The organism is Neorhizobium huautlense (assembly GCF_030811685.1).
Classification (GTDB): Bacteria; Pseudomonadota; Alphaproteobacteria; order Rhizobiales; family Rhizobiaceae; genus Neorhizobium; species Neorhizobium huautlense_A.
Genome location: NZ_JAUSRF010000001.1, coordinates 576717 through 620438, shown reverse-complemented (window position 1 = coordinate 620438; position 43722 = coordinate 576717). Strand labels below are relative to the sequence as shown.

The following is a 43722-nucleotide window of genomic DNA, read 5'->3' as shown; positions in this document are numbered from 1 at the left end:
GGCCCTATCAGCATTCCGCCAATTCTCTAAAGATTTTTGAGACAAGAACTTCGTCGCCAGCAGCGCCGCCGCCCTCGTCAGTGACCGGGTTATAGTCCGAGCCACTTCTCCAAGTCAACGGCCAATTTCGCAAATCTGTCACTTTTCTCCAGGGAAAACCCGGCACCCCTTGCCCACCAAGGGTTTTCGGCCAGAACTTTTAGGAAAGAAGCTATTCGCCAGACAAAACAACATATCACTTAACGCGAAACCGGGGCGCGAACACACGCCCCGGCAGCAGAAATGTGCCGATCCGGCCTTATTTCTGCCAGCTCTTCACCAGTTCGTCGTAATTGACGGTGATCGGCTTTTCCTTCTCGTTCTCGATCTTCAGCTGCGGTGCAAGATTGCCCTTCGAGACGGCATCCTTGTTCCAGTATTCAAGATCGTGCTCTTCCGCGAGTTTTGGGCCCATCTCACCCTGGACGCCGGCACGCTCCAGACGCTGCAGCACCTTCTCCTGTTCGGCGCACAGACTATCCATCGCTTCCTGCGCCGTCTTGGCGCCGGAAGACGCGTCACCGATTGCCTGCCACCAGAGCTGCGCCAGCTTTGGATAATCAGGGATATTGGTGCCGGTCGGCGACCACTGCACACGGGCCGGCGAACGGTAGAACTCGATCAGGCCGCCGAGTTTTGGCGCACGCTCGGTAAAGCTCTTGTGGTTGATCGAGCTATCGCGGATCAGCGTCAGGCCGACATGGCTCTTTTTCACATCCACCGTTTTCGACACCACGAACTGCGCATAAAGCCATGCGGCCTTGGCGCGGTCGTCCGGCGTGGATTTCAGCAGCGTCCAGGAACCGACGTCCTGATAACCGAGCTTCATGCCTTCCTTCCAATAGACGCCATGCGGGCTCGGTGCAAAACGCCATTTTGGAGTGCCGTCGTCATTGACGACCGGCAGACCCTTTTTCACGAAGTCGGCGGTAAACGCCGTATAGGTGAACATCTGCTGGGCAATGTCACCCTGGCCCGGAACCGGACCGGATTCCGAAAAGTTCATGCCATTGGCTGCCGGCGGGGCATAGGCCTTCATCCAGTCGAGATATTTTTGGATCGAATACACGGCGGCCGGGCCATTGGTGTCACCGCCACGCGCCACGCAGGAACCGACCGGCTGTGACTTCTCATTGACCTTGATGCCCCATTCATCGACCGGCAGGCCATTCGGCAGGCCCTTGTCGCCATTGCCGGCCATGGAGAGCCAGGCATCGGTGAAACGCCAGCCGAGCGACGGGTCCTTTTTGCCATAATCCATATGGCCAAACACTTTTTTGCCGTTGACTTCGCGGCCGGTGAAGAACTCGGCGATATCCTCATAGGCCGACCAGTTGACCGGCACGCCCAGATCGTAACCGTATTTCGCCTTGAAATCGGCCTTGTTCTTTTCGTCGTTGAACCAGTCGTAACGGAACCAGTAGAGGTTGGCGAACTGCTGGTCGGGCAGCTGGTAGAGATCACCATCCGGCGCCGTGGTGAATTTCAGGCCGATGAAATCATCGAGATCGAGGCCGGGATTGGTGACATCCTTGCCCTCTTTCGCCATCCACTTGGTCAGTGAGCGCGCCTGCTGGTAACGCCAATGGGTGCCGATCAGGTCGCTATCATTGACATAGGCGTCATAGACGTTTTCGCCGGACTGCATCTGCGTCTGCAGCTTTTCGACGACGTCGCCTTCACCGATCAGGTCATGGGTGATCTTGATGCCGGTGATTTCGGAAAAGGCTTTTGCCAGAACCTTGGATTCATATTCATGCGTGGTGATGGTTTCGGACACCACCTTGATATCCATGCCGGCAAAGGGTTTTGCCGCATCGATGAACCACTGCATTTCCTTTTCCTGCTCGGCGCGGGAGAGCGACGACTGGTCGCCGATTTCCGCATCGAGGAATTTTTTGGCTGCATTCATGTCGGCGAAAGCCGAACCTGTCATTGCCAGCAGCATGGCTGCCGTCGTCGTCATCAGATGCCGTCGCATATCAATATCCTCCCGGTTGATGCGATGCAGTCCCAAAAAATCTGGCGGCCGGACCTCCTCCCGCCGCCGTATTCCCCAAAACCTCAGACGAAGCGGAATACGCCGATCGCGTAGACCACCGATAAGGCCAGAGCCCACCACAGGCTGGGGCCTCCAAGACCCAGCCATGCGAGATGAATGAAGGCGGAACCGAGCAGCGACACAAACAGGCGATCGCCGCGTGTCGTTTCGAACCGCAGGATGCCGACCCGCGGGTCACCGCCCGGCGAAAAAAACTCCCAGATGCCCATGGCCGCGATGAGCAGGAAAATGGTGATGAAGAACAGAGCCGTCGGCAGCGTCCATGCCATCCAGGAAAAATTCATGACGTCTCTCCCTTCTCACACACGGCCAAGGGCAAAACCCTTGGCGATGTAGTTGCGGACGAAATAGATGACGAGCGCGCCCGGAATGATGGTGAGCACGCCGGCTGCCGCCAACACGCCCCAATCCATGCCGGAAGCGGACACGGTTCTTGTCATGGTCGCAGCAATCGGTTTGGCGTCGGTCGTTGTCAGCGTGCGGGCGATCAGAAGTTCGACCCATGAGAACATGAAGCAGAAGAAGGCGGCGACACCGATGCCCGATGCGATCAGCGGCATGAAGATTTTGACGAAAAAGCGAGGGAAGGAATAACCGTCGATATAGGCGGTTTCATCGATTTCCTTCGGCACGCCGGACATGAAACCTTCGAGGATCCACACCGCCAGCGGCACGTTGAACAGGCAATGGGCGATGGCGACAGCGATATGCGTGTCGATCAGGCCGAAGGCGGAATAGAGCTGGAAAAAGGGCAGCGCGAAAACGGCCGGTGGCGCCATGCGGTTGGTGAGCAGCCAGAAGAACAGGTGCTTGTCGCCGAGGAACCGGTAGCGCGAAAAGGCGTAGGCCGCCGGCAGCGCCACCAGAACCGAGATGACGGTGTTCATCACCACATAGGTAATGGAGTTGATATAACCGTTATACCAGGCCGGATCGGTGAAGATGACCGCGTAATTGCGCAGCGTCGGGTTCTGCGGAAACAGCGTCAGTTGGCCGAGGATTTCGCTATTGGTTTTAAAACTCATGTTGACCAGCCAGTAGATCGGCAGGGCCAGGAAGATGATGTAGATCGTTGGAATGAGGAAACCGAAACGGGCACCGCTGCTATTGTTGGTCACATTGCTGTTCATGATCGCCTCCCCTTCAACTCTGCTCGGCATCGCTCTGGGTCATGACGGTGTAGAACACCCATGACAGCAGAAGGATGATCAGGAAGTAGATGATCGACATGGCCGCCGCCGGCCCGAGATCGAACTGGCCGATCGCCATTTTCACAAGATCGATGGACAGGAACGTGGTGGAATTACCAGGCCCGCCGCCGGTGACGACAAACGGTTCGGTATAGATCATGAATGAGTCCATGAACCGCAGCAGCACGGCGATCAGCAGGACACGCTTCATTTTCGGCAGCTGGATATGGCGGAAGACCGACCAGCGTGAGGCGCCGTCGATACGCGCGGCCTGATAATAGGCATCGGGAATGGAGACGAGGCCCGCGTAACACAACAGCACGACGAGGCTCGTCCAGTGCCAGACATCCATGACGATGACGGTTGCCCAGGCATGCGCCGTGTTCTGGGTATAATTGTAGGAAATGCCGAGCGAATTGAGAAAATAACCGAGCAGGCCGATATCGACGCGGCCAAACACCTGCCAGATGGTGCCGACGACGTTCCATGGTATCAGCAGTGGCAGCGCCATCAGCACGAGGCAGACCGGCACGCCCGGACCATGTTTTGGCATGTTGAGCGCAATCAATATGCCAAGCGGCACTTCGATGGCGAGAATGACGGCGGAAAAGATCAGGTTGCGCCAGAGCGCATCCCAGAACCGCGGCGAAGTGAGGATTTCGACGAACCAGTCGGTACCGGCCCAGAAGAACTGGTTGTTTCCAAACGTATCCTGAACCGAATAGTTCACCACCGTCATCAGCGGAATGACGGCGGAGAAGGCGACCAGAACCAGAACCGGAAGGACCAGAAACCAGGCCTTGTTGTTCCACGTCTTTTCCATGGTTTCAGCCCCCCTGCCGTGATGATCGGTTTTCAACCCGCCAGCTATCGGAAAAAATGCCGATGGCATGTTGGTCGAAAGACACCTTTGCATCCGTCGGGATGTCGTCGTCCTCGGCCAGCACGATGGAAAGCGGCTGACCGCAGAATGTGGCGCGTACGATCTTCTGGCGGCCGATGTCTTCCACCTTGTTGATCGTCACCGGCATGCCGTCGCGCCCGAGTTTTATGAATTCCGGGCGGATGCCGAGTTCGATTTTGCCGTCACTCCTTAATATGGGCGCGTTCGCGAGAGCGATCGTCTGGTCACCGACGCGGGCCGTTACTCCTTCCACCGAGGCCGGCATAAAATTCATCCCCGGCGAGCCGATGAAATAACCGACGAATGTATGGCTCGGCCGTTCGAACAATTCGGCCGGCGTGCCGATCTGTACGATCTGGCCGTCATGCATGACGACGACCTTATCGGCAAAGGTCAACGCCTCGGTCTGGTCATGGGTGACATAGACCATGGTGAAACGCGATTGCCGGTGCAGGCGCTTCAATTGCGAACGCAGCACCCATTTCATATGCGGATCGATCACCGTCAGCGGCTCGTCGAACAGGATGGCATTGACGTTTGCGCGCACCAGTCCGCGCCCAAGCGAAATCTTCTGTTTCTGGTCGGCCGTCAGCCGCTGCGCCCTGCGTTTCGCCATACCAGCGAGATCGGTCATTTCGAGGATTTCGTTGACGCGTTTTTCGACCTCGGCTTCCGGCACCTTTCGATTGCGCAAGGGGAAGGCGAGATTGTCGAACACCGTCATCGTGTCGTAGACGACCGGGAACTGAAAGACCTGCGCGATATTGCGCTCTTCCGTCGAAAGCTCCGTCACATCGCGGCCGTCGAACAGGATGCGCCCGTCCGATGGATGCAGCAGGCCGGAAATGATGTTGAGCAGCGTGGTCTTGCCGCAGCCGGAAGGTCCGAGCAGCGCATAGGCTCCGCCATCTTCCCAGTCGTGATGCACTTCCTTCAGCGCGTAGTCTCCGGCCGCCTTGGCGCGCGGGCTGTAGGCGTGGCGGATATGTTCGAGCGAGATGCGTGCCATATCGTCCCCTCCCTCACGCCGCGATCGGCGCGGCGACCAGCGCCTTGCCGGTGGCTTGGTCGAACGCCATCAGATGGCGGCTGTCGAGATGGACCTCTATCTGCCGGTCCTGCTCGATGTCGTGAATGCCATGCGCCAGCATCACCCAGCGGTGACCGGCAAACTCGAGATGGATGAAACTTTCTGATCCGGCGATTTCCGACACCAAAGTGCGTGCCTTCAGGGGCGTGGTGTGGCCATTGGCGGGATGGAGGAAAAGATGGTGCGGCTGGAAAGCGAGCATCACCTGCCCCTCCGCCACCGAAGCGAGATGCGGCGGCACGACCATGACCGGCTCTCCATTCAGGACAAAACTGTTGCCCGAACGGACAAGCGCAATCGTGTTAAGCGGCGGATCGGCGAAGATTTTGGCGGTAACGAGATCGGCAGGCTGACGATACACGTCAACCGTCCTGCCGAACTGCGTCACGGCTCCCTCGTGCAGGGTGGCTGTATAACCGCCGAGCAAAAGCGCTTCGGACGGTTCGGTCGTGGCGTAAACGAAGATAGCACCGGAAGCGGCAAAGAGTTTTGGCAGCTCCTCGCGCAATTCCTCGCGCAGCTTGTAATCGAGATTGGCGAGCGGTTCGTCCAGCAGCACGAGATTGGCGTTCTTGACGATGGCGCGCGCCAGCGCCGTGCGCTGCTGCTGGCCGCCGGAAAGATTGAGCGGCGTGCGATCGAGATAGGGCGTGAGCTTCAGGAGTTCGGCGGCCTTCTTCACCTCGCGGTCGATGGTGGCGGCATCCTTGCCGGCAATGCGCATCGGCGAGGCGATGTTCTCATAAACGGAAAGCGCCGGATAATTGATGAACTGCTGGTAGACCATCGCGACATTGCGCTTCTGTACCGGCAGGCCGGTAACATCGGCGCCATCGAAAAACACCGAACCCTCGGTCGGCTTGTCGAGCCCCGCCATCAGCCGCATCAGCGACGTCTTGCCGGCAAGCGTCGGTCCGAGCAGGACATTCAGCGTGCCCCGCTTTAATGTCAGGTCGGTCGGGCGGATATGATAATCGCCCGCCACCGTCTTCGACACGTTGCGCAATTCCAGCATAAAAACCTCGGGCCTCCCAACCCTTGGGCAAACATGCGGTCATGTCGATGGCCTCACGCGGCCCGGCGAACGCCCGCCATGTATTCCTCCAATCCCGCGGCCTCCTCCGCCGTCAGGAACAATCCCTGCTTGGTGCGGCGCCACAGCACATCTTCCGCCGTGACCGCCCATTCCTTTTCGATCAGGAAGCGGACTTCCGCCTCATGAAGCGTGCCGCCGAAATGCCGGCCAAGCCCCTCTATCGTTTTGGCATCAACGAGGATCGCCTTTGCATCGGTACCGTAACATTTTACCAGACGCGCCGCGTGGCGTTTCGACAGAAACGGATAAGCCGAAAGCAATTTCCGCTCTTCGCTGGCAGCACCCGTGACGGCAAAATCGCCACCTGGAAGCCGGCTTTTTGCCGTCCAGGGCGTGCCCTTGGCGCCGATCGCCTCACCAATCTTTTCCAGCGCATGTTCCGAAAGCCGGCGATAGGTCGTCAGCTTGCCGCCAAACACATTGAGCAGCGGCGCACCATCGGCATCGACTTTCAGCACATAATCGCGCGTCGCTTCCTGCGCCTTGGAGGCACCATCGTCATAAAGCGGGCGCACGGCCGAATAGGTCCAGACGATATCTTCCGGCGTTACCGGCTCGGCAAAATATTCGCTCGCGGCATTGCAGAGATAACCGATCTCTTCCTGGCTGATTTTAACGTCCTTCGGATCGGCGGAATAGTCGCGATCCGTCGTGCCGATCAGCGTGAAATCGGTTTCGTAGGGAATGGCAAAGAAGATGCGGTTGTCCGGGTTCTGGAAGAAATAGGCGCGCGTATCATCGAACTTCTTTTTCACGATGATATGGCTGCCCTGCACGAGGCGGACATTGTGGACATTGTTGCGGCCCATCGCGCCCGACAGAACCTGATCGACCCACGGCCCGCCGGCATTGACCAGCATGCGCGCCCGGTGGCTTGTCGTGGCACCGGATATTTCGTCACGAACCGCAATCTGCCACAGACCGGCCTCGCGGCGGGCGGACACCACTTTCGCGCGGCTCATGATTTTTGCGCCACGATTGGCGGCATCACGGGCATTGAGCACGACCATGCGCGCATCATCCACCCAGCCATCCGAATATTCGAACGCCTTGCCGAAAACGGGTTTCAGCGGACGGCCGGCCGGATCGCTTCTCAAGTCGAGCGTTTTTGTCGCCGGCAGCAGCTTGCGGCCGCCAAGATGATCATAAAGGAACAGGCCGAGCCGGATCAGCCAGGCCGGACGCACACCGCCCTTCTGGAAAGGCAACACAAAACGCAGCGGCCAGATGACATGCGGCGCCATGGCCCACAGCACTTCACGCTCCATCAGCGCTTCGCGCACGAGTCGGAATTCATAGTGTTCAAGATAACGCAGGCCGCCATGGATGAGTTTTGTCGCGCCCGAAGACGTGCCGGAGGCGAAATCGTTCATTTCCGCAAGCGCGACCGAATAACCACGGCCCGCCGCATCACGCGCGATACCGCAGCCATTGATGCCGCCGCCAATTACGAAAAGATCGAAAACCCTATCGTCCGACATGCCCTTAACCGTCCGCAGATTGTATATTGGCGCATTGCAGCATGATTTTGCGCAATTGCGAAACATCAACAGTCTAAAACGAAAGAAAAACGAATGTCAAATGAACATTAGAAATCGACAAAAGTCGCGATTTCAGCCCGTCTCAACCAGCCGTACGTCATTTTCCGCGCAGATCCGCCTGATCTCCTCCGACGGACAGATGTCGGTTATGAACGTGTGAACCTGGGAAACATGCCCCATGCGAACCGGCGCCGTCCGCTCGAATTTCGAGGCGTCCGACACGAGAATGACATGGCGGGCATTGGCGATGATCGCCTGCGCAACCTTCACTTCGCGAAAATCGAAATCGAGCAGCGCGCCATCCGCATCGATGGCAGACACGCCGATGACAGCATAATCGACCTTGAACTGGCGGATGAAATCGACCGCCGCCTCCCCGACAATGCCGCCATCCGAACCACGCACAACGCCACCCGCAATGATCACCTCGATCGAGGGGTAGACGCGCAAGCGATTGGCGACATTGATGTTATTGGTGATGACCATCAGCTCGCGATGATCCACCAAAGCCTCGCCGACCGCTTCGGTCGTGGTTCCGATATTGATGAACAGCGATGAATTGTCGGGAATGATATTGCCCGCCGCCTTGCCGATCGCCTGCTTCTGGGCGGCCGCCATCAGCCGGCGCGCTTCATATTTGACATTCTCGTTGCCGCTCGGGAAAACGGCGCCGCCGTGAATGCGGTTCAGCGCCTTGCCGTCGCACAGATCGTTGAGATCCTTGCGGATCGTCTGCGGCGTCACCTGAAAGAGATTGGCCAGATCCTCGACGAGAACCCTTCCTTGAGTTTTCGCGATCGCCAGAATTTCCTCTTGCCGACTGGAAAGCTGCATCATCCGCCCCGATTTTCGTTTTTCGCCATTTTATGGAAAAACGAAACCACGACAAGGTATTTCGAAAGCGTTTCATGGGCCGGAATGCCTTGTCGATGCGAAATGAAATGGCCCGCAAATACACCGTTGACAAGCTTCCGAATCGAGCGCATTGATGCCGACATGATCACGAAGCCATCCACCGCCCGCTCGTATTTTTGGTCGTACCTTTAAAGGGCGGCCAGACAGATCATATTGTCACAAAAGCCGCCGTCAGGCGGCTTTTTGATGAAAACAGCGTCCTGACGGCAAACCTCTCGAACAAACGCCAAGGACGAACACGATGCCAACCCTCTCTTCCGCACCGGATCTATTGAAACCGGCCGCCCTGCATGCAGGCAGCCAGATCGATATTGCCAAGACGGCGCTAGCACGCCCGCCGGTCGTCGCCATCCGCGCAGCCCGCCGCGCAGACCTGCCGCAGCTCGGCGACATGATCGCGGCACTTGCCACCCATCACAACGATGCCTCGGCCATCACGCCGGAAATTCTCGAGCGCGACCTGTTTGGCCCCGTGCCGTGGATCACCGCACTGGTGGCGGATGGCGGCGAAGGCCTGATCGGTTATGCGATCCTCGTGCCGCTTTACCGGGCGCAGGAAGGCAAGCGCGGCATGGACCTGCACCACCTCTTCGTGCGCGAAGGCCATCGCGGCCACGGCATCGGCCATCATCTGGTGACCCGCGCCCGCGATATCGCCCGCAATGCCGGCTGCGATTATCTTTCCGTTGGTGCCGCCACCGGCAATTTTGCCGCCCACCGCTTTTATGAACACATGGATTTTAAACCGCGGCCGGTGACAGGCATGCGGTATACGCAGGCGCTGGCGTAATTCAGCCCTTTCGGCGATCCCTACCTTGGCTGGGATCGCCGGACTGCCGCGATCAGCGCGATGCGGCCTTGGCCAGAACCTCGCCGGCCCATTCATTCAAGCTTTTTCCGGAAAGCTCGGCTGCCCTTGCAGCATTTGCATGCACCTGCGGATCGATGCGAAACATGACGCGGCCCGAATACGGTTTTTGCGGTTGTTTTCCGAGCTCTGCGCAAGTCGCAAGATAATCATCGACAGCCTCGTGGAATGCGGCCTTGAGATCGGCCACGTTATCCGCATGAAACCCGATGACATCATTGATCCCGGCAATATGCCCGGCAAAGACTTCATCCTCGGCATCGAACTCGATGCGGGCGGCATAACCTTTGTAGTGCATGGCATTCATGGCTCGATACCCAGTTCCTTCAGAAACATCCTGGCGTCACGCACCTGATAGCGCTTGGCGTGCCTGTCCGGATGCGGGCGGTGAAACGAGGCGATCATCCTGCCCTTTTCAAAACGAACGCGCGAGCCGCTACCCTCGACACACCGGCAACCGATGGAAATGAGCAGCGTTTCAATATCCGCCCAAACGATCGCGGGGGAAACCGGATCCCTGAAAATTGCCTCAAGAGTTTTCCGCTGCTTGGCGTTCATGTCACACTATGATGGATGCTATCATTTTTTGCAAGCATTTCTATTCACCAGCGCCCGACACGGCTTGCGCGCACTTGGGCCCGCCCTCACCAATTCTCCAAGCGCGCGGCGAATATCGCGGCTGTTGAGATTGAGATTGCGGCCTTGCGGGATGGATTGGCGCTCGATCTTCGCCCCCGCCGCCGTCTGAAATGCCTCGGCATTGTCTGCGTAATAGGCGAGGCAATCGGCTCCGACAGGATCGGAACCGATCAAGATGCGAAAGGCGCGACGATGCACGAAGCACGCCGCCCCATGATCTTTTCCTTCGAAGAAAACGGCAAAGCCGAGCGCATCGATATCGTCACGCCAGATTGCCGCCCTCTCCTCCATCACATCAGGCCCCCATCACATCAGACCGAAGGGCTGAGGCGTTTCAGGAATGTACCGCTGAGTGCGCCCAAAAGCGCCCAGAACACAAAGCTTGTGACCGTTGCCACGATGATGAAACGGCGCTCCAGCTCAAGCGGCGCCAGCGGCTCGACGCCCGCAGGCGGCAGTGGCGCTCCCACCACATGCGGTGCCGCGATAAGAATGATCGCCAGCACCGCCGCCCAGGTTTCTCGCCGCAAGACGAGCAAGCCGATACCAGCGGCAGTTGCCACCGCTGTGGCGACCCACCATGTCTGGCGCGCGGCAAGTTCCGCCGCCGGGCTGCCCGGCAATTCCGGTGGCAGGCCCACCATCGGCGCCAGCATGACCGATGCAAACCCGGCCAAGCCGAAGAAAAGGCCCGTGCGCCAACCATGCGAGACATTCGTCATGGACAGCAAGGCCGTCAGCACAAGCGAATAACCGATGGCGGTCAGCACATTGGCGCCCAGCGTATAGGCGGTGCGCTCGAAACCGTCGGCGGGCGACCAGCCGTCACCATGGTCGTGACCGGCGGCATCATGGGCTTCGGCCGCTGGCATCGCATGATCATGCGCCGGCGCGGCCGCGGCATGCGAATGCTCGGCGGGCGCCGCACTTTCCGGCACCGCCGAACCAGCATTTTCATAGGTTTCAGCTTTGAGGATCAGCGGTTCGGTGCCCACCATCTGCATCAGCGTGATGGCAATACCGGTGATGATCCCCACCGGGACGGCGGAGAAGACAATAGCTCTGAACATTTGTGAAAGCTCCCCTTAATGGCAGGGGAAGGCGTTGGCATGACGCACGTCATGCGCAGCATTGTGGACGACTTCGAGATGGGAAAACCCCACGAAGCCGATCACGAAAACCCCGAGGCAGGCGGCCATTGCGGATTGCACAAAGTTGGATGTTTTAGACGTCACGGCCGGTTTGGCCGCTTTTTCTGCGGTCTGGTTCTGCATGATGAAACCCCTCGTTACATATGCGTTGCTCACATTTGCACTGGCAGGTCTCCTGGCTCGCGGGTCGTTGTCGCGGAACGGGCCTTCCCGGTTTCCCAGTGGCCGTGATTGTTCCGGACTCGCCGCTCACAGTTGCGGGGGCAGCCGCGAATGAGGAAATTCCCTATCGCGTTCCCTTTTAATCCCCTGATCTCAAAGCGCGAAAGCAAGGGGAACCATTGCGGCACGAGTTGTGCGCCCGGGCTTTGCAGGTGTCAAGGCGCGGTTGTGCCGCCACCGCAGCACAACACGGAACCATATTGCGGGGGAGGATTATTTGCCCGGCACAGCCTTCAGATAAGCGGCGATCGCCGCAAGATCGCTCTTGGGCAGATGCGCGATGTTCTTCTGCACTTCCACCATCGAGCCGCCGACACTGTCGAAGTCCGGGGTGAAGCCGGTTTCGAGATAGTTGACGATCTCATCCTCACTCCACGCGCTGATGCCTTCCGAAGTCGAGGTGATACCGGGCACGCGGCCTTCGCCTTCCGGGTTCGGTCCGCCCGCCAACCATGCCCCGGCCTCGAAACCGCCGAGTGCATTGCGCGGCGTATGGCATTCGCCGCAATGGCCCGGCCCTTCGACCAGATATTGCCCGCGCTTCACCTGATCGGAAGCGTTAGCGAGTTCCACACGCGGGCCATCGTTGAAATAGAGAAACTTCCAGCCGCCGACGGCCAGCCGGATATTGAACGGAAACGGCAGATCGTGAGCGGGCGCGACATTGCTGCTTGCCGGCAGGGATTTCAGGTAACCGAACAGATCGTTGACGTCCTTGGGCGAAAGCCGCGCGTAGGATCCGTATGGAAAGGAGGGATAAAGATGTTCGCCATTCGGGCCGACGCCACGCGTCATGGCATTGCCGAACTGCGCAACCGTCCAGCCGCCGATGCCCGCCTGATTGTCGGAGGAAATGTTGGGAATATGGAACGTGCCGAAATCGCTCGGCAGGGCGCGGCCACCCGACATGATTTTCAGCGCATCGCCTTCGGCGCCGGGCGCGGCATGGCAACCGGCACACCCGCCTGCCCAGAACAGCTGTTCGCCATTGGCAAGATCGGGGCTGCCGAGATCGGCCCAATGGCTTTCCGGCTGCGGATCCGGTGCCGTCAGCGCGTAAGCGCCACCAAGGCCCACCGCTCCCACAACAACCACTGCCGCCACGATTTTCGTGAAGGTCGATGCCATGTCATTCTCCTGCCGCAAGGCGTCGCGGCAGCCGAACGCATGCCCGGCTGCCGGCTTTCATCAACGCTTCAGACGGTAGGTCTGATGGCACTGGCCGCATTCGGCGCCCAGCGTCTGCATGGCATTCATCACGCCTGCAACATCGGTCGGTGCTGCCGCCAGAACCGCATCGGCATCAGCGGCGAGCTTCAGAGACTTGGCGCGGAAATCCGATGGGTTTTCCCAGATCTTTGGCGAGGCCTCGGTGTCATGACCGGTTTCGCTGCCGACCGGGAACTGGTCAGGAAACGCCTTGGCCGAGGTGCTGATCGTCGTCAGCGCCGTCTTCACGGCTTCTGCGTCGAAGGGCTTCTGCTCCTTGGCAATGGCGGCAAGCGCCCCCATGGAAGCGCCGATCGCCTTCATGCCGGCCTGACGCTCAACCTGCGGCTCGGCCGCAAAAGCCGAACCGAAGCCAAGACAGAGCGCCAAGGCCGTCGCGGCCAGGTTCTTGATATGCATTAAAAATCTCCCGGTTTATCGGCCCGCATCACACGCAGCCCAAATATCTGCGTCGGCAGAATGACAAGGCCAAGCGACGGAAAGAAGTCACGTTTCTGTCAGTTCACCGAAGACATCACCCTTAAGCGTTGACACTGCGTTCACCGGATAAATACGCCAAACAGACTCAACTTACCGTGAGAGGCCGTCTTTCACGCCTTCCCATAACGTCAGAACGGAAACGAGGACAAGCAACAGCCCTGCCATCCTGCCGACCCAGATCGTCGCAGCGGCATTGCCGACCAAGGCTTTTCGCGCACGACCGGCCGCAATCGCAAGACCGCCGTAGACGGCAAGCTGCGTGCCCGCCGTCATGGCCGCCATCACGGCCGCCTGCGGCGCCAAGGCCCCGAAATCAGGACGTAGGAATTGCGGGTAGATGGCCAGCATGAAGAGATAGGCCTTCGGGTTCATCAGGCATGTCACCGCGCCACGGCGAAACGCTTCCCAATGCGAGTGGCTGTCCGCCGGCCCGACATGATCGACGGTGATCGCACTGCGCATCAGCGTGAAACCGATCCACGCCATGTAAAGCGCACCGGCGATCAGCAGCGGCTTGAACAGGACGGGCATCAGACTGGCCAGAAGCCCGACACCAAGCGCACCATAAAGCGAATGCACAAGCCCGCCCGCCATGATTCCGGCCGTGGCCGCCAGTCCCGATGCCCGCCCGCGCGTCAGGGAATTTGCAAGAACAAAAATCATGTCCATGCCGGGCACAACGATGATGCCGAAAAGAAGCGTAAAAAAGAGCCAGAGATTTTCCGTATAGGTCATGTCAGTTGTCCACCCGCGTCCGTTGATCCGCAAACAAGCAGGAGCTTGTTTTTCAAGCGCATATGCGGCCCTATACAAAAACGCTCCTGACAGCGTTCTGTCAGGAGCGATGGGGAGACGGGCAAAAAATGCGCAAGGCGTCACGTCTGTTCGAGATCATCCAGATCCTGCGGCTCGCAAAAGGGCCGGTCACCGCCGCCAACATTGCCGAGCAGCTGGAAGTCACCGTTCGCTCGATCTACCGGGATATTTCCGCCCTTCAGGGCATGCGCGTGCCGATCGAAGGCGGGCGCGGCATCGGTTATATTCTGCGACCGGGCTTCACGCTGCCGCCGCTGATGTTGTCGATCGAGGAAACGGAGGCCATCGTGGTGGCATTGGCGCTTCTGGAACGCACCGGCGACAAGGGCCTGAAACAGGCGGCCCGGCAGGTCAACCGCAAGATTTCGGCGGTTGTGCCGCAACCGCTTGCGGGCACGTTCTCAACCAATGCGCTGCATGTCTGGGGCAGCGCGGCACCGGTGCCTGATGGGGTTGATCTTGCCATGATACGGCAGGCCATTCGCGATGAGCAGAAAATCCGGATCGGCTATCGCGACGAGCAAAACCGGGACAGCGACAGGACGATCCGGCCGATCGCTCTCATCTATTATTCGCAGACGGCCAATATCGTCGCATGGTGCGAATTGCGTGAGGCAATCCGCAATTTTCGCACCGACCGGGTGACGCAATGCCATCCGGTCGATGCATTTTTTATCGGCGAAGGCGAAAGCCTGCGCAAACTCTGGGTCGATGGCTGGCAAAACCAGTGACCGACCCAATTCGTCTGCGCTGCGTCCCCGGCCCGGTCAATCTTGGCGATTGGTCGGCATCATCGCTTCGATCGTATCGTCCTTGTCGATGAAATGGTGTTTTAGCGCGAAGGCGAGATGGCCGGCGACAACGATCGCAAGCGCCCAGGACAGGAACCAGTGGGCGGTGACGAGATAGGGCGTCAGTTCCGGGTTTTTGCCACCCAGGCCCGGAATGGTGAACAGGCCGGCGACCGGAATGCCGTAACCGGCCGACGAGGAGTTCCACCAGCCGGAGACAGGCACGGCGACCATCAGGAAATACAGGGACCAGTGGCCGAGATGGGTGAAGGTCTTCATGATCGCCGGCATTTCGCCCAATGGCGGCGGGCTGTGGAACAGGCGCCAGACGATGCGCAATGCAATCAGGAACAGCGTCGTGGTGGCAATGTTCTTGTGCAGCGTGATCGCCCACACTTTTTGCGCGGTCTCGATGTCGTTGACGCCATAATGCAGCATGGCGCCGCCGTAATAACCAACGATCCAGGCGACGATGATGATCGTGGCCATCAGCCAGTGGAAAAATTTCGAGGTCGGATTGAAATTGCGGACCTTTGGAGCACGGACAGAAATCCCGCGTTCGATGGTCCCGGTGTCTAGCGTACTGGCCATATCATGCCTCCCGGACAGATTGATCGCATCGTCAATAAATCTCTATAATTTTCGCTTCCGGGCATCGTCGATGAATTGATTTTTGTAATTATTTGCAAAAATCAACAACAACGCCGGATTTATCTACGAAAATATTATTCATACATGCGGAGGCGATCGCCAATAGTGGCAAAAAGTCGCTGACAACCGTCAATTATACTTTTTAGGTGGAAATAAATTGCAATCCGCAACGATGAAAAAGCGGCAGCAATCAGAGCGGCAGCGTGCGGCTCTCTTCGCGGCCATGGCCGATGATCTCGATGCGATCGGCAAACACTTCCACGACCGAGAACGCGTTTTCATCGGGCGTATCGACCATGCCCTTGAAGTTGACGAACCAGGTCCTGCCCAACTGGCCAAGATTGCCTGAGTGCTGGTGACCGTTGAGATAAGCGACGACATTGCTGTAGGAGGCAATCATGGCTGCCACCTCCGCACTATCCCACAGGTTATGGTCGCTATCTGGATAAAGCGGATAATGGCCCATGATGACGACCTTTTCGCCATCCCAGGCGGCACGGTCGAGCACATCCCGCAGCCACTCGAACTGGGCACGGCTGATGCCGGCATTCCAGTCCTTTGCGTTGATGGCGCCCTTCGCCTCCAGTCCGGCCAATCGATCCACGGCCTGCGCGTGCCGCTCCGGATCATGCCGGGTGGCAAACAGGCTTTCCTCGCAACCATCGATGATCACGAAGCGAAATCCATCGCGGGCAAAATGATGATAGGGCGCGGGCATGCCAAGCCTGTCATGAACCTTGGCAAGATGCTCCGGCTCCACAAGGAAATCGTGATTGCCGGGCAGGAAAAAGCACGCATGTTGCGAGGTTTCAAAGAGCGGCAGGACCGCGTCGAAATTCTCCCAGCCACGATCGATCAGATCGCCGAGTGTCACGACAAAGGCGAGTTCCTCGCCATCCAGAACCTCGAGCGCCTGCGCGATCTTGGCCTTGCTCGCCTGATAATGACGGTTCAGCGTCGGATGCGGGGGAAGCGCTGCATATTGAGGATCGGCCAGAACGCCGAAGCGGATGAGAGGAGTTTCGCGGGACATGGGCGCGAGATATGACGTCGGCATGACAGGCGTATGACGATGCCAACTTGCCCCACAGACGCCTCCAACCTTATGAAGGTAAGCGCGGCCATTTCGCCGACGATCTCACATGAAAGGCGTCACCTTGCGCGATTTCATCTATGCATTCTGGGCTGTTTTCTGGCGCTCAGCGATCATTTTGATCGTCAATGCCGTGATTTTACACGGGGCCGCGCAGTTGATGCATCTTCTGTTCCTGCAGACAGACACGTCAGTTAAAATACGACTGTCCCTAAGCCATCTGCCAGCCGCCGTATTTTTCACTCTGTTGGCGCTGCGGCACTCCGCTTCAGGAACACTCACGACGCAAAACTCCTCACCTGCTTGGCGTCACGTCTACCTTGCTCTGGCTGGCGCTTGCGCCCTCATTATCATCGCGAAAATGGGCATGGCATTCTCGTTTCCGCCGGAAACATGGATCATGACAGGGATGTTTCTGCCTCCATTTTTGTTTCTGGTATTGTGGCTGGCCTTGGCTTTTTACCTGATGCGATCCCGCCAAAAGCCCGGCACAACAATGGCAACGGACACCTGAAACGCAAAAGCCCGGCACAAAGGCCGGGCTTCCATCACGGGTTTTCCCGCAAACTTACTTCGTGGCAGCTTCGTAACGCTCCAGGACGTAGTCCCAGTTGATCAGGCTGTCGACGAAGGCTTCGAGATATTTCGGACGCGCGTTGCGGTAGTCGATGTAATAGGAGTGTTCCCATACGTCGACGCCGAGGATCGGCTCTGCGCCGTGAACCAGCGGGTTTTCGCCGTTCGGGGTCTTGGAGATTTCCAGCTTGCCGTTCTTGACGGACAGCCATGCCCAGCCGGAGCCGAACTGCGTGGTGCCGGCAGCAACGAAATCGGCCTTGAACTTGTCGTAACCGCCGAGGTCGGAAGTAATGGCGCTTTCCAGCTTGCCGGGCAGCTTGTTGCCGCCACCGTCCTTCTTCATCCACTTCCAGAAATGGACGTGGTTGTAATGCTGGGCAGCGTTGTTGAAGAGGCCGGCATTGGTGCCGAAAGACTTCTTCACGACTTCTTCCAGCGAAAGGTCAGCCATGCCGGCTTCAGCGGCCAGCTTGTTGCCGTTGTCGACATAGGCCTTGTGGTGCTTGTCGTGGTGATACTCAAGCGTCTCCTTCGACATGAAAGGCTGCAGCGCTTCGTAATCGTAGGGAAGTTCGGGAAGTTCAAAAGCCATGATCTTACTCCTTGGGCAAAAACAAGCTGGGTGAAGATGAGCGGGAACATAGGTTCAAGGCGGCAGCGTGGCAACGTCTTTCGGACCAAAATTCTGGCAAAAATCAATGCCCCCGCAGTGTGGTGTTCTTCTCTAACGCCTGTTCTTGGAACATCGTTCCGAATGCATCGGCAGGGCATCGAATATCACCGATCTCTTGCCCACCGCCATGGCGATGCCGCACAGTTGAGACAGACGTGAGACGTCAACGGAGGAAATGATTCGATGAAACACACCATGCGCCTCGTGCCCGTTCTCGTGGCCGTCCTCGGCCTTGGCAGCGCCGCTCACGCCTCGTCAGATGGTGCCTGGGCGGAATTTTCCGCGGCCGTCGAAAAAGCCTGCATCAAGTCCGCGTCCAGCCAGATCGAAAACGGCCGCGCCGTTGTCGACCCCTATGGCAGCGAGAAATACGGCCTTGCCATCAATACCGGCAGACCACTGGGCGTGAAGACAAAAAAGGTCGCCGACATCAGTGTCATCTGCGTCTACGACAAGAAGACCAAGGTGTCGGAGGTCGGTGGAGAAATCGAGATTCGCAAGGTGGGTGCCGCGGCATCCAGAAAATAGAGCGGTCGCCCCGGCAGCGAAAGACAATTTCGTCGCATGGCATTGCGACCCGGAACCTCATAAATGGTCATTTCGCAAATGGGATCACTTATGAAATCCGCCATACGCCCTGCGCTGCTGCTTCTGCTGGCGCTCATGCCCATAAACTCGGCGGCCCTCGCACAGGACGCCGCTCACGGACGCCAGGTTTACCGCGTCTGTCTGCCCTGCCACGTACCGAATGCCGAAACCAACAAGCTCGGTCCGCATCTGAAGGGCGTGTTCGGTCGCACCGCCGGCAGCGTCGCGGGCTTTCGATATTCACAGGCCATGCGCGATGCCGGAGCCACCGGCCTCGTTTGGGACGAAAAAGCCCTCTCCGAATTTCTTTCCAGCCCCAAAGGCAAGGTCCCCGGCACCAGCATGCGCTTCTGGGGTTTCTGGAGCCAGTCGGACATCGATGATGTTATCGCCTACCTGAAAACCACCCCATAAAAGCCCACGCGGTATTTTTACGCCAAACAGGACTTTCAGTCAGCTTTGCGCAGGCTTGGCCGGCTATCCCTTCCTTCAATTGATTTTAGAACGGATCATTTGAACTCACGAAGGGATTTCGATGCGGGACGAATTGCATGACACCGCATATTCTCCGGATACAGGGCAAACGGACGCGCTCGACGCACTTTTGAGCGAGCTGATTTCACAGGCGCCGGCCACTTCTCCCTGCATCCCCGACACGCCGGATGTCGAGACCGAAGCAGAGCGTGCGCCGCTAGCGGACACGGCAATGGTCGAAGCCATGCCGGTCGACGACTGTTCGCTCGAAACGGAGCCGGCGGCGAAAACGACGTCAACGCACACCACACCGCCTGTGGTCACCGCGGAACCGGAGCCGACACCTGAATCTGCACCGGCCGGGGAACCGATGCCCGCCCGCGCCTACAGCATGGGCGACCTGATGCTGTTCGAACAATTGACCGGCTACAGGCTGGTCGCACAGCGGCAGTTGTGGCGCTCGGTCGACAAGCTTGGGAATCGCGCCGTGGCCAATGACCGGCTGTTCACGGTTCTGGCAGAAGAAACCTTTCAAATGGCAGACCGGCAGCGTCGCAACGGCCCGTTGCCACATGCTGACCTGACCCTCCACGACCTTGCCGCCGCGATGAAACCGATGCGCGGCATCGCGGCCCATCTGGGCGAGCGCGGCATTCAGGCTTGGGACAGGCTGGAGATTGTTGTTCTGGCGACCCTCGATCGCCGCAGGGCCGCCTGAGCCTCGCCCCTTCATTCCGTTCGTCGCGCCATGCAACAGCGCGACGCCCCTCCCGCCGCCGCCAGTCGTTGCAACTCCGGCGGCGGGAACTTTTGCTCGATGATCCCGATCGCCGCCGCCTGTTGCTTCGCTTGAAATATCGTCCACCTAAATTATTATATCCTAATATTTCGAGGATAGATGCTATAGTGCGGTCGGTTTGGAGGAGCTTCCGAGTGGTCACGGCACCGTCAGTCAATCAGGGCACCCATGAGGGGCTGCAAAGTGCGCTTCAGGCTGCACTGGACCAATTGCCCGTCGGAGTGGCGCTTTTCGACCTGCAGGGGCACACGGTTTACTCCAACGCCGCCTTCCAGCAAATTCATGCACGCCACCCCGGCTGGGTGAACGGGACGGAAACATTCGCGGACCTTATCAAGGAAGGGCGGCTGACGGACTGGAAACAGGACCCGCAGGCCTTTCTTGATCATGTAAGGCGCGAACTTTCAGCCGGTCGGGCCGTACGGGAAGAGATCGAGATCGGCGACAAGGTCATCGCGCTGCATGACATCTTGCTCGACGGTCAATATATCCTGACAACCCAGCAGGACATCACCGCACGCATAAGGGCGGAACGACGCGTCTCCTACCTTGCCCATCACGACCCTCTCACCGATTTGCCGAACCGCACGCATTTCTCGACCCATCTCGCCAACCTGATCGAGGAGAGCAGGGTCACTCGCCGACGTTTTGGCGTCATGAGCTTCGACGTCGATCGCTTCAAGGATATCAATGATCTGTTCGGCCACAATGCCGGCGACACGGTGTTGACCGAACTGGCACGGCGGTTGAAGCGGTTGCTCGGGCACCAGGATCTGGCCGCCCGCCTTGGTGGTGATGAATTTACGGTCATCAGTGTCGGCGACGGCCAACCGGAAGCCGTGACACGGCTAGCGGAAGCGCTCACTCAATCCATGGAGGAAGAAATAGAGATCGATGAACGGTCCCTTCATGTGGGCCTGAGCATCGGCGTTGCCATGTTCCCGCAGGATGGCGACAACGCCGTAACGCTGCTCGCCAATGCCGATGCGGCGCTCTACCGCGCCAAGGCGGAAGGTCGCGGTCGGTTCTGCGCCTTCAACGCCGGCATGGACCGGCGCATGCATGACTGTCGCGTCCTGCAGCAGGATCTGCGTCATGCCATCAAGCGCCATGAACTGGCCCTGCATTATCAGCCTCAGGCTTCCGTTTCCGGCGAAATTTTCGGTTTCGAGGCCCTGTTGCGCTGGTATCATCCCACCCGTGGGCTGATCTCACCCGATCAATTCGTGCCGCTGGCGGAGGAAAGCGGGCTGATCATCGAGATCGGCCGCTGGGTGCTGCGGGAAGCCTGCCGGGAAGCCGCCAGCTGGCCGAACCGGCTGAAGATCGCCATCAATGTTTCGCCCATCCAGTTCCGTCAGGAAAATCTGGTCGGCGACGTCCATACGGTTCTGCTGCAGACCGGGCTTTCACCCGACCGGTTGGAACTGGAAGTGACGGAAGGTGTTCTGGTGCAGGATTTTGCCCGCGCCCTGCAGATCCTGCGCGGTTTGAAGGCGCTGGGCATCCAGATCGCCATGGACGATTTCGGCACCGGTTATTCGTCGCTCTCCTATCTGCAGGCCTTTCCGTTCGATACGATCAAGATCGACAAATCGTTCACCGCAAAGCTCAAAACCGATACCAGCGCCGACGAGATCGTACGGGCCGTGATCGGCCTTGGCCGTGGTTTGAACATTCCGATCGTCGCGGAGGGCGTGGAAACGGAAGAACAGCGCGCTTTTCTGGAAGACGCGCAATGCCAGCATATTCAGGGTTATCTGATCGGCAAGGCGGAACCGATCGCGCAGTATTCCGACCTGACCGGCGCAACACACGCGCCCAGGCCCGCACCTCCCGAAATGCCATCGGCCACGATCACGCATCTGCATCGCCGTTGATCCATCGCAATCCATCGCATTTGTCGGGATCGGACGGTGTCGCCATGCGTTACCGTTGAACGGAGCGGTCACCGACCGCTCTCTATCACACACCGTGTTTTCCGTCGTAGTAAGTGGGATGCAAGGTGCGGACAGTCCGCCTCGATCGCGCGCAAGGGTTTATCATGACGATTTCGCAGAACGCATTTCTCGCCATCCTGCTGCATGGCGTCGGCTCCAACGGCGACGATCTGGAACCGCTCGGAAAAAGCTGGCAGGCCCGCGTGCCGAACGTCACCTTCGTTTCGCCGAACGCGCCAGAACGTTGCGATTTTTCCTCCGGTTATCAGTGGTTCAGCGTGGCCGGCGTCACGCCGGAAAATCGCCCGGCCCGCGTCAGCGCGGCGCGGCCCGCATTCGACGCAGTCATCTCATCGATCGTCGAAGAACATGGTTTTTCCGACAAGCTGGACCGGGTCGTGTTCGTCGGGTTTTCACAAGGCACGATCATGTCGCTCGATGCGGTGGCCAGCGGTCGCTGGCCGGTTGCCGGCGTGATCGGTTTTTCCGGGCGTCTCGCCAGCGAAAAACCTCTGACCCCGGCCAAGGACACGAAAATCCTGCTGGTGCATGGCACATCCGACAGTGTCATCCCATCCTGGGAAACGGAAAAGGCAGAAACCGAATTGAAGGCTTTGGGCATGCAGGTGGAAACCGTGATCGAGCCCGGCCTTGGCCACACGATCTCGATCGGTGGCGCGGATCGGGCCTGCGGCTTTCTCGAAACACTTGTGAAAGCCTGAAACGCAGACGGCGCCCGAGGGCGCCGTCATCATTTTTATGTTTCGGACCTGAAAATCAGGCTGCGGCCTTACGGGCGGCATTCGCCCATTCCATGTAAAGCTCCAGCGCCTTGGCAGCGATCGGGCCAGGCTGCAATTCGCGATCCTCGAACTTGTTGACCGGCACGATCTTGGAATAGTTGCCGGAGGTGAAGATCTCGTCGGCCTTGGCAACATCCTCAACCGTAACGGTCGCCTCACGCACATCGTAACCGGCCTGACGCAGCAGGCCGATGACGCGCGAGCGGGTGATGCCGGCAAGGAAGGTGCCGTTGGCGATCGGCGTGAAAACGACGCCGTCCTTGACGATGAAAATGTTGGACGAGGCGGTTTCGGCGACATTGCCGTTCATGTCACGCGCCAGTGCATTGTCGAAACCGCGCTCGCGGGCTTCGATGATCATGCGGCCGCTATTCGGGTAGAGGCTGCCGGCCTTGGCGGCGGTCATCGCCACTTCCGGGTTCGGGCGGCGGTAAGGCGAAACGGTCAGCGAGGAGGGCTTTGCCGTGTTCATCGGCGCTTCGAACAGGCAAAGCGCGAAGCGGGTCGATTCCGCGTCCGGGGCAACGACGCTGAAGGACGTCCCGTGTTCGGTCCAGTACATCGGCTTGATGTAGATGGCGGTCTTGCCGTCGAATTTCTTCACGCCTTCAAGCGCCAGCGCCTCGATCTCTTCCGGCGTCTTGGTCGGCTTCATGCCCATGTTGATGGCCGAGCGGTTGATGCGCTGGCAATGCAGCTCAAGATCGGGCGAAATGCCATCGAACCAGCGGGCGCCGTCGAACACGGTGGAGCCGAGCCACATGGCGTGCGAGGTGGGGCCGATCAGCTTCGGGTTGCCGGAAAGCCACTCGCCATCAACGAAGGTCCAGGTGGTGCTTTTGGGCGATGTATCAACAGACATGGCATTCTCCTTGCAAATTCCGTGCCCGGAGTGAAGTCCCCTCAAAGCGCTCAGGTCAAGGAGATTTTTGCCGAAAAAAGCCTCGCATTACCAAAAAGCGGAGAGTTGTGACGGCAGGTACAGCAATCCAGTTTCGGCATAAATGGGTGCATCAGCTTCTGTGATGAAAAGCCGTTCGCCACGAACAAAGACAGATCGATGCCCTTGCCGATCTGCATGATCCCATATCCAATGCCAGCCCTAGGACACGCATCAGACAAGGGAGCGAGACATGGCATGGTCCTCACAACAATATCTGAAATTCGAGGACGAGCGCACCCGCCCGGCGCGTGATCTGATGGCGCAGGTGCCGCTTGCCACCGCCAGCCGCGCCTTCGATCTCGGCTGCGGGCCGGGCAATTCCACCGATATTCTGGTCGAACGTTTTGGCGCGGCCAATGTCACCGGTCTCGACAGCGACGAAAACATGCTGGCTGCCGCGCGCCAACGCCTGCCGGCCGTCACCTTCGACAAGGCCGATCTTCTCGACTGGGTGCCGGATGCCCCGGTGGATCTGCTTTATGCCAATGCAGTGTTCCAGTGGGTGCCCCACCATGTTTCGGTCCTGGCAAAACTCATGGATCATCTGAAACCCGGCGGCGTGCTGGCGGTGCAGATGCCGGACAACCTTTCCGAACCTTCGCATCTGATGATGGAGGAGGCCGGTCTGGCCGGACCATGGAAACAAGCGTTCGAAGGCGAAAAGGTCCGCCGCAAGCGCCTGCCGCCGCCATCGACCTATCTCGACCGTCTGGGTCCGAAATCGCTGAAGGTCGATGTCTGGCACACCGTCTATTATCACCCGATGGCGGATGCGGCAGCGATCGTCGAATGGGTGAAGGGCACCGGACTGCGCCCCTATCTGGAAGCTGCCGGCGCGGAAAACCGGGATGCGTTTCTGGCCGATTATGAGGCCCGCATCGACACGGCCTATCCGCCGATGGCAGACGGCCGGCGGCTGCTGGCCTTTCCGCGATTTTTCCTCGTGGCGGTCAAGGGTCAGGCCTGAAACATCCCGGAGACATCATGGCTGCCCCGGCGGCGGCGCCAGCGGATTTGCCGGCGCCGGCTCCGTCTGGCCCGGTTGCAGGCTGGGTGGTGCGGGGATGCGTGTATCGATCAGCAGGATACTCAAAACCATCGCCACCAGAATTCCGATCAATAAAAACCACGTGATCCGCATGTCCCCAACCTCCAGTCCGTTTTGGCCGCCCTTACCGGCGGTTCATTCCAATCTGCTTGAATATGAAACAGAGACTTGGGCCACGATGCGATGAAAAGAAGGAATGTGGCGCCTTTTTTATTAACAGCCGTTACATGGCGTGAAACACCGGTGCCTAATACGCCTTGATGGCCTCTGAGTTTGCTGCGCCGCAATAATGGTCGCCGGTTATCTTTGCCCTATATGCCCCACCAGCAGATTATCAGGCACGAGGGGCAGATGCACGACATACTGAAGGAAGGCGAAACCTGTTGGCGCATTGCCAAGGCGGAACGTCTGTCGATCATCGTTGATGCCGCCGACTTCTTTCGTGCCGCCAAAAGCGCCATGATCAAGGCAAAACGGTCGATCTACCTGATCGGCTGGGATTTCGACACGCGCATCAGGCTGGAACCGGATGGCGAAAAACACGGCGAATGGCCGGACCAGCTCGGTTCGTTTCTGAACGCGGTCGCCCGCCGCAACGAGGAAATCGACGTCCGCATTCTCAAATGGGATATCGGCCTCATCAACTCGATCACGCGTGGCGAAACGCCGTTCTACATGCTGCGCTGGATTTTCGACAAACGCATCCATCTGAAACTGGATGGCGCGCATCCGACGATATCCGCACATCACATGAAACTGCTCATCATCGATGACCGGGTCGCCTTCTGCGGCGGGATCGACATGACGGTGGGGCGCTGGGACACCCGCGACCACGCCGAAAAAGCGCCGGCCCGACGCTCGCCCATGGGCTTTGCGCAGGAGCCGTGGCACGACGCCACCACATGCCTTTCCGGCCCGGCGGCGGCAGCACTTGGCGAAGTTGCGCGCAACCGCTGGCAATATGCCACCAAGGAAAAGCTTGAACCGAAGGATTGTGACAGCGATCCATGGCCGGATGGGCTGGAGGTCGGTTTTCGCGATGTCGATATCGGCATTGCCCGCACCGCCCCGGAATATGACGAGCGCAAGCAGATCGTCGAAATCGAGACGGCGAAACTTGCCATCATCGCGGCGGTGAAAAAGACGCTTTACATCGAAAGCCAGTATTTTGCCTCGCGCCGGATCGCGACAGCGATCGCCGAACGGCTGAAGGAAGAAGACGGCCCGGAGATCGTGCTGATCAACCCGGAGGGCTGCGAGGGGTATCTCGAGGCCAAGGCGATGGACAGCGCCCGCATCCGCCTGATGAAACTGGTGAAGGATGCCGATCGTTTTGGCCGCTTCCGTCTCTATTATCCCGTCAACGATGCCCGCACGCCGATCTATGTTCATGCCAAGATGATGTTTGCCGATGACCGTATCATCAAGATCGGTTCCGCCAATCTCAACAACCGCTCGATGGGTTACGACACCGAATGCGACGTCATCCTTGCCGCCCGCGATGATCAGGAGGTTCTGCGGAACAAGATCATCACCACGCGCAACGATCTTGTCGCCGAACATCTCGGCCGTTCGGTCGAAGAGGTGAGTGAGGCGATTGCCGCGCATGGTGGTTCGCTGATTGCCGCCATCGAGGCATTGAACCACGAAACCGGCCGTGGCCTCGTCCCGGTGCCCGCCCGCGAGTTGACTGCCGACGAGGAATTGTTCGCAGAAAGCGACATTGCCGACCCGGAAAGACCGAGCGGCGTGCGCTACCGCGCCTCGCGGTTTCTCAAACGACGCTTCAGCCACAAGCTGAAAGCTGCCCTCTAAACCTGGATTGCTTGACCTGGCGGCTTGCCAATGGCCAATGGAGTGCTACGATCGAACCGGTTTCAATTCGCAATCGGTTTGGGAGGCCATCATGCGAACCGTTCTCTATTCGCATCCGTTCTCGTCCTACTGCCAGAAAGTGCTGATCGCGCTCTACGAAAACGGACTGGATTTCGACACCCGCACACTCGGCGAGGATGACGGCGCCTATGAGGAACTCGTCGCGGCATAGCCGGTCAAACGTTTTCCGATGCTGAAGGATCGCGGCCGGATGATCCACGAGGCCACGACCATCATCGAATATCTGCAGGTGCATTATCCCGGCCCGGTGCGGCTGATCCCGGTCAACGAAGCCTTTGCCGTCGAGGTGCGCATGCTCGATCGCGTGTTCGACAACTACATCTCGACGCCGCAGCAGAAGATCGTGTTCAACGCGCTGCGAAAGCCGGAAGACCGCGACCCCTATGGCGTTCAGGAAGCGCGCAACATGCTGGATGCCGCCTATGGCTGGCTGGACCGGCACATGGAAAACCGGCAATGGGCGGCGGGCGACGCTTTTACGCTGGCCGACTGCGCTGCCGCACCATCGCTGTTTTACGCCGACTGGTCGCATCCGCTGGGCGATCGTTTCCCCAACGTCACCGCTTACAGGGAACGCCTTCTGGCACGGCCATCCTTTGCGCGTGCGGTGGATGAAGCGCGACCATACCGGAAAAACTTTCCGCTCGGCGCTCCCGACCGTGACTAAAACGTCGGTGGAGTACAGGCGCTGATGACCTCGCAGGGCACCGGCCCGACGCAACGAAAGCGATGCGGCCGACGGCTTTCGAAATAATAGGCGTCACCCGGCCCCAGAATGCGCCTCTCATCCTCTACCGTCACTTCCAGCCGGCCGGAAAGAACGATACCGCCCTCCTCGCCTTCATGCACGAGTGGCACTTTTCCGGTATCGGCACCCGGCTGGTAACACTCTTTCAGGATCTGCAGGCTGCGCCCAAAAAGGTTGTCACCGACCTGTTTGTAGGAGATCGGTCCCTTACCGATCTCCACCAGATCCTCGGCCGCATAAAAGGCCTGTCGCGATTTTTCAGGCTCGAAGGCAAAAAACTCGGCCATGCCGATCGGCAGTCCGTCGAGGATCCGTTTCAGCGCGCCGACGGAAGGATTGGCGGCATTGGATTCGATCAGCGAAATGGTCGAATTGGTGACACCGGCGCGCTTGGCAAGCTCGCGTTGAGACAGGTTACGAGCCATGCGCAACTGCCGCAAACGGCCTCCGACATCCAGCGACATGACCACCTCCTGTTCTCGATGTTCGAAATATCGAAAACAAGTTGCCACCTGTCAACAAAATCAGTCGCTTGCCGCCGCCAAGAAAACGACTTGTTCAGAACAGCCGAATTGCCGAACCTCACATCAACCAATGGAGGCAGTCATGGATCACGTCAGCAAGGCAAACACGGTCAATCTCGAAAATTTCTGGATGCCGTTTACGGCCAACCGGCAGTTCAAGGCTGCTCCCCGCCTGCTCGCAGCGGCTGACGGCATGTATTACACCGATGTCGATGGCAACAAGGTGCTGGATGGCACGGCAGGCCTGTGGTGCTGCAATGCCGGCCATGGCCGCAAAAAGATCAGCCAGGCCGTCGAGCGCCAGCTGGCGACGCTGGATTTTGCGCCAACCTTCCAGATGGGCCATCCGATCGCCTTCGATTTTGCCGCCAAGCTCGCCGAACACGCACCGGGCGGTCCCGGCGCCAAACTTGATCGCGTTTTCTTCACCGGTTCCGGCTCGGAATCGGTCGATACGGCGCTGAAGATCGCCATCGCCTATCAGCGCGCCATCGGTCAGGGCACGCGCACCCGCATCATCGGCCGTGAGAAGGGTTATCACGGCGTTGGTTTCGGCGGCATTTCCGTCGGCGGCCTCGTCAACAACCGCCGGGTTTTCCCGCAGATCCCGGCCGATCACATGCGCCATACGCTGGATGTGGAGCGCAACGCCTTCACAAAAGGCCTGCCGACACATGGCGTCGAGCTTGCCGATGACCTGGAGCGGCTTGTCCAGTTGCATGGCGCGGAAACCATCGCCGCCGTCATCGTCGAACCGATGTCCGGTTCCGCCGGTGTCATCCTGCCGCCCAAAGGGTATCTGGAGCGCCTGCGCACGATCGCCGACAAGCACGGCATCCTGTTGATCTTCGACGAAGTCATCACCGGTTTCGGGCGCCTCGGCACGCCCTTCGGCAGCGATTATTTTGGCGTGACGCCGGACCTGATCACCACGGCGAAAGGCATCACCAACGGCGCGATCCCGATGGGGGCGGTGTTTGCCGGCCGCAAGATCTATGATGGCCTGATGACCGGTCCGGAAAACGCCATCGAGCTTTTCCACGGCTACACCTATTCCGGCCATCCGGTCGCCTGCGCCGCCGGTCTCGCCACGATGGAAATCTACGAGGAAGAAGGCCTGCTGACCCGCGCCGCCGATCTGGCTGCCGATTGGGAAAACGCCCTGCACTCCCTCAAAGGCCTGCCGCATGTGGTCGATATCCGCAATCTCGGCCTTGTCGGCGCCATCGAGCTTGCCCCGCGTGAAAACGCTCCGGGCACCCGCGCCTATGATGTCTTTGTCGATTGCTTCCACAAGGGACTGCTGATCCGCGTCACCGGCGATATCATCGCGCTGTCACCGCCTCTCATCGTCGAGCGCGAGCAGATCGGCACGATCGTGTCGATGATCGGCGACGCGTTGAAGCGGGCGGCCTGATTTTTTTTCGGGCCGGTGCTCTGCGCCGGCCCTTTTTCCCAGCTTGGACGCAGGGCTATCGCATAGGGAATGCAAAGGGCGCCGCTTGCTCCCAATGATCTCCCCCCTTGAGGGGGAGATGTCACCGAAAGGTGACAGAGGGGGGTGAGCAACGGTGCGGCAGATACATTGGAAGCGGCATTTGCGCCAGAACCACCCCCCTCTGTCCTGCCGGACATCTCCCCCTCAAGGGGGGAGATCGGCTGGGCGCGCCCTCGCAATTCAATATGCGATAGCCCTTCGGCTCGACCGATAGACTAAAGCCGTTCCGCCAGAAAATCGATAAACGCACGGATGCGCGCCGCGAGATGTTCGTGGCCCGCATAAACCGCATGGATTTCCTCGATATCTTCCGGGTTAAAATCCTCCAGCAGCGCCACGAGATGGCCTGCCGCGATATCCGGCTCGACATGAAAACGACCGACACGGCCGATGCCGAGACCATCCAGGCACAATTGCCGGATGATCGAACCCGTCGAGGCTTTCAGATTGCCGGAAACGGGGAGCAACTCGGTCTTGCCCGTCTTCGGATCACGAAACGGCCAGCCCTCCACCGAACGCCGGAAATTGAAGTTGATGCAATTGTGCCTTTCCAGATCGACGGGGGTTCCCGGCACACCATGTGTTGCGACATAAGCCGGCGAGGCGATCACCACCTGCCGGCTCTGCCCGAGTTTTCGCGCCATCAGCGATGAATCGCGCAACGGTCCGTGGCGAATGGCGATATCGACGCGCTCGCGGATCAGGTCGACCGTATCGTCGGTCAGCGTGATATCGAGCTGCACATCCGGGAACATCGCCAGAAAGTCACCGACCATGGGGAGGATGTAATGCTCGCCGAACCCGACCGAGGCATTGACCGACAGAGGTCCGCGTGGCCGCAGACGCCCGCCGCCGGCCACCATTTCTTCCGTATCGGCGATTTCCGCCAGAATACGGGAAGCGCGGGCGAGATAGGTCTCGCCCTCCGGCGTCAATTGCAGCAGACGCGTTGAGCGCACGACGAGACGGGTGCCGAGCCGATCCTCCAGCCGTGTCACCAGCTTGCTGACTGCCGATGGCGACAGCTTTAGCCGCCGTCCGGCTGCCGAAAAGCTTTTCAACTCGGCCGCCAGAACAAACACTTCCATTTCGCCGGCACGGTTGTCCATCGCATCACCTGTGATTTTAATTCACAAATGATTATCCGCCTGTGCCGCTACCGGCGCAAGTGCTTCACGACGATATTGCGACGCATCAAACAGCCCTCCTCCCAAGGAACTTGAAAAATGCCTCTCGCTCTCTACGCCCTGACGGCCGGTGCCTTCGGCATCGGCGTCACGGAATTCGTCATCATGGGATTGCTGATCGATGTCAGCAAGGATCTCGGTGTCTCCATCTCCGCCGCCGGTCTGCTGATTTCCGGTTATGCGCTCGGTGTCGTCATCGGCGCGCCTATTCTCGGCGCCATTTCCGGCAAGATGCCGCGAAAAACCCTGCTGCTGGCGCTGATGGTGGTCTTCACCGTCGGCAATCTCGCTTGTGCGCTTGCACCGGACTATTGGACGCTGATGGCCGCCCGCGTGCTCACCGCCTTCGCACACGCCTCCTTCTTCGGTGTCGGTTCGGTGGTTGCCACCGGCCTTGTCGCACCCAACAAGAAGGCTTCGGCTATTGCCATCATGTTCACCGGCCTCACCGTCGCCAACATTCTCGGCGTGCCCTTCGGCACATGGCTGGGACAGGCCTATGGCTGGCGCGCCACCTTCTGGGCCGTCACCCTCATCGGCATTCTCGCCCTTGCCGTCATCGCGCTTCTGGTGCCCAAGGATAAACCTTCGGATACAGTAGAAGAAACCTCGCAGGGCATCGCTGCCGTGCTCGGCCGCCGTGGTGTCATCCTCGGCCTGCTGACCACCGTCCTCTCCTGGGTCGGCGTGTTTGCCGCCTTCACCTATATCGCGCCTATCCTGACGCAGATCACCGGTTTTTCCGAAAGCGCCGTCTCGCCCATCCTGCTCGTCTTCGGCGGGGGTCTGGTGATCGGCAACCTTTTTGGCGGCTGGCTGGCTGACCGACATCTCGGCCCGACCATCATCGGCAGCCTCGTGGCGCTCGCAGCCGTGCTGATGGCCATGACCGCCGCCCTTCACCAGCCGGTTCTCGTGGTGATCACCATCGGCCTGTTCGGTGCAGCCGCTTTCGCCACCGTCGCACCGCTACAGATGTGGGTTCTGAAACAGGCGGAAGGCGCCGGCCAAGGTCTCGCCTCCTCCTTCAACATCGCTGCCTTCAATCTCGGCAATGCCATCGGTGCCTGGCTTGGCGGCGCCGTGATCGACCACGGCCCGGGCCTCGGCTCCGTGACTTTGGTCGCCGGTCTCGTGCCGATCGTCGCTCTTGCCGTGGCGCTTGCCGCCATGCGCCTCGACCGACAGAATACCGGCAATGCCGCCCGGCTTTCACCGGCCGAATAAACTCGGAAAGGATCACGGTCATGGAATACCGCAATCTCGGCAAATCCGGCCTGAAAGTGCCGGTCCTCTCCTTCGGCGCCGGCACGTTCGGCGGCTCCGGCCCGCTGTTTTCCGCCTGGGGAAATACAGACGTGGAAGAAGCCCGCCGCCTCGTCGACATCTGCCTCGAAGCCGGCGTCAATCTCTTCGATACCGCCGACGTCTATTCCAGTGGCGCTTCCGAAGAAGTGCTGGGACAGGCAATCAAGGGCCGCCGCACCGACGTGCTGATCTCGACAAAAGCCAGCCTGCCGACCGGCGACGGGCCGAATGACTGGGGTTCGTCCCGCACCCGCCTGATCGGCGCCGTCGAGGCATCGCTGAAACGGTTCGGCACCGACCATATCGACATTTTTCAGTTGCACGCCTTCGACGCCTCGACACCCGTTGAAGAAGTTGTCTCGACGCTCGACCGCCTCGTGCAGGACGGCAAGCTGCGTTACATCGGCGTGTCGAACTTTTCCGGCTGGCAGATCATGAAATCGCTGGCCGCCGCTGAAAACCACGGCTGGGCGCGTTATGTCGCCAATCAGGTCTATTATTCGCTGATCGGCCGCGATTACGAATGGGACCTGATGCCGCTGGGTGAGGATCAGGGCCTTGGCGCACTGGTCTGGAGCCCGCTCGGCTGGGGCCGCCTGACGGGGAAAATCAGCCGCTCGAAACCGATCCCGGAAGGAAGCCGCCTGCACGAGACCGCCAGCTTTGGCCCGCCGGTGGACGACGACCATCTCTACCGCGTTGTCGATGCGCTGGAAGAGGTTGCCGCCGAGACGGATAAGAGTGTGCCGCAGGTGGCGCTCAACTGGCTGATCTCCCGACCGACCGTCTCGTCGGTCATCATCGGCGCGCGCAACGAGGAACAGTTGCGTCAAAACCTCGGCGCCGTCGGCTGGGAGCTGACAAAAGAGCAAATTTCCAGACTGGATGCGGCAAGCGCCGTCACCCCACCCTACCCGCATTTTCCCTACCACCGGCAGGAGGGTTTTGCCCGCCTCAACCCGCCGATATCAGGCTGAACCGCAAAAGATTGCGGTTGAACCACAGGTCAAAAGACCCATGTAAAATGGGTCTCATCCAGCCCGGCGTCCTGCCGGGCTTCCTTTTCAAAGGAGTTTTTTATGCACAGTGTCAGCGCAAACGGCGCCAACATCCCCGCCCTCGGTTTCGGCACCTTCCGCATGCCGGATGAAGACGTCCACCGTATCCTGCCGCAGGCCTTAAAACTCGGTTTCCGCCATGTCGATACCGCCCAGATCTACAAGAACGAACAGGCTGTCGGCGATGTTCTGGCCAAGTCCGGCATCCCGCGTCAGGATATTTTTCTGACCACAAAGGTCTGGGTCGACCGTGTCGGCCACGACGCCTTCATCGCCTCGGTGGATGAGAGCCTGAAGAAGCTGAAGACCGATTATGTCGATCTTCTCCTCCTGCATTGGCCGCAAAGCGAAATGCCGCTGGCGGACCGCATCGGCGCGCTCAACGAATTGCGCAAGGCAGGCAAGGTAAAAAACATCGGCGTGTCGAACTTTTCGACGGCGCTGATGGCGGAAGCCGTAAAACTGTCCGACGCGCCTATCGTCAATAATCAAGTCGAGTACCACCCCTATCTCGACCAGTCCAAGGTTCTGGCCGAAGCCAAAAAGACCGGCATGTCGCTGACCGCCTATTACCTGATGGCCGATGGCGCCGTGCCGAAGGATGAGGCGTTGAAGGATATCGGCGCCAAACACGGCAAGACCGCCGCACAGGTAGTGCTGCGCTGGGCCGTACAGCAGAAGGATGTGATCGCCCTCTCCAAAACCGCGACCGAAAGCCGCCTGCCGGAGAATTTCGAGATTTTCGACTTCGCCCTGTCGGAAGATGAAATGGCCGCCGTGCACAAGCTCGCCCGCGCCGATGGCCGCATCGTCAGCCCCGGCCATCTGGCACCGGATTGGGATCGGTAATTCGACATTTCGTCGTAACCACAAAGCGCCCCGCCTGATCTCTGGCGGGGCGCTTTGTTATGCAGGAACGAACCCTCTACCGACGGCCAACATCAATCCTTGGCAAACGTGGTCGCGGACTGCGAAGTGGTCACCATCATGTTGTAGTCGTTGACCAGCCAGTCGAGATCACGGCCGGCGCCCTTGCGGGCATCACCCTTTGCCTTCTGCAGCTTTTCATCGATGTCGCGCAGTTTCGACAGAAGCGAAGCCGGGGCGGATTCGAAGACGTGAAAACTGTCCGGATGGTCGATGGCATAATCATCGAATTCACGCACGGCGCTCGCATAGTCATCGAGTGCCGGCTTGAAGGCGACCATGTCGACCACAGGCTTTTCGTTGCTGGGCAGCAGTTCCATGATCGCCTCGGCGCGCAGCATGACATTGCGCACATGCCAGCGCGACTTCTTGCCCTCGGCCTTTTCGAGAGCATTCAGCGAAGCGAGATCGACCTTGACCTTCTCCACGCGCAGCGCCGCATCGGCAGCCGCGCGGCGCTCCTCGAAGGCCGGGGCAAGCGCTGCAATCTCCTTATGGAAAGCCTTGGCGCCTTCCATCTTGTCGGACTTGTAGTCCTGCCGTTCATAATATTTGTTGGCCTTTTCGATCACCGGCGCCAGCTGCTGATAGGTCTGCGCATAAGCCAGCATGGCGGCATCGAGTTCCGGCAGTTTCGGCTCGGCATTGGCGGCCTGTTCGACGGCGGCGATCTTGTCGCGCACGTCATACAGCGAATAAAGGCCGTAGACATTGCGCTCCTTGCCGGTCGGGCCCTTTTTCATGTCGACCCAGCTTTCGTAACGCTGCAGCGATTCCGATGCGCGCAGCGAACGGTTGAGGAAATCGACATAGGTGTTCATCTTGTCGATCGCCTCGTCGGAGGCAACGTCATCGACTTGCGCCTGTGCAAAGGCGGTCGCGGGCAGCAGGATCGGCGCAGCAAGCGGCCCCTGCAGGAAAATGGCAATGGCAGCCGTGGCAAGCGCCTTCGACAGAAAAGACCGCATGGTTTTTGACCCCTGATATACGGATTATTCAAATACCGGCGCATCTGGAGCGGAGAGCGCCAAGGTCAAGTCAGGCCGTGAACTTATATCGTCAAGTAAACACGAGAAAGCGCGAAGGGCGTTGCTTGACAGCAACAAGTCCCCTCGCAGCTTGTTCATGGCATCACAGCCAGCCCTTGCGCTTGAAATACAGGTAGGGCAGCGCCATCGAGGTGATCATCATGGCGATCGCCATGTGATACCCGTAATGCCACTGCAGTTCCGGCTGGAAGGCGAAGTTCATGCCATAAACCGACGCCACCAGCGTCGGCGGCAGGAACACCACTGAGGCGACGGAGAAGATCTTGATGATCTGGTTCTGCTCGAGATTGATCAGCCCCAGCGTCGCATCCAATAGGAAATTGATCTTTCCCGACAGGAAGGCGGAATGATCCCCCAGAGACGTGGCATCCCGCTGCAACAGTTTTAGGCGCTGGCGCACTTCCTTCGGCAGCTTGCGGTCTACCCCGTCAATCGCCGAATAATAGGCGACGACACGCGAGACGCTGACGAGGCTTTCGCGCACCACCGTAATGAACTCACCCTTAAGGCCGATTTCGCGCATCAGTTCCTGCAGGTCACGGGTTTTCTTGTCGGCTTTCGATGCCTTGGCATCAAAAACGTCACGGGAAATCTGGTCGATATCGTTGCCGAGCCGCTCCAGCGTATCGGCCATGCGGTCGATGATGGCTTCCACCAGACCGGTCATCACCAGTTCGCCATAACCACAGTGAACGCCGCCACCGCCACCACGCCGGGCACGTGCCATGAAGGCATCGAAAGGACGCGGCTCGGAATGGCGCACGGTGACCAGAACCTGGCCCTTGATGATGAAGGTGACCGGCACTTTTCGCGGCGCGCCGGCATCCGGGCGCGTCAGCACGGTCATTGTCATGAACTCGGCGCCGTTTTCCTGATAAAGCCGGGCAGAGAGTTCGATATCCTCCATCTCGTCGGCCGTCGGCACGGCGATGCCGAGGAGATCGCCGACAAGGCACTCTTCTTCGGCAGTCGGCTCGACCAGATCGTACCAGACGGTATTGGTGAGAGCATCGGCAACCGGCAGTTCCACCGGGTCGGTGGCGACGGTGACGAGGCGATCGAGATCGTGGGCATGGATGCGCAGCATGTCAGCTCCTATCGGGGACCATCGGTTCCCCGGGAGCCATGACCGGACAAGGTCAGGGAACCAGAGAAACGGGTCGGTATGGTGACGTCGAACTTCGACTGTCGGGGTTCATCTCGGTTGTCCTTTGAAAGAACGGCACCCGGTCGGGCTCCGTCATGGCGGTGGCATGCGCCTGATCGCGGCAGGAGTCAACGGCTTTTATGCGCGACCTCTGATGTGCGCGAAAACATTGAATCCCACTCGCATTTGCGCCATTCAGAACGCTGGCAGGGAGACAGGTTTTTGGATTCTCGAAAACGCGCGCCGATCATTTCGGAAGCGCAGATCATGACACAGGCAGCGGTGATCGCGGCGGATCGACTTGGTCTCGATACCGCGACATTTGCCGCCACGATCGGCGTCAGCGAAACCCATGCCGTCGACATGACGCGGCTGGATCACCTGTTGCGCAAAGGCACCGGCCCTTGCGACCGCGCGCTTCTGCTCATCCGGCTTTTTCGTGCGCTCAGACATGCCGGCGACGAGGCGGCAGCGCGTGACTGGCTGCATGGAGAGAACAACGCGCTCGGCTGTCGTCCGGTCGAGATGATCGGCGGCGAGGACGGGCTCGGCGAGATCATCCGGCATGTGGAGACTGCGGCAATGACAGCGCGCAACGAGCGCTGACATCGACCTGCAGCCATTTTCGCGCCGGTCGGCGGCAACCGGCAGGGAACCCGACCGCGCAACCAGCGTTTTCATGACAACAGCACTCTTTCGCCGGCTGCGAATGGCACATGGCTTTTCGTTTTCAGCCGCATCAGGAGGACCAGAGCATGAGCAAGGACGAACGCGCCCGCAAGGCCATCGAGGAAACCGACCGCAAGGCACCGGAAGCAGACAGCCCGCCGGCCGGTCCGCATGCCAAGCCACACCTGACCGACAAGGACAAGACGCCCGGCACCGGTTCGCTACCGGACGACAGCGAAGACAGCACGACGCCGGGTTCGGGTTGATGATTTTTCCCGCGACTTGCCCGCATTGAACGACAAAGAGGAAACGATGAAGAAACCGCAGGAAGCCGCTCCGCAAGGTACAGCAAAGACGCAGGCGTCTAAAAAGGCCCCCACCAAAGCGCGCGCTGCCACCACAGCTACAACGCGCCGAACCTCAGTGTCGAGAAAGCCAGCTGCATCAAACCCGCTGGATGATATTCGCGCCCTGCGCCAGGAAGTTGCCGAACTGAAACGGCGACTGGAGGCTCAGCAATCCACGGCGGCTGCCATCCCCTCACCGGATAACCTGCAGCCATGGCTGAAGATCGCGGCAACGGTCGGCGTCACCTTCGCGCTGGGAAAAATCATGCAGATGCTGCGTCTGCCGCCGGCTGCTGCGGTGGCCGTGCCGATGATTTCAGCCGAGGTGAACCGCCGGTTTTTCTAAAGCTGCGCCATCGGAAACTTAACCGCCTGCCCGGTCTGCGACGATTGCTGGGCGGCCAGCCCCATAAGCACTGCCCATCTCCCGTCATCAACGGTCACCTCCACCGGCCCATTGCCTCGCACGGCACGCAAAAACCGTTGATGCTGGTAGAAGGTCGAGCCGTTATGGTCGCCGGCATCCAGAAGCGTCGGATCAACCGGTATGTCGACCGCGCGTGGGCCCTGAGGTTCGCGTGGCGACACGATCACCTTGGCGACCGGCGGCGCTCCCAGATGCTCCGGCCAGAAACGCCCCGGCCCCGGCACCTTGCATTCGATCTTTCCCAGCGGCCCGACGGCGGAAATCTCCTCCTGATAGCGTGATCCTTCTGCAAACATGCAAAGTTCCAGCATGGCGCGTGCACCGGATGCGAAATCGACAATTGCATAACCGTGGTCCCAGATATCCGGCTGCAGACCGTCATATCGCTCATCGGCATGGTTCACCGCCTGCCCGCCCGACGCCATGATGCGCACCGGATCGGATTTCAGGATCAACCGCATCAGATCGAAAAAGTGGCAACATTTTTCCACCATCGTACCGCCGGTCTGATCATTGAAGCGGTTCCAGTCACCGACCTTTTTCAGGAAGGGAAACCGGTGCTCGCGGATGGTCAGCATGCGGATACCGCCGGTTGCGGCTTCAGCCTCGGCGATCAGCCGCGCCACCGGCGGCATGTAGCGATATTCCATCGCCACCCAGATCGGCGCCGGATATTTTTCACGCAGGATCTCGATCCGAGCTATGTCAGCGGCGTTCGTGAACAGCGGCTTTTCCACCAGAACCGGCAGCGGCCGGATGGCGGCGATTTCCTCCAGTTGACCGAGATGAAAATGATTGGGACTGGCGATCAGCAAGCAATCAATGGCCTCGATGGCCAGAAGCTCCGCCGCCGACCCGACCATCCGCGCATTCGGAGCGACCTCGGCGGCCCTGGCCCGCATGACCGCATCCGGTTCGAAAATCGCCACCACCTCCGCATCCGGCAGAAGCGCCAGATTGCGCAAATGCTCCTGCCCCATCATGCCGCAGCCGATCACGCCGTAATGCACTGCCATAGTCTCTCCCGCTATTTCAGCCGCGACACATAACGGGCGACCGAATGGTCGATCCATGTGCGCGACACCTCCGCCCGTTTTCCGTCCTGCGCCTCGCTGACGCGCAGCACCTGCACCGCCGGTTCTCCCGCCCGGCGGCCAAATATTTCTGGCGCCCAGTCCGGCACCGTATCGAGACCGATGCTGTCCTCTGCCCGTACGATCCAGAGACCGAGAGCCTCGCGGTAATAGAGATAAAGCGACTCCGACAGGTCTTCGGCACGGATGGTTTCGACGTAATCGCCATCCAGCCAGATCTCTTCCAAAGCGGCCACCTTGCCGGACAGGAAACGAACGCGCCGGATGCGATGCGCCTCTTTAGACGTTCCGAAATCCGGCAGGTCAGCAGGTTTTGGCAGACGCCGCACATCCAAAATGTCCGCGGTCGGCAGGCCGCCGCCTTCCAGCAGTTCCAGCCGGAACATCGCATAAATGCTTTTCGGATCGCTGACGGCGCGCACATAATTGCCCGAGCCCTGCACGCGCTCCAGCATGCCGCGCGATTGCAGCTCCGCCAGCGCCTTGCGCAGCGTGCCGGTAGCGATGCCGAGCTTCTCCGACATCTCCCGTTCCGGCGGCAGCTTTTCGCCATCGATCAGCCGACCGCTGGCAATGTCGCGGATCAGAAGGTCGGTGATCTGCAGATAGATCGGCAGGCTGCCGGATGTCTGCGGCATGCTTTCTCCCACTCACGCGCAGCCAAATTGATACACTATTGATTTACATCAACCGCGATGTTACGCAAGAGGCAATCGAGGTCGGGGGCGATCTTGGGGAGGAGAATTCCGATGACCGTTGTGCCCGTCCGTTCCGCCGATCTCGATACTTCGGAAATATCGTGGTTTTCCGCGCTCTGCTCGGACGATTACGCCTATCTCGGCGTGCCCGACGGCGCCCTGCGCTCCAGCTTCGACCATTGTTCCGATATCGTCAAAAAGGCGGAAACACTGGGTTTCCGCAACATCCTCTGCCCCTCCTCCTATCAGGTCGGACAGGACACGCTGAGTTTTGTCGCCGCCTGTGCGCCGATCACCGATCGCATCAACATGCTGGCGGCGATCCGCTGCGGCGAAATGCAGCCGATCATGCTCGCCCGCACCGTCGCCACGCTCGATCACATGCTGAAGGGCCGCCTCACGCTCAACGTCATCAGCTCCGATTTTCCCGGCGAAGTGGCCGACAGCGCCTATCGGTATCGCCGCAGCCACGAGGTCGTGCAGATCCTGCGGCAGGCCTGGACGCGCGACACGATCGACCACGACGGAGAGATCTACCAGTTCAAGAATGTTTCCACCGAACCCGCCCGCCCCTACCAGCAGAATGGCGGGCCGCTTCTCTATTTCGGCGGTTATTCACCGGATGCGCTGGAGTTGTGCGGAGCGCAATGCGACGTCTACCTGATGTGGCCGGAGCCGCAGGAACAACTGGCGGACCGCATGCGCGCCGTCCATGCCCGCGCCGAAGCGCATGGACGCATGCTGGATTACGGTCTGCGCGTGCACATGATCGTGCGCGACACCGAACAGGAAGCCCGTGAATACGCCGAGCATCTCGTTTCCAAACTCGACGACGAATACGGAAAGCTGATCCGCGAACGCGCGCATGACAGCATTTCGCTCGGCGTGTCGCATCAGGCGCGCGCGAGAGAACTGGCCGATCAGTTCGGTTATGTCGAACGCCATCTCTGGACCGGCATCGGCCGTGCCCGTTCCGGCTGCGGTGCCGCCATTGTCGGCTCCACGGATCAGGTGCTTTCGGAAATCGAGGCCTATCGAAAAATGGGCATTCGCGCCTTCATCTTTTCCGGTTACCCGCATCTCGATGAGGCCGAACACTTTGGCACAAAGGTTCTGCCACAGCTGAAGACATGTTCTCTGCCGCACGAATACGGTCGTGTGCCAAAGGAAACGCCCGCCACGCCGCTTGGCATCGGCGAGCGTCGCTAACCTTTATCCGCCGCTTCCCGGATGGGTGAACAGGCGGTGGCCATTGTCGTCGAACACATGCAGGACCGGTTTCGACAGGTCGAAATGCACCCTGTCTCCCGCATTCAGCCGCTGCTGACCCGGCAGGACGGCCAGCAGCTTTTCGCCGCCGATATCGCCATGCACGACGGTTTCCGAACCCAGCGCCTCGACCAGATAGAGTTTTGCGGCCGGATGTTGCGGATCACCGCTGACGACAAGATGTTGCGGCCGTACGCCAACCGTCACCTTGTCGCCAACCTGCAATTTCGCCTGCCCTGACTGTAGGTCCGCGCGATACCCCCCGGCGAAAGTCAGCGTGGCCGAACCGGCGGACACGGCCACCACCTCGGCCTTCAGGAAATTCATGTGCGGTGCGCCGATAAAACCGGCAACGAACCGGTTGGCCGGTTCGTTGTAAAGCTCCAGCGGGGTGCCGACCTGCTCGATCTTGCCGGCCCGCATCACCACGATGCGATGCGCAAGCGTCATCGCCTCCACCTGATCGTGGGTGACATAGATCATCGTCGATCCCAGGCGGCCATGAAGGGCCGCCAGTTCCGCGCGTGTCGAGACACGCAGTTCGGCATCGAGGTTGGACAGCGGTTCGTCCAGCAGAAAGGCCGTGGGGCGGCGCACGATGGCGCGGCCGATGGCGACACGCTGCCGCTGGCCACCGGACAACTGGCCGGGACGGCGATCCATATAGGCCTCGATCTCCAGCATGCGCGCCGCTTCGTTGATGCGCTCGGTAATCTCCGCCTTCGGCATGTTGGAATTTTCCAAGCCAAACGCGAGGTTTTGACGCACGCTCATATGCGGATAGAGCGCATAGGACTGGAACACCATGGCAAGGCCGCGATCGGCGGCCGTCACCTCGTTGACGCGTTTGCCGTCGATCTCGATCTCGCCACCGGAGACCTTTTCAAGGCCCGCGATGGTGCGCAGAAGCGTCGATTTTCCGCAGCCGGATGGGCCGACAAAAACGACGAATTCGCCATGCCTGATATGCAGGTCGATATCTTTCAGAACCGCGAGTGCGCCAAACGATTTCTTGACGTCGGTGAGTTTGATTTCGCCCATCGGTGTCCCTTACTTCAGGCCGGTGCCGGCAATGCCGGTGGTGATGAAACGCTGCAGGAAAATGAAGACCAGCACGACCGGGATCATGGTGACGACGGTCATCGCCAGAATGAAGTGCCATTGCACATTCAGTTCGCCGGAATAGATGCTCAGCCCCACCTGCAGGGTGTAAAGCTCCCGCCGCGAAAGCACGATCAGCGGCCACAAAAAGTCGTTCCAGCGCCAGACGACCGAGAAGATCGCCAGAACCGCCAAAGCCGGTGCCGTCAGCGGCAGCACGATGCGCCAGTAGATCTGCCATTCCGACGCCTTGTCCATGCGCGCCGCATCGAGCAATTCATCGGGAATGGTCAGCATGTATTGCCGCAGGATGAATACCCCGGTCGGTGTCGCCACCGTCGGCAGGATCACGCCCCAGAGACTGTTGAACAGGCCAAGCGTCGAGATGATCGAATAAAGCGGCACCATGATCACCGAAAGCGGCACCATCAGCGTCGCGAGGATGACGAGCATGGCGAGCGATCGGCCCTTGAACTCGTATTTCGACAGCGCGAATGCGGCCATGGAATTGACCACCAACGTGATCAGCGTCGCCACCACCGTCACGAAAACCGAGTTCCAGAGATAGCGCAGGAAATCGAAATGCACGAAGGGCTCGGTATAGTTGTTGGTGGCGAACGACATGGTCCGCACCGGCGAACGGTCGTTGATATTGACCTTGACGATTTCGCCCGGAGCATTGGGATCGACCATCTGCGCCACAAGGCCGATGCGCCGCACTTCAGCCAGAACCCGCGTCGAACCATCCGGCATCGTCGCATTGTAGAGCATCAACGGCTTGTCATAGCCTTCGACAGTCGCCTGGCTGGTGACATAGGGCAGGATCGACGGCGGGAATTCGGCGAGCGCCGCCGGCGTTTTCAGCGAGGAAAATACCAGCCAGACGGCCGGGCCGAACATGATGATCAGGCCACCGATCAGCCACACCCATGTAAACACATCGGTCCAGTGCCAGCCCTTGCCGCTACCATGGGCGCCTCGCCGGCGCAGGATGAAACGCGCAACATTTCCCATCAGCGTTTCCCCTTGCTTTCACCGCGCCTGCCGATGCCGAGCTGGATCAGCGTCAGCACCACCAGCACGCCACCCATCAGGATCGAGGCCGCCGCCGCCAGACCCGGATTGCGCAATGCCGAGGCAAAGCCGGTTTCATAGATATATTGCGTCAGGAACAGCGTGCTGGTGCCCGGTCCGCCGCCGGTCAGCACGTAGATCTCATCGAACACCTGCACCGACTTGATCAGCGCCAGCACCACGACGACGAGCAGGTTGGGCGCCAGAAGCGGCAGGGTGATACGCCAGAAAACGCGCGCCGGTTTCGTGCCGTCCATCTCGGCCGCCTCGTAGAGATCCTTGGGGATCGCCTGCAGGCCGGCCAGAATGATCAGCGCGTAAAAACCCATATGCGCCCAGAGAGACACGCCGATCGTCGCCGCAAAGGTCCAGTTGCGGTCAGTCAGCCATGTGTATGGGTCCATGCCGAACTGGTAGAGGCCGAAATTCAAGAGGCCCTGACGTTGCAGAATCCATTTCCAGATCAGGCCGACCACGACCGGCGACAGCAGCACGGGAAAGAAGAACACGGCGCGCCAGAAGGACCGGGCGGCAAGTTCGCGGTTGAGAATGAGCGCCGTGATCAGCGCCGTCAGGATCATCAGCGAGACCTGCAGGACCACGAACCAGAACGTGTTGCCGACGGCGGTCCAGAAGGCATCTTCCTGGCAGGACATCGGATCGAGATAGTTCTGGCACTCGAACAGCCGCGAATATTGCGCGCCGCCGATAAAATCGCGTTCGGAAAGGAAGAAGGCTGTGCCGCCGGTCATTGAGTAGACGAAGTTGATGACCAGAGGCAAGAGCACGAAGATGCCGAAGATCAGCATGTTCGGCGCCAGGAAAAACGCCGCCATACCGCCGATGCCGGTCGCCTTTTGCAGGCGACGCAGCGGCGCTTCGATGATGCGCATGACAGCGTTGACGGGTACCATGAGAAGGCTGGAGAGAGATGGGGTTGTCATGGTCTGCTGTCTTCTCCTCCGTCGCCGTCGTTTTTGTTGTTTGGCCCACCTCCATTCCGGGAGGGCATATGAAGCATGGACCGTGCGCCCAGCCGATCTCCCCCCTTGAGGGGGAGATGTCCGGCAGGACAG

51 protein-coding genes and 1 riboswitch are annotated in these 43722 nt (G+C 59.6%); of the genes, 20 read left to right on the top strand and 31 right to left on the bottom strand.

All coding sequences use genetic code 11. The annotated features are described in order from the left end of the window. Window positions 1-298: 298 nt before the first annotated feature. The 8 genes from J2T09_RS02645 to J2T09_RS02610 all read right to left on the bottom strand — a co-directional run bounded on the left by J2T09_RS02645 (window position 299) and on the right by J2T09_RS02610 (window position 8756). Window positions 299-2020, bottom strand: coding sequence for an ABC transporter substrate-binding protein (locus tag J2T09_RS02645; protein WP_306830743.1), 1722 nt, complete (start codon window positions 2018-2020; stop codon window positions 299-301). 83 nt (window positions 2021-2103) lie between these two features. Beyond that, entirely contained in the window at window positions 2104-2385 is a 282-nt protein-coding gene (locus tag J2T09_RS02640) for a DUF2160 domain-containing protein (RefSeq protein WP_306830741.1), read from the bottom strand. Window positions 2386-2400: 15 nt separating this feature from the next. Then, window positions 2401-3231: a carbohydrate ABC transporter permease gene (locus J2T09_RS02635; protein WP_306830739.1), complete on the bottom strand. Its 831-nt coding sequence runs from the start codon at window positions 3229-3231 to the stop codon at window positions 2401-2403. Between the two features lie 13 nt (window positions 3232-3244). Continuing rightward, entirely contained in the window at window positions 3245-4114 is an 870-nt protein-coding gene (locus J2T09_RS02630; RefSeq protein WP_306830737.1) for a carbohydrate ABC transporter permease, read from the bottom strand. A 4-nt stretch (window positions 4115-4118) separates the two neighbouring features. Beyond that, window positions 4119-5204, bottom strand: coding sequence for an ABC transporter ATP-binding protein (locus J2T09_RS02625; RefSeq protein WP_306830736.1), 1086 nt, complete (start codon window positions 5202-5204; stop codon window positions 4119-4121). A 13-nt stretch (window positions 5205-5217) separates the two neighbouring features. Then, complete coding sequence (locus J2T09_RS02620; protein WP_306830735.1) at window positions 5218-6300, bottom strand: ABC transporter ATP-binding protein; 1083 nt, start codon at window positions 6298-6300, stop codon at window positions 5218-5220. A 53-nt stretch (window positions 6301-6353) separates the two neighbouring features. Continuing rightward, on the bottom strand, window positions 6354-7862 hold the full coding sequence (locus J2T09_RS02615) for a glycerol-3-phosphate dehydrogenase (protein WP_306830734.1): 1509 nt from the start codon (window positions 7860-7862) through the stop codon (window positions 6354-6356). Window positions 7863-7994: 132 nt separating this feature from the next. Beyond that, entirely contained in the window at window positions 7995-8756 is a 762-nt protein-coding gene (locus J2T09_RS02610; protein ID WP_306830733.1) for a DeoR/GlpR family DNA-binding transcription regulator, read from the bottom strand. A gap of 322 nt (window positions 8757-9078) precedes the next feature. Here J2T09_RS02610 and J2T09_RS02605 point away from each other — a divergent pair, with 322 nt between their 5' ends. Next, window positions 9079-9627 carry a GNAT family N-acetyltransferase gene (locus tag J2T09_RS02605; RefSeq protein WP_306830732.1) on the top strand — a complete coding sequence of 183 codons (549 nt, stop codon included), beginning with the start codon at window positions 9079-9081 and terminating at the stop codon, window positions 9625-9627. A gap of 52 nt (window positions 9628-9679) precedes the next feature. Here J2T09_RS02605 and J2T09_RS02600 read toward each other — a convergent pair whose 3' ends face one another. The 8 genes from J2T09_RS02600 to J2T09_RS02565 all read right to left on the bottom strand — a co-directional run bounded on the left by J2T09_RS02600 (window position 9680) and on the right by J2T09_RS02565 (window position 14162). Beyond that, window positions 9680-10012 (bottom strand): type II toxin-antitoxin system HicB family antitoxin, encoded by a 333-nt coding sequence (locus J2T09_RS02600; protein WP_306830730.1) that lies wholly within the window; start codon window positions 10010-10012, stop codon window positions 9680-9682. Beyond that, complete coding sequence (locus J2T09_RS02595; protein ID WP_306830729.1) at window positions 10009-10263, bottom strand: type II toxin-antitoxin system HicA family toxin; 255 nt, start codon at window positions 10261-10263, stop codon at window positions 10009-10011. Before J2T09_RS02595 ends, J2T09_RS02600 begins: the two co-directional genes overlap by 4 nt. Window positions 10264-10284: 21 nt before the next feature. Beyond that, entirely contained in the window at window positions 10285-10635 is a 351-nt protein-coding gene (locus J2T09_RS02590; protein WP_306830808.1) for a hypothetical protein, read from the bottom strand. A 20-nt stretch (window positions 10636-10655) separates the two neighbouring features. Next, window positions 10656-11414 carry a CbtA family protein gene (locus J2T09_RS02585; protein ID WP_306830726.1) on the bottom strand — a complete coding sequence of 253 codons (759 nt, stop codon included), beginning with the start codon at window positions 11412-11414 and terminating at the stop codon, window positions 10656-10658. 15 nt (window positions 11415-11429) lie between these two features. Next, the gene (locus J2T09_RS02580; protein WP_306830724.1) at window positions 11430-11618 is read right to left on the bottom strand and encodes a CbtB domain-containing protein; all 189 of its coding nucleotides are present in this window, start codon (window positions 11616-11618) and stop codon (window positions 11430-11432) included. Window positions 11619-11643: 25 nt separating this feature from the next. Further along, window positions 11644-11853, bottom strand: a riboswitch (cobalamin riboswitch). 77 nt (window positions 11854-11930) lie between these two features. Next, entirely contained in the window at window positions 11931-12845 is a 915-nt protein-coding gene (locus J2T09_RS02575; RefSeq protein ID WP_306830722.1) for a cytochrome c, read from the bottom strand. A 60-nt stretch (window positions 12846-12905) separates the two neighbouring features. Continuing rightward, window positions 12906-13346, bottom strand: a complete 441-nt coding sequence (locus J2T09_RS02570) for a c-type cytochrome (RefSeq protein ID WP_306830721.1) — start codon at window positions 13344-13346, stop codon at window positions 12906-12908. Between the two features lie 171 nt (window positions 13347-13517). Further along, window positions 13518-14162 (bottom strand): LysE family translocator, encoded by a 645-nt coding sequence (locus J2T09_RS02565; protein WP_306830717.1) that lies wholly within the window; start codon window positions 14160-14162, stop codon window positions 13518-13520. Window positions 14163-14290: 128 nt separating this feature from the next. Between J2T09_RS02565 and J2T09_RS02560 the strand changes: the two genes are divergently transcribed. After that, window positions 14291-14974 carry a helix-turn-helix transcriptional regulator gene (locus J2T09_RS02560; RefSeq protein ID WP_306830715.1) on the top strand — a complete coding sequence of 228 codons (684 nt, stop codon included), beginning with the start codon at window positions 14291-14293 and terminating at the stop codon, window positions 14972-14974. A 36-nt stretch (window positions 14975-15010) separates the two neighbouring features. On the opposite strand, the gene J2T09_RS02555 is transcribed toward J2T09_RS02560, so the two are convergent. Then, complete coding sequence (locus tag J2T09_RS02555) at window positions 15011-15625, bottom strand: cytochrome b (RefSeq protein WP_306830712.1); 615 nt, start codon at window positions 15623-15625, stop codon at window positions 15011-15013. Window positions 15626-15875: 250 nt separating this feature from the next. Further along, a complete protein-coding gene (locus J2T09_RS02550; RefSeq protein ID WP_306830710.1) occupies window positions 15876-16718 on the bottom strand; it encodes a metallophosphoesterase in 843 nt (280 codons plus the stop codon). A 109-nt stretch (window positions 16719-16827) separates the two neighbouring features. On the opposite strand from J2T09_RS02550, the gene J2T09_RS02545 reads away from it, so the two are divergent. After that, on the top strand, window positions 16828-17292 hold the full coding sequence (locus J2T09_RS02545; protein ID WP_306830708.1) for a hypothetical protein: 465 nt from the start codon (window positions 16828-16830) through the stop codon (window positions 17290-17292). A gap of 54 nt (window positions 17293-17346) precedes the next feature. On the opposite strand, the gene J2T09_RS02540 is transcribed toward J2T09_RS02545, so the two are convergent. Continuing rightward, on the bottom strand, window positions 17347-17949 hold the full coding sequence (locus J2T09_RS02540) for a superoxide dismutase (RefSeq protein ID WP_306830706.1): 603 nt from the start codon (window positions 17947-17949) through the stop codon (window positions 17347-17349). Window positions 17950-18213: 264 nt separating this feature from the next. Here J2T09_RS02540 and J2T09_RS02535 point away from each other — a divergent pair, with 264 nt between their 5' ends. From J2T09_RS02535 to J2T09_RS02515, 5 genes are all read left to right on the top strand, one after another. Next, the gene (locus J2T09_RS02535) at window positions 18214-18558 is read left to right on the top strand and encodes a hypothetical protein (protein WP_306830704.1); all 345 of its coding nucleotides are present in this window, start codon (window positions 18214-18216) and stop codon (window positions 18556-18558) included. Window positions 18559-18648: 90 nt separating this feature from the next. Beyond that, a complete protein-coding gene (locus J2T09_RS02530; RefSeq protein WP_306830702.1) occupies window positions 18649-19032 on the top strand; it encodes a c-type cytochrome in 384 nt (127 codons plus the stop codon). A gap of 121 nt (window positions 19033-19153) precedes the next feature. Next, window positions 19154-19810, top strand: a complete 657-nt coding sequence (locus J2T09_RS02525) for a hypothetical protein (protein ID WP_306830700.1) — start codon at window positions 19154-19156, stop codon at window positions 19808-19810. 215 nt (window positions 19811-20025) lie between these two features. After that, window positions 20026-21771 (top strand): putative bifunctional diguanylate cyclase/phosphodiesterase, encoded by a 1746-nt coding sequence (locus J2T09_RS02520; protein WP_306830698.1) that lies wholly within the window; start codon window positions 20026-20028, stop codon window positions 21769-21771. Window positions 21772-21935: 164 nt separating this feature from the next. Beyond that, on the top strand, window positions 21936-22553 hold the full coding sequence (locus J2T09_RS02515; RefSeq protein ID WP_306830695.1) for an alpha/beta hydrolase: 618 nt from the start codon (window positions 21936-21938) through the stop codon (window positions 22551-22553). A gap of 55 nt (window positions 22554-22608) precedes the next feature. Here J2T09_RS02515 and J2T09_RS02510 read toward each other — a convergent pair whose 3' ends face one another. Both J2T09_RS02510 and J2T09_RS02505 read right to left on the bottom strand, forming a co-directional pair. After that, complete coding sequence (locus J2T09_RS02510; protein ID WP_306830694.1) at window positions 22609-23496, bottom strand: branched-chain amino acid aminotransferase; 888 nt, start codon at window positions 23494-23496, stop codon at window positions 22609-22611. 50 nt (window positions 23497-23546) lie between these two features. Beyond that, complete coding sequence (locus tag J2T09_RS02505; protein WP_306830692.1) at window positions 23547-23714, bottom strand: hypothetical protein; 168 nt, start codon at window positions 23712-23714, stop codon at window positions 23547-23549. A 53-nt stretch (window positions 23715-23767) separates the two neighbouring features. On the opposite strand from J2T09_RS02505, the gene tam reads away from it, so the two are divergent. After that, entirely contained in the window at window positions 23768-24544 is a 777-nt protein-coding gene (gene tam / locus J2T09_RS02500) for a trans-aconitate 2-methyltransferase (RefSeq protein ID WP_306830690.1), read from the top strand. Between the two features lie 15 nt (window positions 24545-24559). Here tam and J2T09_RS02495 read toward each other — a convergent pair whose 3' ends face one another. Then, window positions 24560-24718 carry a hypothetical protein gene (locus tag J2T09_RS02495; protein ID WP_306830688.1) on the bottom strand — a complete coding sequence of 53 codons (159 nt, stop codon included), beginning with the start codon at window positions 24716-24718 and terminating at the stop codon, window positions 24560-24562. A gap of 258 nt (window positions 24719-24976) precedes the next feature. Here J2T09_RS02495 and J2T09_RS02490 point away from each other — a divergent pair, with 258 nt between their 5' ends. The 3 genes from J2T09_RS02490 to J2T09_RS02485 all read left to right on the top strand — a co-directional run bounded on the left by J2T09_RS02490 (window position 24977) and on the right by J2T09_RS02485 (window position 27188). After that, window positions 24977-26440 carry a phospholipase D-like domain-containing protein gene (locus tag J2T09_RS02490; protein WP_306830686.1) on the top strand — a complete coding sequence of 488 codons (1464 nt, stop codon included), beginning with the start codon at window positions 24977-24979 and terminating at the stop codon, window positions 26438-26440. Window positions 26441-26531: 91 nt separating this feature from the next. Next, window positions 26532-26672 (top strand): glutathione S-transferase N-terminal domain-containing protein, encoded by a 141-nt coding sequence (locus J2T09_RS27705; RefSeq protein ID WP_444939721.1) that lies wholly within the window; start codon window positions 26532-26534, stop codon window positions 26670-26672. A gap of 39 nt (window positions 26673-26711) precedes the next feature. Next, window positions 26712-27188 (top strand): glutathione S-transferase family protein, encoded by a 477-nt coding sequence (locus tag J2T09_RS02485; RefSeq protein WP_444939720.1) that lies wholly within the window; start codon window positions 26712-26714, stop codon window positions 27186-27188. Here the strand turns inward: J2T09_RS02485 and J2T09_RS02480 are convergent. After that, window positions 27185-27733 (bottom strand): cupin domain-containing protein, encoded by a 549-nt coding sequence (locus tag J2T09_RS02480; RefSeq protein WP_306830684.1) that lies wholly within the window; start codon window positions 27731-27733, stop codon window positions 27185-27187. The genes J2T09_RS02485 and J2T09_RS02480 overlap by 4 nt on opposite strands. Before the next feature lie 142 nt (window positions 27734-27875). On the opposite strand from J2T09_RS02480, the gene J2T09_RS02475 reads away from it, so the two are divergent. Next, window positions 27876-29210, top strand: a complete 1335-nt coding sequence (locus J2T09_RS02475) for an aspartate aminotransferase family protein (protein ID WP_306830682.1) — start codon at window positions 27876-27878, stop codon at window positions 29208-29210. 296 nt (window positions 29211-29506) lie between these two features. On the opposite strand, the gene J2T09_RS02470 is transcribed toward J2T09_RS02475, so the two are convergent. Beyond that, on the bottom strand, window positions 29507-30400 hold the full coding sequence (locus tag J2T09_RS02470) for a LysR family transcriptional regulator (protein WP_306830680.1): 894 nt from the start codon (window positions 30398-30400) through the stop codon (window positions 29507-29509). A gap of 117 nt (window positions 30401-30517) precedes the next feature. Between J2T09_RS02470 and J2T09_RS02465 the strand changes: the two genes are divergently transcribed. From J2T09_RS02465 to J2T09_RS02455, 3 genes are all read left to right on the top strand, one after another. Next, window positions 30518-31705 carry an MFS transporter gene (locus tag J2T09_RS02465; protein ID WP_306830678.1) on the top strand — a complete coding sequence of 396 codons (1188 nt, stop codon included), beginning with the start codon at window positions 30518-30520 and terminating at the stop codon, window positions 31703-31705. 20 nt (window positions 31706-31725) lie between these two features. Further along, a complete protein-coding gene (locus J2T09_RS02460; RefSeq protein WP_306830676.1) occupies window positions 31726-32763 on the top strand; it encodes an aldo/keto reductase in 1038 nt (345 codons plus the stop codon). A gap of 102 nt (window positions 32764-32865) precedes the next feature. Further along, window positions 32866-33693: an aldo/keto reductase gene (locus tag J2T09_RS02455; RefSeq protein WP_306830673.1), complete on the top strand. Its 828-nt coding sequence runs from the start codon at window positions 32866-32868 to the stop codon at window positions 33691-33693. 92 nt (window positions 33694-33785) lie between these two features. Here the strand turns inward: J2T09_RS02455 and J2T09_RS02450 are convergent, their stop codons facing one another. Together J2T09_RS02450 and J2T09_RS02445 are read right to left on the bottom strand one after the other, a co-directional pair. Then, the gene (locus tag J2T09_RS02450; RefSeq protein WP_306830669.1) at window positions 33786-34739 is read right to left on the bottom strand and encodes a YiiG family protein; all 954 of its coding nucleotides are present in this window, start codon (window positions 34737-34739) and stop codon (window positions 33786-33788) included. Window positions 34740-34902: 163 nt separating this feature from the next. Next, a complete protein-coding gene (locus J2T09_RS02445) occupies window positions 34903-35907 on the bottom strand; it encodes a magnesium transporter CorA family protein (protein ID WP_306830667.1) in 1005 nt (334 codons plus the stop codon). A 282-nt stretch (window positions 35908-36189) separates the two neighbouring features. Here J2T09_RS02445 and J2T09_RS02440 point away from each other — a divergent pair, with 282 nt between their 5' ends. The 3 genes from J2T09_RS02440 (at window position 36190) to J2T09_RS02430 (ending at window position 37329) form a co-directional block, all read left to right on the top strand. Next, window positions 36190-36573: an antitoxin Xre/MbcA/ParS toxin-binding domain-containing protein gene (locus J2T09_RS02440; protein ID WP_306830665.1), complete on the top strand. Its 384-nt coding sequence runs from the start codon at window positions 36190-36192 to the stop codon at window positions 36571-36573. 149 nt (window positions 36574-36722) lie between these two features. Further along, on the top strand, window positions 36723-36902 hold the full coding sequence (locus J2T09_RS02435; RefSeq protein ID WP_306830663.1) for a hypothetical protein: 180 nt from the start codon (window positions 36723-36725) through the stop codon (window positions 36900-36902). 46 nt (window positions 36903-36948) lie between these two features. Beyond that, window positions 36949-37329: a hypothetical protein gene (locus tag J2T09_RS02430; RefSeq protein ID WP_306830660.1), complete on the top strand. Its 381-nt coding sequence runs from the start codon at window positions 36949-36951 to the stop codon at window positions 37327-37329. On the opposite strand, the gene J2T09_RS02425 is transcribed toward J2T09_RS02430, so the two are convergent. Both J2T09_RS02425 and J2T09_RS02420 read right to left on the bottom strand, forming a co-directional pair. Beyond that, window positions 37326-38426 (bottom strand): Gfo/Idh/MocA family protein, encoded by a 1101-nt coding sequence (locus tag J2T09_RS02425; RefSeq protein WP_306830658.1) that lies wholly within the window; start codon window positions 38424-38426, stop codon window positions 37326-37328. The genes J2T09_RS02430 and J2T09_RS02425 overlap by 4 nt on opposite strands. An 11-nt stretch (window positions 38427-38437) precedes the next feature. Then, window positions 38438-39142 (bottom strand): GntR family transcriptional regulator, encoded by a 705-nt coding sequence (locus tag J2T09_RS02420; RefSeq protein ID WP_306830656.1) that lies wholly within the window; start codon window positions 39140-39142, stop codon window positions 38438-38440. Window positions 39143-39253: 111 nt separating this feature from the next. Here J2T09_RS02420 and J2T09_RS02415 point away from each other — a divergent pair, with 111 nt between their 5' ends. Then, the gene (locus tag J2T09_RS02415; protein ID WP_306830654.1) at window positions 39254-40411 is read left to right on the top strand and encodes an LLM class flavin-dependent oxidoreductase; all 1158 of its coding nucleotides are present in this window, start codon (window positions 39254-39256) and stop codon (window positions 40409-40411) included. 3 nt (window positions 40412-40414) lie between these two features. On the opposite strand, the gene J2T09_RS02410 is transcribed toward J2T09_RS02415, so the two are convergent. From J2T09_RS02410 to J2T09_RS02400, 3 genes are read right to left on the bottom strand one after another with little or no spacing between them, the layout of a single operon-like run. Then, window positions 40415-41512: an ABC transporter ATP-binding protein gene (locus J2T09_RS02410; RefSeq protein WP_306830652.1), complete on the bottom strand. Its 1098-nt coding sequence runs from the start codon at window positions 41510-41512 to the stop codon at window positions 40415-40417. A gap of 9 nt (window positions 41513-41521) precedes the next feature. After that, window positions 41522-42586, bottom strand: coding sequence for a carbohydrate ABC transporter permease (locus J2T09_RS02405; protein ID WP_306830650.1), 1065 nt, complete (start codon window positions 42584-42586; stop codon window positions 41522-41524). Then, a complete protein-coding gene (locus J2T09_RS02400; RefSeq protein ID WP_306830648.1) occupies window positions 42586-43590 on the bottom strand; it encodes a carbohydrate ABC transporter permease in 1005 nt (334 codons plus the stop codon). Before J2T09_RS02400 ends, J2T09_RS02405 begins: the two co-directional genes overlap by 1 nt. Between the last annotated feature and the right edge of the window lie 132 nt (window positions 43591-43722).

What these genes read in the sequence shown, in the direction of transcription:
- J2T09_RS02645 (WP_306830743.1), bottom strand. Translation starts at nt 2,020, where the DNA reads ATGCGACGGCATCTGATGACGACGACGGCAGCCATGCTGCTGGCAATG.
- J2T09_RS02640 (WP_306830741.1), bottom strand. Translation starts at nt 2,385, where the DNA reads ATGAATTTTTCCTGGATGGCATGGACGCTGCCGACGGCTCTGTTCTTC.
- J2T09_RS02635 (WP_306830739.1), bottom strand. Translation starts at nt 3,231, where the DNA reads ATGAACAGCAATGTGACCAACAATAGCAGCGGTGCCCGTTTCGGTTTC.
- J2T09_RS02630 (WP_306830737.1), bottom strand. Translation starts at nt 4,114, where the DNA reads ATGGAAAAGACGTGGAACAACAAGGCCTGGTTTCTGGTCCTTCCGGTT.
- J2T09_RS02625 (WP_306830736.1), bottom strand. Translation starts at nt 5,204, where the DNA reads ATGGCACGCATCTCGCTCGAACATATCCGCCACGCCTACAGCCCGCGC.
- J2T09_RS02620 (WP_306830735.1), bottom strand. Translation starts at nt 6,300, where the DNA reads ATGCTGGAATTGCGCAACGTGTCGAAGACGGTGGCGGGCGATTATCAT.
- J2T09_RS02615 (WP_306830734.1), bottom strand. Translation starts at nt 7,862, where the DNA reads ATGTCGGACGATAGGGTTTTCGATCTTTTCGTAATTGGCGGCGGCATC.
- J2T09_RS02610 (WP_306830733.1), bottom strand. Translation starts at nt 8,756, where the DNA reads ATGCAGCTTTCCAGTCGGCAAGAGGAAATTCTGGCGATCGCGAAAACT.
- J2T09_RS02605 (WP_306830732.1), top strand. Translation starts at nt 9,079, where the DNA reads ATGCCAACCCTCTCTTCCGCACCGGATCTATTGAAACCGGCCGCCCTG.
- J2T09_RS02600 (WP_306830730.1), bottom strand. Translation starts at nt 10,012, where the DNA reads ATGAATGCCATGCACTACAAAGGTTATGCCGCCCGCATCGAGTTCGAT.
- J2T09_RS02595 (WP_306830729.1), bottom strand. Translation starts at nt 10,263, where the DNA reads ATGAACGCCAAGCAGCGGAAAACTCTTGAGGCAATTTTCAGGGATCCG.
- J2T09_RS02590 (WP_306830808.1), bottom strand. Translation starts at nt 10,635, where the DNA reads ATGGAGGAGAGGGCGGCAATCTGGCGTGACGATATCGATGCGCTCGGC.
- J2T09_RS02585 (WP_306830726.1), bottom strand. Translation starts at nt 11,414, where the DNA reads ATGTTCAGAGCTATTGTCTTCTCCGCCGTCCCGGTGGGGATCATCACC.
- J2T09_RS02580 (WP_306830724.1), bottom strand. Translation starts at nt 11,618, where the DNA reads ATGCAGAACCAGACCGCAGAAAAAGCGGCCAAACCGGCCGTGACGTCT.
- J2T09_RS02575 (WP_306830722.1), bottom strand. Translation starts at nt 12,845, where the DNA reads ATGGCATCGACCTTCACGAAAATCGTGGCGGCAGTGGTTGTTGTGGGA.
- J2T09_RS02570 (WP_306830721.1), bottom strand. Translation starts at nt 13,346, where the DNA reads ATGCATATCAAGAACCTGGCCGCGACGGCCTTGGCGCTCTGTCTTGGC.
- J2T09_RS02565 (WP_306830717.1), bottom strand. Translation starts at nt 14,162, where the DNA reads ATGACCTATACGGAAAATCTCTGGCTCTTTTTTACGCTTCTTTTCGGC.
- J2T09_RS02560 (WP_306830715.1), top strand. Translation starts at nt 14,291, where the DNA reads ATGCGCAAGGCGTCACGTCTGTTCGAGATCATCCAGATCCTGCGGCTC.
- J2T09_RS02555 (WP_306830712.1), bottom strand. Translation starts at nt 15,625, where the DNA reads ATGGCCAGTACGCTAGACACCGGGACCATCGAACGCGGGATTTCTGTC.
- J2T09_RS02550 (WP_306830710.1), bottom strand. Translation starts at nt 16,718, where the DNA reads ATGTCCCGCGAAACTCCTCTCATCCGCTTCGGCGTTCTGGCCGATCCT.
- J2T09_RS02545 (WP_306830708.1), top strand. Translation starts at nt 16,828, where the DNA reads ATGAAAGGCGTCACCTTGCGCGATTTCATCTATGCATTCTGGGCTGTT.
- J2T09_RS02540 (WP_306830706.1), bottom strand. Translation starts at nt 17,949, where the DNA reads ATGGCTTTTGAACTTCCCGAACTTCCCTACGATTACGAAGCGCTGCAG.
- J2T09_RS02535 (WP_306830704.1), top strand. Translation starts at nt 18,214, where the DNA reads ATGAAACACACCATGCGCCTCGTGCCCGTTCTCGTGGCCGTCCTCGGC.
- J2T09_RS02530 (WP_306830702.1), top strand. Translation starts at nt 18,649, where the DNA reads ATGAAATCCGCCATACGCCCTGCGCTGCTGCTTCTGCTGGCGCTCATG.
- J2T09_RS02525 (WP_306830700.1), top strand. Translation starts at nt 19,154, where the DNA reads ATGCGGGACGAATTGCATGACACCGCATATTCTCCGGATACAGGGCAA.
- J2T09_RS02515 (WP_306830695.1), top strand. Translation starts at nt 21,936, where the DNA reads ATGACGATTTCGCAGAACGCATTTCTCGCCATCCTGCTGCATGGCGTC.
- J2T09_RS02510 (WP_306830694.1), bottom strand. Translation starts at nt 23,496, where the DNA reads ATGTCTGTTGATACATCGCCCAAAAGCACCACCTGGACCTTCGTTGAT.
- J2T09_RS02505 (WP_306830692.1), bottom strand. Translation starts at nt 23,714, where the DNA reads ATGCAGATCGGCAAGGGCATCGATCTGTCTTTGTTCGTGGCGAACGGC.
- tam (WP_306830690.1), top strand. Translation starts at nt 23,768, where the DNA reads ATGGCATGGTCCTCACAACAATATCTGAAATTCGAGGACGAGCGCACC.
- J2T09_RS02495 (WP_306830688.1), bottom strand. Translation starts at nt 24,718, where the DNA reads ATGCGGATCACGTGGTTTTTATTGATCGGAATTCTGGTGGCGATGGTT.
- J2T09_RS02490 (WP_306830686.1), top strand. Translation starts at nt 24,977, where the DNA reads ATGCACGACATACTGAAGGAAGGCGAAACCTGTTGGCGCATTGCCAAG.
- J2T09_RS27705 (WP_444939721.1), top strand. Translation starts at nt 26,532, where the DNA reads ATGCGAACCGTTCTCTATTCGCATCCGTTCTCGTCCTACTGCCAGAAA.
- J2T09_RS02485 (WP_444939720.1), top strand. Translation starts at nt 26,712, where the DNA reads ATGATCCACGAGGCCACGACCATCATCGAATATCTGCAGGTGCATTAT.
- J2T09_RS02480 (WP_306830684.1), bottom strand. Translation starts at nt 27,733, where the DNA reads ATGTCGCTGGATGTCGGAGGCCGTTTGCGGCAGTTGCGCATGGCTCGT.
- J2T09_RS02475 (WP_306830682.1), top strand. Translation starts at nt 27,876, where the DNA reads ATGGATCACGTCAGCAAGGCAAACACGGTCAATCTCGAAAATTTCTGG.
- J2T09_RS02470 (WP_306830680.1), bottom strand. Translation starts at nt 30,400, where the DNA reads ATGGACAACCGTGCCGGCGAAATGGAAGTGTTTGTTCTGGCGGCCGAG.
- J2T09_RS02465 (WP_306830678.1), top strand. Translation starts at nt 30,518, where the DNA reads ATGCCTCTCGCTCTCTACGCCCTGACGGCCGGTGCCTTCGGCATCGGC.
- J2T09_RS02460 (WP_306830676.1), top strand. Translation starts at nt 31,726, where the DNA reads ATGGAATACCGCAATCTCGGCAAATCCGGCCTGAAAGTGCCGGTCCTC.
- J2T09_RS02455 (WP_306830673.1), top strand. Translation starts at nt 32,866, where the DNA reads ATGCACAGTGTCAGCGCAAACGGCGCCAACATCCCCGCCCTCGGTTTC.
- J2T09_RS02450 (WP_306830669.1), bottom strand. Translation starts at nt 34,739, where the DNA reads ATGCGGTCTTTTCTGTCGAAGGCGCTTGCCACGGCTGCCATTGCCATT.
- J2T09_RS02445 (WP_306830667.1), bottom strand. Translation starts at nt 35,907, where the DNA reads ATGCTGCGCATCCATGCCCACGATCTCGATCGCCTCGTCACCGTCGCC.
- J2T09_RS02435 (WP_306830663.1), top strand. Translation starts at nt 36,723, where the DNA reads ATGAGCAAGGACGAACGCGCCCGCAAGGCCATCGAGGAAACCGACCGC.
- J2T09_RS02430 (WP_306830660.1), top strand. Translation starts at nt 36,949, where the DNA reads ATGAAGAAACCGCAGGAAGCCGCTCCGCAAGGTACAGCAAAGACGCAG.
- J2T09_RS02425 (WP_306830658.1), bottom strand. Translation starts at nt 38,426, where the DNA reads ATGGCAGTGCATTACGGCGTGATCGGCTGCGGCATGATGGGGCAGGAG.
- J2T09_RS02420 (WP_306830656.1), bottom strand. Translation starts at nt 39,142, where the DNA reads ATGCCGCAGACATCCGGCAGCCTGCCGATCTATCTGCAGATCACCGAC.
- J2T09_RS02415 (WP_306830654.1), top strand. Translation starts at nt 39,254, where the DNA reads ATGACCGTTGTGCCCGTCCGTTCCGCCGATCTCGATACTTCGGAAATA.
- J2T09_RS02410 (WP_306830652.1), bottom strand. Translation starts at nt 41,512, where the DNA reads ATGGGCGAAATCAAACTCACCGACGTCAAGAAATCGTTTGGCGCACTC.
- J2T09_RS02405 (WP_306830650.1), bottom strand. Translation starts at nt 42,586, where the DNA reads ATGGGAAATGTTGCGCGTTTCATCCTGCGCCGGCGAGGCGCCCATGGT.
- J2T09_RS02400 (WP_306830648.1), bottom strand. Translation starts at nt 43,590, where the DNA reads ATGACAACCCCATCTCTCTCCAGCCTTCTCATGGTACCCGTCAACGCT.